At 65.6% G+C, this 56,737-nt stretch carries 53 protein-coding genes (2 of these 53 only partly in view); 24 read left to right on the top strand and 29 right to left on the bottom strand.

Translation table 11 applies throughout. The features are described 5' to 3' along the window. A protein-coding gene (locus U5798_RS30330; protein ID WP_124451937.1) for a TetR/AcrR family transcriptional regulator crosses the window boundary here: on the bottom strand, positions 1-27 show its 5' end (the start). Its footprint begins 594 nt before the window's first position; only the first 27 of its 621 coding nucleotides appear in the window; its start codon is at positions 25-27; its stop codon lies beyond the left edge, outside the window. A gap of 178 nt (positions 28-205) precedes the next feature. On the opposite strand from U5798_RS30330, the gene U5798_RS30335 reads away from it, so the two are divergent. The 4 genes from U5798_RS30335 (at position 206) to U5798_RS30350 (ending at position 7,184) form a co-directional block, all read left to right on the top strand. Then, positions 206-1,315, top strand: coding sequence for an efflux RND transporter periplasmic adaptor subunit (locus tag U5798_RS30335; protein ID WP_322084121.1), 1,110 nt, complete (start codon positions 206-208; stop codon positions 1,313-1,315). Next, positions 1,312-4,458 (top strand): efflux RND transporter permease subunit, encoded by a 3,147-nt coding sequence (locus U5798_RS30340; protein ID WP_124451941.1) that lies wholly within the window; start codon positions 1,312-1,314, stop codon positions 4,456-4,458. The genes U5798_RS30335 and U5798_RS30340 overlap by 4 nt, the downstream gene beginning before the upstream one ends. A 2-nt stretch (positions 4,459-4,460) precedes the next feature. Next, positions 4,461-6,035, top strand: a complete 1,575-nt coding sequence (locus U5798_RS30345) for an efflux transporter outer membrane subunit (protein WP_322084122.1) — start codon at positions 4,461-4,463, stop codon at positions 6,033-6,035. A 120-nt stretch (positions 6,036-6,155) separates the two neighbouring features. Further along, the gene (locus U5798_RS30350; RefSeq protein WP_322084123.1) at positions 6,156-7,184 is read left to right on the top strand and encodes a MerR family transcriptional regulator; all 1,029 of its coding nucleotides are present in this window, start codon (positions 6,156-6,158) and stop codon (positions 7,182-7,184) included. Between the two features lie 156 nt (positions 7,185-7,340). Here the strand turns inward: U5798_RS30350 and U5798_RS30355 are convergent, their stop codons facing one another. Beyond that, positions 7,341-8,723 (bottom strand): sigma-54 interaction domain-containing protein, encoded by a 1,383-nt coding sequence (locus U5798_RS30355; RefSeq protein ID WP_322084124.1) that lies wholly within the window; start codon positions 8,721-8,723, stop codon positions 7,341-7,343. A 253-nt stretch (positions 8,724-8,976) separates the two neighbouring features. Here U5798_RS30355 and U5798_RS30360 point away from each other — a divergent pair, with 253 nt between their 5' ends. The 3 genes from U5798_RS30360 to U5798_RS30370 are packed head-to-tail and all read left to right on the top strand — an operon-like array spanning position 8,977 to position 12,385. Continuing rightward, positions 8,977-9,861, top strand: coding sequence for an MBL fold metallo-hydrolase (locus U5798_RS30360; protein WP_322084125.1), 885 nt, complete (start codon positions 8,977-8,979; stop codon positions 9,859-9,861). A gap of 28 nt (positions 9,862-9,889) precedes the next feature. Further along, a complete protein-coding gene (locus U5798_RS30365) occupies positions 9,890-11,560 on the top strand; it encodes a bifunctional protein tyrosine phosphatase family protein/NAD(P)/FAD-dependent oxidoreductase (RefSeq protein ID WP_124451951.1) in 1,671 nt (556 codons plus the stop codon). A gap of 18 nt (positions 11,561-11,578) precedes the next feature. Continuing rightward, positions 11,579-12,385 carry a sulfite exporter TauE/SafE family protein gene (locus tag U5798_RS30370; protein ID WP_322084126.1) on the top strand — a complete coding sequence of 269 codons (807 nt, stop codon included), beginning with the start codon at positions 11,579-11,581 and terminating at the stop codon, positions 12,383-12,385. A 96-nt stretch (positions 12,386-12,481) separates the two neighbouring features. Here the strand turns inward: U5798_RS30370 and U5798_RS30375 are convergent, their stop codons facing one another. The 4 genes from U5798_RS30375 to U5798_RS30390 form a co-directional block, all read right to left on the bottom strand. Then, on the bottom strand, positions 12,482-13,303 hold the full coding sequence (locus tag U5798_RS30375; RefSeq protein WP_124451955.1) for an ABC transporter permease subunit: 822 nt from the start codon (positions 13,301-13,303) through the stop codon (positions 12,482-12,484). Next, positions 13,300-14,226, bottom strand: coding sequence for an ABC transporter permease subunit (locus U5798_RS30380; protein ID WP_034186811.1), 927 nt, complete (start codon positions 14,224-14,226; stop codon positions 13,300-13,302). The genes U5798_RS30375 and U5798_RS30380 overlap by 4 nt, the downstream gene beginning before the upstream one ends. Next, positions 14,223-15,383 (bottom strand): ABC transporter ATP-binding protein, encoded by a 1,161-nt coding sequence (locus U5798_RS30385; RefSeq protein ID WP_322084127.1) that lies wholly within the window; start codon positions 15,381-15,383, stop codon positions 14,223-14,225. Before U5798_RS30385 ends, U5798_RS30380 begins: the two co-directional genes overlap by 4 nt. A gap of 86 nt (positions 15,384-15,469) precedes the next feature. Continuing rightward, positions 15,470-16,564 (bottom strand): polyamine ABC transporter substrate-binding protein, encoded by a 1,095-nt coding sequence (locus U5798_RS30390; RefSeq protein WP_124451961.1) that lies wholly within the window; start codon positions 16,562-16,564, stop codon positions 15,470-15,472. A gap of 372 nt (positions 16,565-16,936) precedes the next feature. On the opposite strand from U5798_RS30390, the gene U5798_RS30395 reads away from it, so the two are divergent. After that, positions 16,937-17,140 (top strand): DUF1289 domain-containing protein, encoded by a 204-nt coding sequence (locus U5798_RS30395; protein ID WP_124451963.1) that lies wholly within the window; start codon positions 16,937-16,939, stop codon positions 17,138-17,140. Positions 17,141-17,214: 74 nt separating this feature from the next. Here the strand turns inward: U5798_RS30395 and U5798_RS30400 are convergent, their stop codons facing one another. The 3 genes from U5798_RS30400 to U5798_RS30410 form a co-directional block, all read right to left on the bottom strand. After that, positions 17,215-17,856 (bottom strand): OmpW/AlkL family protein, encoded by a 642-nt coding sequence (locus U5798_RS30400; RefSeq protein WP_124451965.1) that lies wholly within the window; start codon positions 17,854-17,856, stop codon positions 17,215-17,217. Positions 17,857-17,921: 65 nt separating this feature from the next. Further along, complete coding sequence (locus U5798_RS30405; protein ID WP_322084128.1) at positions 17,922-19,112, bottom strand: nitronate monooxygenase family protein; 1,191 nt, start codon at positions 19,110-19,112, stop codon at positions 17,922-17,924. Positions 19,113-19,233: 121 nt separating this feature from the next. After that, the gene (locus U5798_RS30410; RefSeq protein WP_322084129.1) at positions 19,234-20,550 is read right to left on the bottom strand and encodes an aldehyde dehydrogenase family protein; all 1,317 of its coding nucleotides are present in this window, start codon (positions 20,548-20,550) and stop codon (positions 19,234-19,236) included. Between the two features lie 124 nt (positions 20,551-20,674). Here U5798_RS30410 and U5798_RS30415 point away from each other — a divergent pair, with 124 nt between their 5' ends. Together U5798_RS30415 and U5798_RS30420 are read left to right on the top strand one after the other, a co-directional pair. Next, the gene (locus tag U5798_RS30415) at positions 20,675-21,436 is read left to right on the top strand and encodes a hypothetical protein (protein ID WP_322084130.1); all 762 of its coding nucleotides are present in this window, start codon (positions 20,675-20,677) and stop codon (positions 21,434-21,436) included. Between the two features lie 282 nt (positions 21,437-21,718). Beyond that, positions 21,719-22,084, top strand: a complete 366-nt coding sequence (locus U5798_RS30420; RefSeq protein ID WP_124451973.1) for a hypothetical protein — start codon at positions 21,719-21,721, stop codon at positions 22,082-22,084. Between the two features lie 150 nt (positions 22,085-22,234). Here the strand turns inward: U5798_RS30420 and U5798_RS30425 are convergent, their stop codons facing one another. Then, positions 22,235-22,711 (bottom strand): DUF2501 domain-containing protein, encoded by a 477-nt coding sequence (locus tag U5798_RS30425; RefSeq protein ID WP_124451975.1) that lies wholly within the window; start codon positions 22,709-22,711, stop codon positions 22,235-22,237. 298 nt (positions 22,712-23,009) lie between these two features. Between U5798_RS30425 and U5798_RS30430 the strand changes: the two genes are divergently transcribed. Next, complete coding sequence (locus tag U5798_RS30430) at positions 23,010-23,549, top strand: hypothetical protein (protein ID WP_124451977.1); 540 nt, start codon at positions 23,010-23,012, stop codon at positions 23,547-23,549. Positions 23,550-23,565: 16 nt separating this feature from the next. Beyond that, the gene (locus U5798_RS30435) at positions 23,566-24,144 is read left to right on the top strand and encodes a polysaccharide deacetylase family protein (protein WP_322084131.1); all 579 of its coding nucleotides are present in this window, start codon (positions 23,566-23,568) and stop codon (positions 24,142-24,144) included. A gap of 12 nt (positions 24,145-24,156) precedes the next feature. Here U5798_RS30435 and U5798_RS30440 read toward each other — a convergent pair whose 3' ends face one another. After that, the gene (locus U5798_RS30440; protein ID WP_322084132.1) at positions 24,157-25,149 is read right to left on the bottom strand and encodes a phosphotransferase; all 993 of its coding nucleotides are present in this window, start codon (positions 25,147-25,149) and stop codon (positions 24,157-24,159) included. Here U5798_RS30440 and U5798_RS30445 point away from each other — a divergent pair. Next, a complete protein-coding gene (locus U5798_RS30445) occupies positions 25,148-25,837 on the top strand; it encodes a cephalosporin hydroxylase family protein (protein ID WP_322084133.1) in 690 nt (229 codons plus the stop codon). The genes U5798_RS30440 and U5798_RS30445 overlap by 2 nt on opposite strands. Here U5798_RS30445 and U5798_RS30450 read toward each other — a convergent pair. The 6 genes from U5798_RS30450 to U5798_RS30475 form a co-directional block, all read right to left on the bottom strand. Beyond that, positions 25,794-26,999 (bottom strand): glycosyltransferase, encoded by a 1,206-nt coding sequence (locus U5798_RS30450; RefSeq protein ID WP_322084134.1) that lies wholly within the window; start codon positions 26,997-26,999, stop codon positions 25,794-25,796. The genes U5798_RS30445 and U5798_RS30450 overlap by 44 nt on opposite strands. A gap of 7 nt (positions 27,000-27,006) precedes the next feature. Beyond that, positions 27,007-28,074, bottom strand: coding sequence for an asparagine synthase-related protein (locus U5798_RS30455; protein WP_322084135.1), 1,068 nt, complete (start codon positions 28,072-28,074; stop codon positions 27,007-27,009). After that, positions 28,071-28,949, bottom strand: coding sequence for a 4Fe-4S cluster-binding domain-containing protein (locus U5798_RS30460; protein ID WP_322084136.1), 879 nt, complete (start codon positions 28,947-28,949; stop codon positions 28,071-28,073). The genes U5798_RS30455 and U5798_RS30460 overlap by 4 nt, the downstream gene beginning before the upstream one ends. A gap of 1 nt (position 28,950) precedes the next feature. After that, positions 28,951-29,946, bottom strand: coding sequence for a phosphotransferase enzyme family protein (locus U5798_RS30465; protein WP_322084137.1), 996 nt, complete (start codon positions 29,944-29,946; stop codon positions 28,951-28,953). Continuing rightward, positions 29,947-30,696: an FkbM family methyltransferase gene (locus U5798_RS30470; protein ID WP_322084138.1), complete on the bottom strand. Its 750-nt coding sequence runs from the start codon at positions 30,694-30,696 to the stop codon at positions 29,947-29,949. A 193-nt stretch (positions 30,697-30,889) separates the two neighbouring features. Then, a complete protein-coding gene (locus U5798_RS30475; RefSeq protein WP_322084139.1) occupies positions 30,890-32,482 on the bottom strand; it encodes an ABC-F family ATPase in 1,593 nt (530 codons plus the stop codon). A 169-nt stretch (positions 32,483-32,651) separates the two neighbouring features. On the opposite strand from U5798_RS30475, the gene U5798_RS30480 reads away from it, so the two are divergent. Beyond that, on the top strand, positions 32,652-33,104 hold the full coding sequence (locus tag U5798_RS30480) for a lipocalin-like domain-containing protein (protein ID WP_124457061.1): 453 nt from the start codon (positions 32,652-32,654) through the stop codon (positions 33,102-33,104). A 6-nt stretch (positions 33,105-33,110) separates the two neighbouring features. Here U5798_RS30480 and U5798_RS30485 read toward each other — a convergent pair whose 3' ends face one another. Continuing rightward, a complete protein-coding gene (locus tag U5798_RS30485) occupies positions 33,111-35,390 on the bottom strand; it encodes an AsmA family protein (protein WP_322084140.1) in 2,280 nt (759 codons plus the stop codon). Between the two features lie 152 nt (positions 35,391-35,542). Between U5798_RS30485 and U5798_RS30490 the strand changes: the two genes are divergently transcribed. Together U5798_RS30490 and U5798_RS30495 are read left to right on the top strand one after the other, a co-directional pair. Further along, positions 35,543-36,244, top strand: a complete 702-nt coding sequence (locus U5798_RS30490; RefSeq protein WP_322084141.1) for an ATP-binding cassette domain-containing protein — start codon at positions 35,543-35,545, stop codon at positions 36,242-36,244. After that, positions 36,241-37,044, top strand: coding sequence for an ABC transporter permease (locus U5798_RS30495; RefSeq protein ID WP_322084142.1), 804 nt, complete (start codon positions 36,241-36,243; stop codon positions 37,042-37,044). The genes U5798_RS30490 and U5798_RS30495 overlap by 4 nt, the downstream gene beginning before the upstream one ends. A gap of 40 nt (positions 37,045-37,084) precedes the next feature. Here U5798_RS30495 and U5798_RS30500 read toward each other — a convergent pair whose 3' ends face one another. The 3 genes from U5798_RS30500 to U5798_RS30510 all read right to left on the bottom strand — a co-directional run bounded on the left by U5798_RS30500 (position 37,085) and on the right by U5798_RS30510 (position 39,499). Next, positions 37,085-37,558, bottom strand: a complete 474-nt coding sequence (locus U5798_RS30500; protein WP_322084143.1) for a PliI family lysozyme inhibitor of I-type lysozyme — start codon at positions 37,556-37,558, stop codon at positions 37,085-37,087. A gap of 215 nt (positions 37,559-37,773) precedes the next feature. Then, positions 37,774-38,325 carry a DUF6013 family protein gene (locus U5798_RS30505; RefSeq protein ID WP_124457066.1) on the bottom strand — a complete coding sequence of 184 codons (552 nt, stop codon included), beginning with the start codon at positions 38,323-38,325 and terminating at the stop codon, positions 37,774-37,776. A 157-nt stretch (positions 38,326-38,482) separates the two neighbouring features. Further along, the gene (locus U5798_RS30510) at positions 38,483-39,499 is read right to left on the bottom strand and encodes a zinc-binding alcohol dehydrogenase family protein (RefSeq protein WP_322084144.1); all 1,017 of its coding nucleotides are present in this window, start codon (positions 39,497-39,499) and stop codon (positions 38,483-38,485) included. Positions 39,500-39,624: 125 nt separating this feature from the next. On the opposite strand from U5798_RS30510, the gene U5798_RS30515 reads away from it, so the two are divergent. Together U5798_RS30515 and serB are read left to right on the top strand one after the other, a co-directional pair. Continuing rightward, positions 39,625-40,566, top strand: a complete 942-nt coding sequence (locus U5798_RS30515; protein WP_322084145.1) for a LysR family transcriptional regulator — start codon at positions 39,625-39,627, stop codon at positions 40,564-40,566. 167 nt (positions 40,567-40,733) lie between these two features. Further along, on the top strand, positions 40,734-41,579 hold the full coding sequence (gene serB, locus U5798_RS30520; RefSeq protein WP_322084146.1) for a phosphoserine phosphatase SerB: 846 nt from the start codon (positions 40,734-40,736) through the stop codon (positions 41,577-41,579). An 86-nt stretch (positions 41,580-41,665) separates the two neighbouring features. On the opposite strand, the gene U5798_RS30525 is transcribed toward serB, so the two are convergent. From U5798_RS30525 to U5798_RS30555, 7 genes are all read right to left on the bottom strand, one after another. Then, on the bottom strand, positions 41,666-42,847 hold the full coding sequence (locus U5798_RS30525) for a cystathionine beta-lyase (RefSeq protein WP_322084147.1): 1,182 nt from the start codon (positions 42,845-42,847) through the stop codon (positions 41,666-41,668). A 113-nt stretch (positions 42,848-42,960) separates the two neighbouring features. Continuing rightward, positions 42,961-43,503: a hypothetical protein gene (locus U5798_RS30530; protein ID WP_124457071.1), complete on the bottom strand. Its 543-nt coding sequence runs from the start codon at positions 43,501-43,503 to the stop codon at positions 42,961-42,963. A gap of 86 nt (positions 43,504-43,589) precedes the next feature. After that, positions 43,590-44,516: a sugar kinase gene (locus U5798_RS30535; protein WP_124457072.1), complete on the bottom strand. Its 927-nt coding sequence runs from the start codon at positions 44,514-44,516 to the stop codon at positions 43,590-43,592. A 3-nt stretch (positions 44,517-44,519) separates the two neighbouring features. Then, the gene (rimO, locus tag U5798_RS30540) at positions 44,520-45,881 is read right to left on the bottom strand and encodes a 30S ribosomal protein S12 methylthiotransferase RimO (RefSeq protein WP_034186781.1); all 1,362 of its coding nucleotides are present in this window, start codon (positions 45,879-45,881) and stop codon (positions 44,520-44,522) included. Between the two features lie 384 nt (positions 45,882-46,265). Beyond that, positions 46,266-46,478 carry a hypothetical protein gene (locus tag U5798_RS30545; RefSeq protein ID WP_322084148.1) on the bottom strand — a complete coding sequence of 71 codons (213 nt, stop codon included), beginning with the start codon at positions 46,476-46,478 and terminating at the stop codon, positions 46,266-46,268. Between the two features lie 140 nt (positions 46,479-46,618). Further along, positions 46,619-49,765, bottom strand: coding sequence for a metallophosphoesterase (locus tag U5798_RS30550; RefSeq protein WP_322084149.1), 3,147 nt, complete (start codon positions 49,763-49,765; stop codon positions 46,619-46,621). Positions 49,766-50,268: 503 nt separating this feature from the next. After that, positions 50,269-50,607 carry a type II toxin-antitoxin system PemK/MazF family toxin gene (locus U5798_RS30555; RefSeq protein ID WP_322084150.1) on the bottom strand — a complete coding sequence of 113 codons (339 nt, stop codon included), beginning with the start codon at positions 50,605-50,607 and terminating at the stop codon, positions 50,269-50,271. A gap of 145 nt (positions 50,608-50,752) precedes the next feature. Between U5798_RS30555 and U5798_RS30560 the strand changes: the two genes are divergently transcribed. From U5798_RS30560 to U5798_RS30570, 3 genes are read left to right on the top strand one after another with little or no spacing between them, the layout of a single operon-like run. Beyond that, the gene (locus tag U5798_RS30560) at positions 50,753-51,049 is read left to right on the top strand and encodes a hypothetical protein (RefSeq protein ID WP_322084151.1); all 297 of its coding nucleotides are present in this window, start codon (positions 50,753-50,755) and stop codon (positions 51,047-51,049) included. A gap of 44 nt (positions 51,050-51,093) precedes the next feature. Then, positions 51,094-52,395 (top strand): pitrilysin family protein, encoded by a 1,302-nt coding sequence (locus U5798_RS30565; RefSeq protein WP_322084152.1) that lies wholly within the window; start codon positions 51,094-51,096, stop codon positions 52,393-52,395. Further along, the gene (locus U5798_RS30570) at positions 52,392-53,738 is read left to right on the top strand and encodes a pitrilysin family protein (RefSeq protein ID WP_322084153.1); all 1,347 of its coding nucleotides are present in this window, start codon (positions 52,392-52,394) and stop codon (positions 53,736-53,738) included. Before U5798_RS30565 ends, U5798_RS30570 begins: the two co-directional genes overlap by 4 nt. A 255-nt stretch (positions 53,739-53,993) precedes the next feature. Here U5798_RS30570 and U5798_RS30575 read toward each other — a convergent pair whose 3' ends face one another. After that, positions 53,994-55,016, bottom strand: a complete 1,023-nt coding sequence (locus U5798_RS30575) for a pentapeptide repeat-containing protein (protein WP_322084154.1) — start codon at positions 55,014-55,016, stop codon at positions 53,994-53,996. 423 nt (positions 55,017-55,439) lie between these two features. Here U5798_RS30575 and U5798_RS30580 point away from each other — a divergent pair, with 423 nt between their 5' ends. The 3 genes from U5798_RS30580 to U5798_RS30590 form a co-directional block, all read left to right on the top strand. Further along, the gene (locus U5798_RS30580) at positions 55,440-55,694 is read left to right on the top strand and encodes a hypothetical protein (RefSeq protein ID WP_124457076.1); all 255 of its coding nucleotides are present in this window, start codon (positions 55,440-55,442) and stop codon (positions 55,692-55,694) included. Between the two features lie 386 nt (positions 55,695-56,080). After that, on the top strand, positions 56,081-56,422 hold the full coding sequence (locus U5798_RS30585) for a hypothetical protein (protein ID WP_322084155.1): 342 nt from the start codon (positions 56,081-56,083) through the stop codon (positions 56,420-56,422). 182 nt (positions 56,423-56,604) lie between these two features. After that, positions 56,605-56,737 carry the 5' end (the start) of a hypothetical protein gene (locus U5798_RS30590; protein WP_322084156.1) on the top strand. The gene runs 143 nt beyond the window's last position, so 133 of the gene's 276 nt are visible here — the first part of the coding sequence; the start codon lies at positions 56,605-56,607; its stop codon lies off the right edge, out of view.

The raw sequence follows: 56,737 nt of genomic DNA on the forward strand, positions 1-56,737 counted from the left end.
CTCGCGAGTTAAGCGCTGTGGTTTCATGGCGCGCAGTCTAGCACCATTCCCCTTTCATATTCATCTTTGCATTCAGATACAGGTGTGTATTAGAATTCGCCACAGTTTCTGAATGTGCCGTCCGCACGCCCGTGCCGACGCCGCCTGGGGCAAGCGCCCGCCGCGCTTGCCGACCTCGTTCCGCTCCACCTCACCTGGGGGTTTCGTGAATCGCTCCGGTTTCCGCGCCACGCTGCTGATCGGCGTCGCGCTCATCCTTGCCGCCTGTCATCCCAAAGAATCCGCGCCGCCCGCCCCGCGCCCCGTCGTCGCGCTGCCCGCGCGGGCCGATACCGCCGCGACCGCACGCACGCTCCCCGGCGACATCCAGCCGCGCTATGCGACGCCGCTGTCGTTCCGCATCGCCGGCAAGATCATCGAGCGCAAGGTGCGGCTCGGCGATACGGTCAAGGTCGGCCAGGTCGTCGCGCTGCTCGATCCGTCCGATGTCGAGAAGAACGCCGCGAGCGCGCAGGCGCAGCTCGATGCCGCGACGCACAGTCTCGCGTTCGCGAAGCAGCAGCTCGACCGCGACCGTGCGCAGGCGCATGAAAACCTGATCGCGACCGCGCAGCTCGAACAGACCCAGAACAGCTATACGTCGGCGCTCGCGCAGCGCGACCAGGCGCAGCAGCAGCTCGCGCTCGCGAAGAACCAGCTCCGCTACGCGACGCTCGTCGCCGATCACGCGGGCTTCATCACCGCCGAACAGGCCGACACCGGCCAGAACGTGTCGGCCGGCCAGCCGGTCTACCAGCTCGCGTGGTCGGGCGACGTCGATGTCGTCAGCGACGTGCCCGAGGCTGCGCTCGCCTCGCTCGCGCCCGGCCATGCGGCGACCGTCACGCTGCCGTCGCTGCCGGGCCGCCAGTTTGCCGCCAAGGTGCGCGAAATCGCGCCGGCCGCCGATCCGCAAAGCCGCACCTATCGCGTGAAGCTCACGCTCGCCACGCCCGATCCGGCGATCCGCCTCGGGATGACCGCGAACGTCGCGTTCGACGGCGCACCGGCCGCCGACAACGCGCAGCCGATCACGCTGCCCGCGACCGCGCTGTTCCACGACGGCGCGCAACCGGCCGTGTGGGTCGTGCGCACGAAGGACGACACGCTCGAACTGCGCCGCGTCGACGTCGCGCGCTTCAACGAGCGCACCGTGACCGTGTCGCACGGGCTGCAGCCGGGCGAGCGCGTCGTGCTGCAGGGCGTGCATACGGTCAGCGCGGGCGAGAAAGTGCGCGCGATCGCGCCGCTGCATCCGGAGGACTTCGCATCGTGAGTACCCCGCATGAAGAAGGCCGTTTCAACCTGTCGGCGTGGGCGTTGCGCCACCAGGCGCTCGTCGTCTACCTGATCGCGCTCGCGACGCTCGCGGGCATTCTCGCGTACACGCGGCTCGCCCAATCCGAAGACCCGCCGTTCACGTTCCGCGTGATGGTGATCCGGACGTTCTGGCCCGGCGCGAGTGCGCGGCAGGTGCAGGAACAGGTGACCGACCGGATCGGCCGCAAGCTGCAGGAAACGCCGGCCGTCGACTTCCTGCGCAGCTATTCGCGCCCCGGCGAATCGCTGATCTTCTTCACGATGAAGGATTCGGCGCCCGTGAAGGACGTGCCCGAGACCTGGTACCAGATCCGCAAGAAAGTCGGCGACATCGGCTACACGCTGCCGCCCGGCGTGCAGGGCCCGTTCTTCAACGACGAGTTCGGCGACGTCTACACCAACATCTGGACGCTCGAGGGCGACGGCTTCACGCCCGCGCAACTGCACGACTACGCGGACCAGTTGCGCACCGTGCTGCTGCGCGTGCCGGGCGTCGGCAAGGTCGACTACTTCGGCGACCCCGACCAGCGGATCTTCATCGAGGTCAACAACGCCCAGCTCACGCGCCTCGGCATCTCGCCGCAGCAGCTCGGGCAGGCGATCAACGCGCAGAACGACATCTCGTCGGCCGGCGTGCTGACGACCGCCGACGATCGCGTGTTCGTGCGGCCGAGCGGCCAGTTCGACAACGTCGACGCGATCGCCGACACGGTGATCCGCATCAACGGCCGCACGTTCCGGCTCGGCGATCTCGCGACCGTGAAGCGCGGCTACGACGACCCGGCCGTCACGCAGATGCGTACGAACGGCAAAGCCGTGCTCGGCATCGGCGTCACGATGCAGCCGGGCGGCGACGTGATCCGGCTCGGCAAGGCGCTCGACGCGGAATCGAAGGACCTGCAGGCGCAGCTGCCGGCCGGCCTCAAGCTGACGCTGGTGTCGAGCATGCCGCACGCGGTCTCGCATTCGGTCGACGACTTCCTCGAAGCCGTCGCCGAAGCCGTTGCGATCGTGCTGGTCGTGAGCCTCGTGTCGCTCGGCCTGCGCACCGGGATGGTCGTCGTGATCTCGATTCCGGTCGTGCTCGCGGTCACCGCGCTCTTCATGTACCTGTTCGACATCGGGCTGCACAAGGTATCGCTCGGCACGCTCGTGCTCGCGCTCGGGCTGCTCGTCGACGACGCGATCATCGCGGTCGAGATGATGGCCGTGAAGCTCGAACAGGGTTACAGCCGCGCACGCGCCGCCGCGTTCGCGTACACGAGCACCGCGTTCCCGATGCTGACGGGCACGCTCGTCACGGTGTCGGGCTTCCTGCCGATCGCGCTCGCGAAATCGAGCACCGGCGAATACACGCGCTCGATCTTCGAAGTGTCGGCGATCGCGCTGATCGCGTCGTGGTTCGCAGCCGTCGTGCTGATCCCGCTGCTCGGCTATCACATGCTGCCCGAGCGCAAGCGGCACGCGCACGAGGCGCACCTGCCCGACGACCACGAGCACGACATCTACGACACGCGTTTCTACCGGCGGCTGCGCGGCTGGATCGACTGGTGCATCGAGCGGCGCTTCGTCGTGCTGCTGGTTACCGGCGCCCTTTTCGTCGTCGCACTGATGGGCTTCACGCTCGTGCCGCAGCAGTTCTTCCCGAGCTCCGACCGGCCCGAGCTGCTGGTCGACCTGCGGCTGCCCGAAGGCGCGTCGTTCGCGGCGACGCTGCGCGAAACCGAGCGCCTCGAGAAAGCGATCGACAAGCGCCCCGAGATCGACCATTCGGTGAACTTCGTCGGCAGCGGCGCGCCGCGCTTCTACCTGCCGCTCGACCAGCAGCTGCAACTGCCGAACTTCGCGCAGTTCGTGATCACCGCGAAATCGGTCGAGGATCGCGAGAAGCTCGCGACCTGGCTCGAAACCACGCTGCGCGACACGTTCCCGGCCGTGCGCTGGCGGCTGTCGCGGCTCGAGAACGGCCCGCCGGTCGGCTATCCGGTGCAGTTCCGCGTGAGCGGCGACAGCATCGCGACGGTCCGCTCGATCGCCGAGAAGGTCGCGGCGACGATGCGCGGCGATGCGCGCACGGTCAACGTGCAGTTCGACTGGGACGAGCCGGCCGAGCGCTCGGTGCGCTTCGAGATCGACCAGAAGAAGGCGCGCGAGCTGAACGTCACGTCGCAGGACGTGTCGAGCTTCCTCGCGATGACGCTGTCCGGCACGACCGTCACGCAGTATCGCGAGCGCGACAAGCTGATCGCGGTCGACCTGCGCGCGCCGCGCGCCGACCGCGTCGATCCGGCGAAGCTCGCGGGCCTCGCGCTGCCGACGCCGAACGGCCCCGTGCCGCTCGGCTCGCTCGGCCGCTTCACGCCGACGCTCGAATACGGCGTCGTATGGGAGCGCGACCGCCAGCCGACCATCACCGTGCAGTCGGACGTGCGCGCCGGCGCGCAGGGCATCGACGTCACGCATGCGGTCGACGCGAAGCTGAACGCGCTGCGCGCGCAGCTGCCGGTCGGCTATCAGATCAACATCGGCGGCTCGGTCGAGGAAAGCGCGAAGGCGCAGACGTCGATCAATGCGCAGATGCCGCTGATGGCGATCGCCGTGTTCACGCTGCTGATGATCCAGCTGCAGAGCTTCTCGCGCGTGCTGATGGTCGTGCTGACCGCGCCGCTCGGGCTGATCGGCGTGGTCGCGACGCTGCTGCTGTTCGGCCAGCCGTTCGGCTTCGTCGCGATGCTCGGCGTGATCGCGATGTTCGGGATCATCATGCGCAACTCGGTAATCCTCGTCGACCAGATCGAGCAGGACATCGCGGTCGGCCACGGGCGCGTCGACGCGATCATCGGCGCGACCGTGCGGCGCTTCCGGCCGATCACGCTGACGGCCGCGGCCGCCGTGCTCGCGCTGATCCCGCTGCTGCGCTCGAACTTCTTCGGGCCGATGGCGACCGCGCTGATGGGCGGCATCACGAGCGCGACCGTGCTGACGCTGTTTTACCTCCCCGCGCTGTACGCGACGTGGTTCCGCGTGAAGCGCGACGAACGCGACCCGCAGGACGGGCCGCCGCCAGGCGCCACGCCTGCCGCGCCGTCGGGAGCTTGACCATGGATCGATCGATGACCCTGAAAACGAAAGCCGTGCGGGCGCTTGCCGTGGCGAGCCTCGCCGGCCCGCTCGCGGGCTGCGCGTGGTTCGCGCCGAGCGGCGAGCCGCCCGCAATGCCGTCGCCCGCGCACTACGGCAGCGTGCCGCAAGTCCAGCAGACCGTGTCCGCGCAAGGCGTCGCGCAGCAGTTCGAAGTCGGCGCGCAGCCGGTGCCCGACTGGTGGAAGCAGTACCGCTCCGATGCGCTGAACGCGCTCGTCGACGAAGGGCTGCGAAACAGCCCGACGCTGAGCGCGGCGTCGCATTCGCTCGATGCCGCGCGCGAACAGCTGCGCGGCCAGATCGGCAGCTCGATGCTGCCGTCGATCGACGCGGTCGGCCAGGCCACGCGCCAGCGCGCGCTCGGCGTGCCGATTCCCGCGCTCGGCGCGCCGACGCTGCTGTACGACACGTTCGTCGGGCAACTGCAGGCGAGCTACACGGTCGACCTGTTCGGCGTGTCGCGCTTCGCGAACCGCGCGCTCGCGAAACGCGTCGACGTCAGCGCGTTCCAGCTCGAATCCGCGCGGCGCGCGCTCGCCGCGAACATCGTCACCGCGTCGATCACCGTGTCGGTGCTCAATGCGCAGATCGACACGACCGAGCGGCTCGTCGCGCTCGCGAACGACCAGGCGCACGACGCCGAACGCCGCCATGCGCTCGGTTCGGCATCGCGCAGCGACGCGCTGAACGCGCGGCAAAGCGCCGACACGTTCGCGGCGAGCCTGCCCGCGCTGCGCCAGCAACGCGACTCGGCGCGCCATGCGCTCGCGGTACTGGTCGGCCGCACGCCCGACCGGCCGCCGGCCGACCTCACGCTCGCCGATCTGCACCTGCCCGAACAGGTGCCCGTCGTCGTGCCGTCCGACCTGCTGAAAAGCCGGCCGGACATCCAGGCGGCCGATGCGGGGCTGAAGGCAGCAGCCGCCGAAGTGGGCCTCGCGACCGCACAGATGTTCCCGCAGCTGTCGCTGTCGGCGGCCATGGGCAAAGGCGGCTTCAGCTGGCCGACGATGCTGTCGGGTGCCGGCGCGATCTGGAACGTCGGTGCGTCGCTGAGCCAGCCGATCTTCCACGGCGGCGCGCTGCTCGCCCAGCGCCGCGCGGCGAAGGCGACCTACGAGGCCGCGGTCGACCAGTACAAGCAGGCCGTGCTCGGCGCGTTCCAGAACGTCGCCGATTCGCTGGCGGCGCTCGAACACGATGCGGAAGCGCTCGATGCGTCGTCTCGTGCCGCGCTTTCCGCGCGCGGCGCCTACGACGACGCGGCCGCCCGCGTGCGGCTCGGCGCACTGCCGCCGTCGGCCGCGCGTGCGAGCGAACTGCAGTACCGCAATGCGCGGCTCGACGAGATCCGCGCGACCGGCGCGCGGTTCGCGGATACCGCGCGCCTTTACCAGGCGATGGGCACGCCGCCGACCGGCAAGGACGACAAAGCCGGCCAGCCCGGCCAGAACGGCAACGCGGCCGGCGACGGCACAGGCGGCCGCGTTGCACGCGCGGCCACGCCCGACACCACGCCTTCGCCGCAATAAGCCGGCTCCTCGATCGGGCGCGTGCCGCACGGCCCCGCGCGCCCGATCGCCGAACTTCCGCTTGACCCTCACGTAGCGTAACGTTCGAGACTCCAGTGTGCGTACCGAACGGAGGAACGAATGCGACTGAAAGTGGGAGAACTGGCGAAACGCAGCGGGCTGACCGTCCGCACGCTTCATCACTATCACGCGATCGGTTTGCTGACGCCTTCGGCGCGCGCCGACAACGGCTACCGGCTGTACGACCGCCACGACATCGCCCGGCTCCACCAGATCCAGGCGTTGCGTCGCTTCGGCCTGTCGCTCACCGAAATCGGCGACCACCTGAACCAGCCCGGCACCCCGCTCGTCGAGCTCGTCGCGAAGCAGATCGCGCTGCTCGACCGCCAGCTTGCGCAGACCGCGCAGCTGCGCGAGCGGCTCGTGAACCTGCATGCGCAGCTCGCGGCGGGCACGGAGCCGGAACTGGCCGATTGGCTCACCACACTGGAGTTGATGACCGTGTACGACAAATATTTCTCCGAGGAAGAACTCGCGCGCATGCCGATGTACCGGAAGAGCCAGACGGGCGACGCGGAATGGATCGCGCTCGTCGGCGAGGTCCGTGCGCTGCACGACGCGGGCGTGCCCGCCGAGGACGAGCGCGCGCGTACGCTCGCGTCGCGCTGGATGGCGCTGCTCGTGCGCGACACGAACAACGATCCGCGGCTGCTGGCGAAGCTGAACCTGATGCACGAGCACGAGCCGGCGATGCAGTCGAAGATCGGCATTTCGACCGAACTGCGCGACTATGTGCTGCGCGCGTCGGCGGAAACGAAGATGCGGATCTTCGAGAAGTATCTTGCGCCGGACGAGATCCGCTTCATGCGGGCCCACTACGGCGAACGCGCGATGGAGTGGCCACAGCTGATGGGCGACGTGCGCGACGCGATCGACACCGGCGTGAAGCCCGATTCGCCGCAAGGCCGCGCGCTCGCGCAGCGCTGGCTCGAGCTGTTCTGCAGCTATGCGGGCCACGATCCGGCCACGCATGCGAAATTCCGCCAGGCGCTGATGAACGAGCCGGCGCTCACGAAAGACTCGTGGACCGACGACACGCTGATCGGTTTCGTGCGCGAGGCGATGGCGCAGCTTGCGCCGGTGCGTTGAGCGTGTGACGGTGCGGGCGGCGGCCGAATTGCTCGCGTGCCGCCCGCGTCGCCACTGACGCTCGGTCGCGCACTTGCCAGTCGGGCCGGCCGTCGAGCGTTGCCGTCACCTTCCGCTCGACGCCGTCGCCGCCGCCGAACGCGGCTCTGGCGGGCGTCACCGATCGCGCGTACCGAGCCCGAGCGCCTTCATCCGCCGGTACAGCGTCCGCTCGCTCATCCCGACCTGCTCGGCGAGCGCCTTGCGCGTGCCGTCGAACGTGCGCGCGATGCGCACGAGTTCCGCATCCGACATGCCGCGCCCGTCCGCCGCGCGGTCCTGCGGCGCCGCCGCGGCCGCGACGAGTTCGGCCGGCAGATGCTCGACGCGGATCGTCCCGTCGTCCGCGAACAGGCACGCGCGTTCGAGCACGTTGCGCAGTTCGCGGATGTTGCCGGGCCATGCATACGCATCGAGGCACGCTCGCGCGCGCTCGGTCAGCACGTACGGCCGCGCGCTCGCATCGCCCGCCTTGCCGCGCGCATTCGCGATGCGCCGCAGGATCGATTCGGCCAGCAGCGCGACGTCACCGCGCCGCTCGCGCAGCGCCGGCAGCGGAATCGGAAACGCGTTGATCCGGTAGTAAAGATCCTGCCGGAACCGGCCGTCCTCGATCATCTCGCGCAACGGCTTGTGCGTGGCCGCGACGAGCCGGAAATCGGCGCGCAGCGCCTCGACGCCGCCCACGCGCCGGAACGTGCCCGACTCGATCAACCGCAGCAGCTTCACCTGCATCGGCAGCGGCACGTCGCCGATCTCGTCGAGAAACAGCGTGCCGCCCTGCGCGGTTTCGACGAGGCCCGGCTTGCGCTGGTTCGCGCCCGTGAACGCGCCTTTCTCGTAGCCGAACAGTTCGCTCTCGAACAGCGTCTCGGCAATCCCCGAGCAATCGACGACGACGAACGGCCCCATCGCACGATCGCTCGCCTCGTGCAGCGCGCGGGCGAACAGCTCCTTGCCGGTGCCCGATTCGCCGAGCAGCAGCACCGGCAGCGTCGAGGGTGCCACGCGCTGCAGCGCACCGAGCGCCGCATTGAACGCGTCGGCGCCGCCGACGAGCCCTTCCGCACTCGGCTGCGCGGACGCGCTGCGCACCGTCGTCAGCCGCTCGACATAGGCGATCACGTTGCCGTCCGCATCGAAGATCGGCCGCAGCTCGACGTCGACGTGCTCGGGGCCGCGCGGCGTGTGATGGATGTGCAGCACGCGATTCAGCCCGCGCGACTCGAGCGCCTGCTTCATCGGGCAATGCTCGCCGGCCTGGTCGCACGGCACGTCGTAGTGATGCGACACCTGGAAGCAGTGCCGGCCCACGTGCTCGACGCCCGCCACGCCGAACTGGCGCCGGTACGCATCGTTCGCCGCGAGGATGCGGTAGTCGGGATCGACGACGATCATCGGCTGCGGGTCCTGCTCGAGATACGCGACGAGCGCGCGCACGTCGGGCATCGCGTCGCGACGCGGCGCGGGAACGATCGGGATGGTGTCGCGCGGATTCATGCGGCGGCTCGCTCGGTGAAGAAGCGCCCGGACGGACTGCCAGGCAGACTGCCAATTCTGCCACGACACTGCCAGTTATGGCAGTTCTCATCCTCGAGCGGACGCCAGCGACACCTTCACGCTACCGCCGGCACGCCGGAAATCCGAGTCGAATCAAGCCGCTGGCACATCGGCGAGTGCCTTGTCGCAGCCTGGCACGCTTCTTGAGACAAAGACCCCGATTGCAGATGCAGAACCCGATCGAGGACACCCCGTGAGCAACGCCCCCGCCCTGTCGGTCGAAGGCTTTTTCGACCCGGCGACCCACACCGTCAGCTATCTCCTGCTCGATACCGAGAGCCGCGCGTGCGCGCTGATCGACAGCGTGCTCGACTACGATCCGAAATCCGGCCGCACGCGCACCGCCAGCGCGGACCGGCTGATCGCCCGCGTCGCCGAACTCGGCGCGACCGTGCACTGGCTGCTGGAAACGCACGTGCACGCCGATCACCTGTCGGCCGCGCCCTACCTGAAAGCACGGGTCGGCGGCCGGATTGCGATCGGCTCGCACGTGCGCCGCGTGCAGCACGTGTTCGGCACGCTGTTCAACGCTGGCCCGGGCTTCGCGGAAGACGGCCGCCAGTTCGACCAGCTCGTCGACGACGGCGACACGCTCGCGCTCGGCGCGCTGACGATCCGCGCGCTGCATACGCCGGGCCATACGCCCGCCTGCATGACCTACTGCGTGGACGACGCGACGCAGCGCGCGGCGTTCGTCGGCGACACGCTGTTCATGCCCGACTACGGCACGGCCCGCTGCGACTTCCCCGGCGGCGATGCGCGCACGCTGTACCGCTCGATCGCGCGCGTGCTCGCGCTGCCGCCCGACACGCGCCTGTACCTGTGCCACGACTACCAGCCGGGCGGGCGCGACGTGCAGTTCGTGACGACCGTCGCCGAGCAGCGCCGCGCGAACGTGCACGTGAAGGACGGCGTGACCGAGGACGATTTCGTCGCCATGCGCACCGCGCGCGACGCGACGCTCGACATGCCCGTGCTGATGCTGCCGTCCGTGCAGGTCAACATGCGCGCCGGCCACCTGCCCGAACCCGAGAACAACGGCGTGCGCTACCTGAAGATCCCGCTCGACGCGATCTGAGCGCCTGCACCCCACCGAGAACCCCGACATGACGACCATCCGCAAGCTGACCGACACGCTGTCGGTCTCGCCGCAGATCGCGGCAGCCGACCTGCCCGCGCTTCACGCGGCCGGCATCCGCGCGATCATCTGCAACCGGCCCGACGGCGAAGGCGCCGACCAGCCGACCGTCACCGAGATCCGCGCGGCCGCCGCGCCGCTCGGCATCGACGTGCATGACCTGCCGGTCGATACCGGCAAGGTGACCGACGAACAGGCCGCGCGGTTCGGCGCGCTGCTCGCGTCGCTCGACGGGCCGGTGCTCGCGTACTGCCGCAGCGGCACGCGGTCGGCCACGCTGTGGGCGTTGTCGCAAGCGGCGCTGCGTCCGCTGAGCGACATCGTCGCCACCGCCGGCGCAGCCGGCTACGACCTGAGCGCGCTGGCATCGCGTATCGCACCGGGTGGCCGTCAGGCGGCACCGGCCGTCGACGCGCGCCACGACATCGTGATCGTCGGCGCGGGCGCGGCCGGCATCGCGGTTGCATCGAGCCTGCTCGCGCGCGACGCGTCGCTCGACATCGCGGTGATCGATCCGGCCGACATCCACTACTACCAGCCCGGCTGGACGATGGTCGGCGCGGGCGTGTTCCAGCCGGAAACCACCGCGCGCCGGATGACCGACGTGCTGCCGCGCGGCGTACACCGGATCCAGGCCGCCGTCGCGGGCTTCGAACCCGACGCGCACACGGTCGTGCTCGACGGCTGCCGCCGCATCGGCTATCGCAAGCTCGTCGTGTGCCCGGGGCTCAAGCTCGACTGGCACGCGATCGACGGTCTCGCCGACACGCTCGGCCGCAACGGCGTCACGTCGAACTACCGCTACGATCTCGCGCCGTACACGTGGGCGCTCGTGCGCGCGTTCCGCGGCGGCAATGCACTCTTCACGCAGCCGCCGATGCCGATCAAGTGCGCGGGCGCGCCGCAGAAGGCGATGTACCTGTCGTGCGATCACTGGCGTCGCGCGGGCCGCCTCGAAGCCGCGAACGTCGAGTTCCTGAATGCGGGCGGCGCGCTGTTCGGCGTCGCCGACTACGTGCCCGCGCTGATGGAGTACGTGAGAAGCTACGACATCGCGCTGTCGTTCGGCCACAACCTCGTCGCGATCGACGGCCCCGCGCGCCAGGCGACGTTCACGCGCGCGCTGCCGGACGGCGGCAAGGAAACCGTCGTGCGTGCGTTCGACATGATTCACGTCGTGCCGCCGCAGAAGGCGCCCGATTTCGTGCGATCGAGCCCGCTCGCCGACGCGGCCGGCTGGATCGACGTCGATCCGGCGACGCTGCGGCACAAGCACTTTCCGGACATCTACGCGCTCGGCGACGCGACCAACACGACCAACGCGAAAACGGCCGCGGCCGCCCGCAAGCAGGCGCCCGTCGTTGCGCACAACCTGCTCGCGTCGCTCGGCCGCGCGCACGGCGACGCCGCATATGACGGCTACGGCTCGTGCCCGCTCACCGTCGAGCGCGGCAAGATCGTGCTCGCCGAGTTCCTGTACGGCGGCAAGGTCGCGCCGACCTTCCCCGCGTGGCTGATCGACGGCAAGCGCCCGTCGCGGCTCGCGTGGCTGCTCAAGGAACGCGTGCTGCCGCCGCTCTACTGGAAGGCGATGCTCAAGGGCCGCGAATGGCTCGCGAAGCCCGCCGTCGCACGTTGACCGGAGCGCGATGACGTCATGTTGATTTCCCTCGTACTGGGCGGCTTCGTCGGCGCCGTGCTCGGCCTGACCGGTGCCGGCGGCGGCATTCTCGCGGTGCCCGCGCTCGTCGTCGGGATGAGCTGGCCGATGCAGCAGGCCACGCCCGTCGCCCTCGTCGCGGTGGCGGGCAGCGCCGCGCTCGGCGCACTCGAAGGCTTCCGCCGCGGGCTCGTGCGCTATCGCGCGGCGCTGCTGATGGCCGTGGCCGGCGTGCCGCTGACCACGCTCGGCGTGCGGCTCGCGCACGTGCTGCCGCAGCGCCTGCTGCTCACGCTGTTCGCGTTGACGATGCTGGTCGTCGCCGGCCGCTTGCTGCGGCAGGCGCTGCGGCACGCCCCCGCCGATGCGGACGCGTCGCCGCTGTGCGTCGGCCGCATCAACCCCGACACGGGCCGGCTCGTCTGGTCCTGGCCGGTCGGTGTCGCGCTCGCGTCGACCGGCGCGGTGACGGGTCTGATGACGGGGTTGCTCGGCGTCGGCGGCGGCTTCGTGATCGTGCCGATGCTGCGCAAGTTCACGAACGTGTCGATGCACGGCGTGGTCGCGACGTCGCTGATGGTAATCGCGCTGGTCGGCACGGGCGGCGTACTCGCGACGCTCGTGGCGGGCACGCGCGCGCCGCTCGACGTGACGCTGTGGTTCACCGTCGCGACCGCGCTCGGCATGGCCGCCGGCCGCGTCGCGTCGCACCACCTCGCCGCGCGGCACGTGCAGGCCGGCTTTGCTGCCGTGCTCGTGTGCGTAGCGCTCGGGTTGCTGGCGAAGGCGGCGTTCGGCGCTTGAGCCGAATGCGGCAACGGATCCACGCCCCCAAACAAAACGCCCGGCCCGACTCGTCGTCGGCACCGGGCGTTTTTCATTGCGGCCGCAACCTGTGGATCAGGCCGCGTATCCTGCCATCCGCTTGCGTTCCTGGCGCAGCATCACGAAGTTCGCGATCACGACGCCGGCCGTCACCGCGACGATGAACAGCGTCGCGAGCGCGTTCATCTCCGGGTTCAGGCCGAGGCGCACGCGCGAGAACACGACGAGCGGCAGCGTCGTCGAGCCGGGGCCCGACAGGAACGCCGACAGCACGAGGTCGTCGATCGACAGCGTGAACGACAGCAGCCAGCCGGCGATCAGCGCCTGCGAGATCAGCGGCAGCGTGATCGTGAAGAACACCTTCAGCGGCGTCGCACCGAGATCGAGCGCAGCTTCTTCCAGCGACGGGTTCAGCTCGCGCACGCGCGACTGCACGATGATCGCGACGTACGAGATGCACAGCATCACGTGGCCGAGCCAGATCGTGAACACGCCGCGCTCGGCCGGCCAGCCGATCCACTTCGCGAGCTCGATGAACAGCAGCAGCAGCGAGATCCCCTGGATCACCTCGGGGATCACAAGCGGCGCGTTGATCATCCCGCTGAACAGCGCGAAGCCGCGAAAGCGTCCCATGCGCGCGAGCACGAAACCGGCCCATGTGCCGATGAACACCGACGCGAACGCGGTCAGCACGCCGATCTTCAGCGACAGCCATGCGGCCGTCAGCAGCTCGTCATCCTCCACGAGCGCCGCGTACCAGCGGAACGAGAAACCCGACCACACGGTGACGAGCTTCGACTCGTTGAACGAGTAGACGATCAGGCTGAGGATCGGGATGTACAGGAACGCGAAGCCGGCAAACAGCGCCGCGAACTGCAGGTAACGATTCGGCTTCATCGACGGCCTCCCTGTTCCTTCGCCTGGAAGTGCTGGAACATCGCCATCGGCACGAGCAGCAGCAGCACCATCGCGCAGGTCACGGCCGACGCCATCGGCCAGTCTGCGTTGTTGAAGAACTCGTTCCACATCACGCGGCCGATCATCAGCGTGTTCGCGCCGCCGAGCAGCTCCGGAATCACGTACTCGCCGACCGCCGGGATGAACACCAGCAGGCAGCCCGCGATGATCCCGTTCTTCGACAGCGGCAGCGTGATCTGCACGAACGCCTTCCACGGCTTCGCGCCGAGGTCGTACGCGGCCTCGAGCAGGCGCAGGTCCATCTTCACGAGGTGCGCGTAGAGCGGCATCACGAGGAACGGCAGGTACGAATACACCATCCCGATGTAGACCGCGTAGTTCGTGCGGTACAGCTCGATCGGCGTATGCGTGAGGCCGATCCACATCAGGAAGTTGTTCAGCAGCCCGTTGTTCTTCAGGATGCCGATCCACGCGTACACGCGGATCAGGAACGACGTCCAGAACGGCAGCATCACGCCCATCATCAGCAGGTTGCGGGTCGCCGGATTCGAACGCGCGATGTAGTACGCCATCGGATAGCCGACCAGCAGACACAGCAGCGTCGTGATCGCGGCCACCCACACCGAGTTCACGTAGGTCGCGAAATACAGGCTGTCCGTGAACAGGAACGCGTAGTGCGACAGGTTCAGCGCGATATGCACGACGCCGTCGGTATACGACGCGAGTTCCGTGTACGGCGGAATGCCGAGCTGCAGCTCCGCGAAGCTGATCTTGACGACCAGCACGAACGGCACGAGGAAGAACAGCACGAGCCACGTGAACGGCCCGGCGACGACCGCCGACGCGCCCGTCAGGTTGAAGCGCCGCACCGGCCACTCGAGCAGGGACTTGAACGCGTTCATGACGTCAGCACCACACCGGCCGTCGCGCTCCAGCGCACGTAGATCTCGTCGCCGAGCGCCGGCGTGTCGAGCTCGGAAATCGCGAGGCTCGACACGTTCGCGATCACCGTCTTGCCGCCGTCGAGCTTCACGTGATAAAGCGAATAGCCGCCCATGTACGCGACGTTGCTGATCCGGCCGCGCGCCCAGTTGAACGCGCCTTCGGGCGGCTTGCGCGTGAGCGCGATCCGCTCGGGGCGCACCGACACCGTGACCGGCATCCCGAGCGGGCCCGAGATCCCGTGGCTCACGTACAGCCGGCTCGGCAGTTCCGGCGACTCGATGTACACGTGGTCGGGCTCGTCCTCGACGGTCACGCCGTCGAACAGGTTCGTCGAGCCGATGAACTCGGCCGAGAAGCGGCTGTTCGGGTATTCGTACACTTCGTTCGGCGAGCCGATCTGCACGATCTTGCCTTCGCTCATCACCGCGAGGCGGCTGGCCATCGTCATCGCCTCTTCCTGGTCGTGCGTGACCATCACGCAGGTCACGTCGACCTTCTCGATGATGTTCACGAGCTCGAGCTGGGTCTTCTGGCGGATCTTCTTGTCGAGCGCGGACATCGGCTCGTCGAGCAGCAGCAGCTTCGGGCGCTTGACCAGCGAGCGCGCCAGCGCGACGCGCTGCTGCTGGCCGCCGGAGAGCTGATGCGGCTTGCGCTGCGCGTACTTGCTCATCTGCACGAGCGCGAGCGCATCGGCCACGCGCTCCTTGATCTCGTTTTTCGGCGTGCCTTCCTGCTTCAGGCCGAACGCGACGTTCGATTCGACCGTCATGTGCGGGAACAGCGCGTACGACTGGAACATCATGTTCACGGGGCGGCGGTACGGCGGCAGCGACGCGAGGTCCTCGCCGTCGACGAAGATCCTGCCGGAGGTCGCCGTCTCCAGCCCGGCGAGCATGCGCAGCAACGTCGACTTGCCGCAGCCCGAGCTGCCGAGCAGCGCGAACAGCTCGCCCTGGCGCACGGTCAGGTTGACGCTGCGCACGGCTTCGGTGTCGCCGAATTTCTTGACGACGTCGACGATCTGGACAAAGTTCTCGGCGCGCGCATCGGCGCCGGAGGAGGAAACGGAGAACGGCGCGCCCGCAACCGGCGCACCCGACTGGCTATTCATGATGTGCTGCTTCTCTCCTGCGTTAGACGAACAAAGCCCCCGGGGGCACCAGGGGCTTCATGACTGCTGGTTCACTTCGGCTCGCGTCAGCGGCCCGACTTCAGCTCGGTCCACAGACGCGTCTGCAGACGCTGGATTTCAGGCGGCAGCGGCTTGAGCAGGAACAGCGTCTTCACGACGTCGGCCGGCGGGTAGACGGCCGGGTCGTTCGCCACGTCGGGCCGCACGTACTTGCGGGCCTCGGCGTTGGCGCTCGGGTAGTACACCGCGTTCGTGATCGCCGCGTGCACCTTCGGATCCTCGATGTAGTTGATCCACTGCAGCGCGGCATCCTTGTTCTTCGCGTCCTTCGGGATCGCCATCACGTCGAACCACACCGGCGCGCCGCCCTTCGGAATGTAGTACTCGACCTTGTACGGCTTCTTCGCCTCGATCGCGCGATGCTTCGCGATCACGACGTCGCCCGACCAGCCGAACGCGAAGCAGATGTCGCCGCCGACCAGGTCGTTGATGTAGCCCGACGAGTTGAATTGCGTGATGTACGGACGGATCTTCTTCAGCACTTCCATCGCGGCCTTGTAGTCGGCCGGGTTCGTGCTCATCGGATCCTTGCCGATGTAGTGCAGCGTCGCCGCGAACATCTGGTCGGGCGCGTCGAGCACCGACACGCCGCAGCTCTTCAGCTTCGAGATGTTTTCCGGCTTGAACAGGATGTCCCAGTTGTCGAGCGGCGCCTTGCCGAGCGCCTGCTGCGCCTTCGTCAGGTTGTACGCGAGACCGGTCGTGCCGTACGCCCAGGGCACCGAGTACTTGTTGCCCGGATCCGCGCCGGCGACGAGCGCCATCAGTTGCGGATCGAGATACTTGAGGTTCGGCAGCTTCGACTTGTCGAGCGGCGTGAAGATGCCGGCGGCGATCTGCTTGCCCGCGTAGTTGCTGGTCGGCACGACGATGTCGTAGCCCGAGCTGCCGGTCAGCAGCTTCGCCTGCAGCGTGTCGTCGCTGTCGTAGTTGTCGTAGCGGACCTTCACGCCCGCCTGCTTCTCGAAGTTCGGGATCGTGTCCTTCGCAATGTAGTCCGACCAGTTATAGACATTGAGCTGCGTATCCTTCGCCGCTGCCGCCGACGCACCCACGCACAGCGCGAGCGCTGCGAACCGGCCCACTACCTTTGCTTTCATCCCGTTCTCCCTCCGGCCGGACGCGTTGCCCGGCTGCCGTCTGCCTCGTCATGGCGGCGCATTCTGGCGCGCCGCCCCTCGAAAACCCCGAAAACTACCATCATTCGCGCCCCGTCACAAAAAAATCATGCCGGTGTCGCGCAAACGGAACAGATTCCCGCCGCCGGCCCGTCGGGCCGCCCGTGCGACGGGGCGTTCCGGGGGAATTCTATCGGGTAATCGGCGTCTGTCCACCGGGAAAAACAGGCGGTGGCGAAACCGCGTTCGCGTACCGGGCGTGCAGCCGGACAGCATGCCGGCCGGCGCCGCCCGACCCGGCGGCCGCGATGCATTAAAATGGCGGTTGACGATTCAACTGCGCGAACCCTTCCGATGGCCTCCAATCTCCACGACCTGCCCGACAGCCCCTGCATCGGCGTGTGCTCGACCCTCTTCGACGAAGTCTGCAAGGGTTGCGGCCGCACGGCCGCCGAAGTGTCGAACTGGGTATTCCTGAGCGACGAGGAAAAGCGCGCGGTGTGGGAGCGCATCTCGCGCGAAGGCACCGCGATGCGCTTCCAGTACGACAAGCTGTAAATCCGCCGGACATAAAAAAAGCGGCATGCCGACCGCCATGCCGCCAACCCCAACTCTGTCCTTTTCCTGCCGCGTCAGAACTTCATCCCGACGCCCACGCCCACGATCAGCGGATCGATGTGCAGCGTGCCGATGCCCTTGTCGCCCAGCGTCGCATCGGTGCTCATCCAGATCTTCTTCACGTCGACGTTCATGAACACCTTCTTCGTCAGCTGCACGTCCACGCCGAACTGCAGTGCGGGACCGAAGCTGCTCTTGTTGATCGACACGCCTTCCCCGCCGACGTTCAGCCCGTTGTTGTAGAAGTACGTGTAGTTCAACCCGGCGCCGACGTACGGACGCACCTTGCCCGCATGGTTGAAGTGATACTGCAGCAGCAGCGTCGGCGGCAGGACGCCCACGCCGCCGAGATTGCCGAGGCTCGACGTCAGCTGGTGCCGCGACGTGCCGAGGATCAGCTCGACACCGAGGTAGTCGCGGATCATGTACGTGAAGTCGAGCTCCGGCACGATCGCGTTGTTCACGCCCGTGTTGATTGCGCCGAGCGTGTCGCTCGCGCGCTCGTTCGGCTGGATGCTGATCGCGCGAAGCCGAACCAGTACGTCACCCTGGTTGATGCCGTCGCCCGGCGATGCCGCGTGCGACAGCGAGGGCATCGCGAGCAGACTCGCCGCGAGAGCGGCAGCGGTGACACAAGTTCGAATCGTTTTATGCATGGTACGGACCCCCAAAGAATGGTTTCCATTCTCCCCGTAGGGTCTTTTCGCCATCTTGATATTCATCAAGCCAGCGTAAACGTGGGACGGTTTGCCGCAGGCTCGGTCGCATTGCCGGTCAGCAGCAGGTCGAGCAGATCGCGCACGCTGCGGATCGCACGGCCGAACGGCAACGCTTCGCGGCCGCGGAAGAACAGCCCGTTCGCGACGTCGCCGCGCAGCGCGGCCGCGAGCCGCGTGTCGATACAGAAGTGGCCGAACTTCTCGATGCCGTCGCGCAGGCCGCAAACGCTCAGGCATTCGAGCGCGGTCGGGCAGCGCTGCTTCAGCGCGCCGAGCTTGGTGCGGATGCGCGTCTCGTTGCGCAGGTAACGATCGAGCCACGGCGTCTTCACCGCGCGTGCGGGCAGCCCCGTCACGCTGACGAATTCGACGATGTCGTCGGGCGTCGCGTCGGCGAGCACGCGCTTGAAGTGCGGATGCGCATCGCCCTCTTCCGTCACCGCGAACGGCGTACCGACCTGCACGCCGTTCGCGCCGGCCGCGAATGCCGCGCGCACCGTGTCGTGACTGTTGACGCCGCCCGCAACGATCAACGGAATCGTTTCGCGCTCGAGACCGAGCGACGCCATCACCTGCGCGGTCTCGTCGAGCACGCGTGCAAAGTCGAAACGGTGATCGTGCATGTCGTCGATCTGCGTGACGCCGAGGTGGCCGCCCGCGTGCGCCGGATGCTCGATCACGATCGCGTCGGGCAGGCGTCCCTTCTTCATCCACTTCTTCAGCACCAGCGCGATCCCGCGGCTGTCCGACAGGATCGGGATCAGCGCGATGTCGTGCCCTTGCGTGAGGTCGGGCAGATCGAGCGGCAGACCCGCGCCCATCACGATCGCGTTCGCGCCCTCGTCGCACGCGACACGCACGTAGTCGGCGTGCGCGCTCACCGCCTTCATCACGTTGACCGCGATCATGCCGCGCCCTTCGCCGTAGGTCTTCGCGAGACGGATCTCGCGTGCGAGCGCCTCGAGGTTCGCGGCTTCGAGCGTCGCGCGATCGGGTTGCGCGCGGCAGCGGGCGAGCAGGTCCGCGTGATGGTGGCGCAGGTCGATGCTCGCGATCGTGCCGACCGCGCCTTCGCGCGCGACGCTGCCGGCCAGCCGGTGCGCGGAGATGCCGACGCCCATGCCGCCCTGCACGACGGGCAGCAAGGTGCGGCCGCGAATCGTCAGCGGCGGAAAGGAAGTGCGTACGGTCATCTGAAACCTCGTCGGAACATCGGAACCGCGATGATCGACGATCCAGCGACGCGCACCTTGACGGCCGTCAATAAAAAAACGGCGCGCGCGCGCCGTTTCCGTTTCATGCCACGCGAAGCGCTCAGGCGGGCTTCGCCGGCTTCAACTGCATCGACTTGTACTCGAGATACTCTTCGAGCCCGTACACGCCGTTCTCGCGGCCGTGCCCCGACTGCTTGTAGCCGCCGAACGGCGCGGCCATGTTCCACGTGCCGCCGTTGATGTCGACCTGTCCCGTGCGGATGCGGCGCGCGACGCGCATCGCGCGTTCGTCGCTGCCGGCCCACACCGCGCCGCCGAGCCCGTACGGCGAATCGTTCGCGATGCGCACGGCCTCGTCTTCATCGCGATACGTGATGATCGACAGCACCGGCCCGAAGATCTCCTCCTGCGCGATCGTCGATTTCGGATCGACGCGGCCGAACACCGTCGGCTTCACGAAGAAGCCCTTCGCCACGCCTTCCGGCAGGCCCGTGCCGCCCGTCACGAGTTCCGCGCCTTCGTCGATGCCGCGCTGGATGTACGCCTGCACGCGCTGCTGCTGCACGGCCGACGCGAGTGCGCCGAGGCGCGTCGCGTCCTGCCGCGGATCGCCCGCGACGTACGTTTCGGCCGCCGCGAAATCGGCGTCGTCCAGGATCACCGACGCCGACTTGCCGCCCAGCTCCAGCGCGACGCGCTTGACGCCCGCGGCCGCCAGTTCGGCCACGCGCTTGCCCGCGCGCGTCGAGCCCGTGAACGACACCATGTCGACGTCCGGATCGGTGGCCAGCACCTCGCCGACGACCGGCCCATAGCCGCACACGAGGTTGAACACCCCGGCCGGCAGCCCGGCCTCGTGAATCGCTTCGGCGAGCATGAACGCGTTGAGCGGCGCGACTTCGGACGGCTTCAGGACGACCGTGCAGCCGGCCGCGAGCGCCGGCGCGACCTTCAGCGTGACCTGGTTCAGCGGGTAGTTCCACGGCGTGATCGCCGCGACCACGCCGACCGGCTCGCGCACGACGAGCGAGTTGCCGACCTGTGCCTCGAATTCGAACGACTCGGCAAGCTTCGCGTACGCCTTCCAGTTGTAGATCGGGCCGCCGACCTGGATCGCGCGCGACAGCTTGATCGGCATTCCGACTTCGCCGGTGATCGATTGCGCGAGTTCCTCGCTGCGCGCCTGCAGATGTTCGACGATCTTGCGCAGATAGCCCGCGCGCGTCGCGGGCGGCGTGGCCGCCCATGCATCGAAGGCCGCGCGCGCCGCGCGGATCGCGTCATGTGCGTCGGCTGCGACGCCTTCGGGAATCCGCCCGATCACGGCCTCGGTGCCCGAGTCGATCACATCGATCGTGCCGGTTCCGGCCGGTTTGCGCCATGCGCCGTCGATGTAGAACTGGTCGTAGATTTTCATCGTTTTCCGCCTCCAGGAAAGCAGACATTCTAGCGAGCGTTCCGGTCGGCCGGCGTGACGATTGACAGCCATTCGAAAGGACCTTAGCCTCGGCGCCTCATTCATCATAAGAAAGGAGAATGCCTTGAGCATCCTGACCAGAATCGAGGGCGGCTATCTTCAGGTACTGCGCGTGATCGTGCTGCTGTTCGCGACCGCCGTGCTGATCGGCGGGGTCATTTTCGGCGCGGTCGCACTCGACGCACGCCTGTCGAAGCCACAGAAAGTCGAATCGGCCATCCAGGTCGATCCCGCATCGTTCGCGTGGGAGAACGACGCACCCGCCAAGGCCGCGCCGGCCGCCGGCGGCGGCGCCGCCACGGAAGACAGCGCGTCGCCCGCGCTGCGCCTGTCGACGCAGTTGTCCGCCATCGTGCAGAAGCACGGCCGCACGGCCCTGTCGCCCGACTACGCGGTCGACCGCGACGCGTACGAGCCGTCGTTCCAGCGCGTGCTCGGCGACGACGACCACCCGGATATCGGCTACTTCGAGCAGCAGATCGCGTATCTCGACAAGGTGCTGTCGCGCGCCGACGTCGCAGCCGGCGTGAAGAAGAAGGTCACCGCACACGGCGACGAGTATGCGCGCGAGCAGGCGTACACCGACATCGTGTCGGCCGTCATGCGCGATTTCTCCGAGCGCTACGACGCACGCCGCACCGCGATCGAGAACGAGAAGAAGGCCGCGGAAGACACGGCCGCCGAGAACGGCCAGACCGCGCGCTACGCCGGCGCCGCCGCGCTCGTCGCACTGTATTCGTTCGTGTCGCTGGCGGTGCTGATCATCCTGATCCGCGTCGAGCGCAGCATCCGCTCGATCGCGCGCGCCACGCACACGCCGACCTGAACCCCGCCCGCCGGGCTGCGGCGGGCCCGGCGACGGGCCCGCTTCGCGGCGAAAGCGGCCGCGCCCGGCCGTCCGTTCCTGCGCTTTCGCGCACTTTCCGTTCCCGCTCCCCCCTTCCTCTGCCGCAGGCCATGAACGCACGCGCCGCGTCCGTCTCGCCGCCGCCACGTCAGCATCCACCCGGGTGCGCGGGCGGGCCCGCATCGTGCTATGTTTTTATTATCGGCACCGGCCCATTGCAACCGGCGCCGCCCGGAATCGACGCATTTCGTGAGCGCTGCCATGACCGACGCACCCCATCTCCTCGGCTCGCAAGATCGCCTTGAACTGCTTTGCTGGCTCACCTGCGGCAACCTCGGCGCGTTTTACCTCAACGAATCGTGGCCGGACGCCGCGTTCCAGGTCCAGGCTGCGCACCGCTGGCTCGACCGCCATCACCGCCAGGCCGACTGGCTCGCGGTCGCGAAGCTCGCGGCGCTGGCGCAGGACATCGCGAAGCGGCATGCGGGGTTCGTCGACGCGTCGTGGGCGCGCGACGCAGTCGAGGAAATCGTCGATACCGACGATCTCGACTACCGCGCGAAACTCGTGCAATGGGTGTACGAAGACTGCTGCAAGGCGCTCGCGGACAAGCGGCTGGCCGATTGAGCCGTCCGTCGCGGCCGCGTGCGCGCGGCCACGGCATCGCTTTGCGCGATGGTCGTTCCACCGTGCCGGACGTCACAGTCTGAATTGCTGACGCGTTACGGTGCACGCGCGCCCCTCTGGTGCCGGCACGCACGCGGCGTGCCGCTGCGCTTACAGCAGCGACTTCGCCTGCGTCAGCACCTTGTCGCAGATCTGCCTGGTCACCTGCTGCTTCAGCCCGCCGCCGCTCAGGTCGAGCTTGCCGCCGTTGCCGGCGTCGAGGATCCCGCTCGCGCCGCTCGTATAGCCGCTGTCCGACGACGCATTGCCGCCGAGCTTGCCCATCAGCGCGTCCTTCACCGACGCTGCGCCGCCGGACGCGCCGCCGAGATAGTTGTTCTGGATGCAGAACTGCAGCAGGCCCGCGACGTTGCCGGTGCTGCCCGGTGTCAGCGACGCACCGCCGCCGCCCGTCAGCGCGCCGCCTAGGCCGCCGAGGTTGCCGAGCGCACCGCCCGCGCTGCCGCCCGAATCGCCGCCGCCGACCTGTTTCAGGACATCGCCAAGCTGCGCATGGGCCACCGAAAACGGTGCGAGCAATCCGATCAGCGCGCCGGCAACGGTCGCGCGGCATAGACGTGCATTCATGTGAAGCCTCCCGGTTGTGACTGAGTGAGTGCCGCGAATCGAATCCAAGGATACTCAATCGACCCGTGCATGACAGCCTTCACGCATGGGCCGAAACGTCAGGCATCGTGATATCGCGGCGATTTGACAATGCTTGACGGCGTGCCGGCCGGCATCGCAGGCTCGACAAGCGATCGAATGCGCGTACCGGCGATCGTCATCTCGTCTCGCCGGCGCACATGAAGCGCCTTAGAATCATCGTCGCCGGCCGTTCGGACCCTCCGGCCCGATCTCAACCTCGACCATGAAGGATGCTCGCGTGGCGCTTGCCCATCGATTTCTGCGGATCGCCGGCGCATCGGCCGCGCTGCTCGCCGGTTGCGGCACGGCCGCTGCGGCGCCCGCCCCTGCATGCCCGTCACCTTCGTTCGACCGTTATCCGGCACCGGCCGCCAGCGCGCCGCGCAAGCCGGCCGCATCGCCCCGGTTGACCAGCAAGGAAGCGCGCCTGTACCGCACCGTGATTCGCGACGCATTCACGCAACCGGCCAATTTTGCCGGTCACTATCGCGTGGCGATCTGGGGTTGCGGCACGGATTGCCGGAATTTCGCGATCGTCGACAAGGTCACCGGCGCGACCTATACGATGCCGGGCGTGACGGCCATCTCGGGCGTGATGGGCAACGACGACGAGCGCGTCGAGTTCCGCGCCGGCAGCACGCTGCTGATCGTCGCCGGCTGCTTCAACGACGCTTGCGACGACAACCATGCGAAGGCGGCCCGGTTCTTCTACGAATGGACCGGCACGCGCTTGCGCCCGATCGGCACCTGTCCGCTGGCCATCGAGCCGGTTCAGTGAGCGACGCGGTCGATCCATGACATCCATTCACCTCAGCTTCGACGACGGCCCCGGCCCGTCGACACCTGCGTTGCTCGACGTCCTGCGCGACGCATCGTGCAAGGCAACCTTCTTCCTGCTCGGTAAAAATCTGGAGGGCGCACTCGACGTCGCCGCGAGAATGGCGCGCGAAGGCCACCGGCTCGGCAATCACACGCATTCGCACGCAAGGCCGGGCGCCCTGGCGAACGACGCACTGATCGACGAGATTGAGGCGACCGACGCGCTGATCCGCGATGCCTGTCGCATGGCCGGCGTGGCCGCGCCGGACGCGATCCCGCTGCGTCTTCCCTACGGGCTGATGCCGCAGGACGAGCGCGCCGGCGTGCTGGCGCGATTGCAGCGCGAACACACGGGCTGGACCGCGATACTGGACGACTGGCAGCGCCCCGCGCCGTCGCCGCAGGCGCTGTTCGACGCGATGTGCGCGCATGTCGACGCCAGCCTGGCGAAACATCGCGACGTGCTGTTCTGCATGCACGACGGGTCGCGACATGGCGAAGCGCGGCCCAACACCGTCGAAGCCGTACGCCTGTTCCTGAATCGGCAGGACTGAAGCAGCGGCCGGTCAGCGTCCCGGTGCCGCGCTGTCCAGCAACTGCCGCCAGCCACCGAGAAAGCCGATGCCGGGCCCCGGCACCCACAAGCCGCGCTGTGCGGCTTCCAGATGAATCAGCGTCTGGTCCGCGCAGAACAGCATCGCCAGCGCATCGCGATTGGCGCGCATCCAGCCCGGCACGGCATCGGACCGCATCGCCGCATAGGCGAGCAAGCCGGCCTCCCATCGCGGCGCATCGAACACGAAGCGATCGTCCCGGCCCGCATCACGCGACAGCGCGAACAGCGCAAAGGCCGCCTCGAGCCACTGCGCACCCTGCCCCGCATCGTCGAAATCCAGCACGCCGTTCACCGCGTGCCCGACATACAGCAGGTTGCCCGCGTGATAGTCGCCGTGCAGCCAGTGCACCGGCCCTGTCAGCCAGTGAGCGGCGGCATCGAGATGTGCGCCGATCCGCCCGATCGCCGTGGCGTAATCGCCGCTCAGGCCGCCCGGCAGCGACGGCATCGAGCGCGACGCCACGCGCGCATGGCGCGAGGAGAGCCACGCCAGCGGCGTCGATGCGTTCACGGGTATCGCGGCCAGTGCCGCATGCAGATGTGCCAGCGCGCGCATCGCATCGATCGCCCCCGCGTGAGCGTCATGCGGCAGGCCGGGCTGGCCGTCGATATGTTCGAACAGGTGCAGCCAGCGTCCATCGTCGACCTGCACGCCGGCTTGCGCATCGACGGTCGGCCGCAGCCGCGGCAGCGCGGGCAAGATCGGCCCCGTGCGCGAATCGCCGAGACGACCGAGTATCGACGCCTCGCGATGCACCTGCTCGACCGGCTTGCCGGGCCACGACACGCGCAGCACCGCGCGCCCCGCGTCGCACTCGACGAGATACGTTTTGTTAGTATGGCCCGATGCCAGCGCGTGCACGCGTGCCGGCACGATGTTCCAGTACCGGCGCAGCCACGGTTCCAGCGTTTTCACGTCACTCCTACTCGTTGCATTGACCATGTCAGAGCGTCCTTCGGCCCGCATGCGGGACATCAATATCGAATGGCTGACGCGCGCTGCCGAATTCGATCATCTGTTCCAGACGCGCTGGCTCGGCGAGCGCTTCTTCCATCTGCCCGGCGACATGCTCGCGCTCCAGGAGCTGATCTGGCGCGAGCGCCCCGACTGCATCGTGCAGACCGGCATCGCGGCGGGCGGCGGCGTCGTGTTCTCCGCGTCGATGCTGGAACTGGCCGGCGAGCACGGCCGCGTCGTCGCGATCGAACCGCGCCTGCGCAACGAAGTCAGGCAGCGCCTGCAATCGCACCGGCTCGCCCATCGCATGACGCTGATCGAAGGCGATTCGTGCGCAGCCGGCACGCTCGCGTCGGTACGCGCGCAAATCGGCGACGGCGCGCGCGTGATGGCGATCCTCGACCTCACGCATACGCATGCGCACGTGCTGCGCGAACTCGAATGCTATGCGCCGCTCGTGACGCCCGGCAGCTACGCGATCGTGATGGATACCATCATGGAGTATCTGCCCGAGTCGATGTTCGACGGCAAGCCTTACGGCCGCGGCAACAATCCGGCGACGGCCGCGCGTGAATTTCTCGCGCGCGACGACCGGTTCGAAGCCGACTTCGACATCGAGGACCGCGTGCTCATGACACTGTCGCCAGGCGGTTTCCTGAAGCGAGTGCGCTGATCAGGCGCGCCGCCTCCGCCGAGCCGTCGCGCACGTAGCTGTCGCGGATGCGCGCCGCGTGCTCGCGCAGCGAACCGGGACGCAACAGGCGTTCGAGCGCATCGGCAATCGCCGCGACGCCGGCCTGCTGCAGATCGAGCACGCACCCCGCACCGGCCCGCTCGACGAAGTGCGCCGAATGGAACTGGTCGTTGCAGAACGGCGACAGCAGCATCGGCACGCCGCACGCGAGCGACTCCATCACCGAATTCGCGCCGCCGTGGCTGACGAACGCGTGCGTGTGCCGCAGCAGCGCCAGTTGCGGCGCATAACGCACGGCGATCACACGCTCGTCGGCGGCCGGCAGCAGGTCCGAGTCGACCAGTTCGCCCACCGACAGCACCAGTTGCGCCGACGTCGCGCGCGTCGCGTCGATCACCTTCGCGAACAGGTCCGGGTGGTAGTAAAGCTGGCTGCCGAGCGACATGTAGACGAGCGGGCGAGCGGCGTCGATCCGCTCCCACGGGAACGCCGTCTCGTCGCCGCGCGGGCCCGACGGCATCGCGGGGCCGACCAGCTCGACACCCGGCGGCGGCGCACCGACCAGCGCGTCGGTCGTGAACGCGAGCGTCAGGTGCGGCGACAGGACATCGCAACCGCGAAAGCGCGCATCGAGCCCGTAGCGCGCAAACAGATCGGCACGTTCCGGCGCGAGCCAACGCACCGTGCGCAGCAGTTCCGAATCGAGATCGTCCGGCAGCACCGGGTTCAGCGAATTCGACATCGACACCCACGGCAGCCTTTCCAGTTCGGCGGCAATCGCGGCCGCATAAAGCAGCGGATCGATCACGACCACGTCGGGCCGCCAGTCGCGCAGCACCGCGCGGATGCCGTCCACCTGCGACGGTGCCAGGTCGATCAGCAGCGTACGGATCCAATGCCGCAGCCAGCCGGCATCGCGAATGTTCGCGGCGAAGCTCTCGCCGCGCGACAGGTCGTGGCGCTCGGGCGTCTCGCGCGGCCCGACGAACGCGAAGTCGCCGGCGCCGTCGAGCTGTGCGCTGATGTCGGCCGGCGCGTAGAACGCGACGTTGCAGCCCGCGGCGCGCAGGTGCTGGGCCGGACCGATGCACGGATTGACGTGGCCCTTCTCGGGCACCACGCAGAACAGGATGCGTTTCATGAGCAGTTCAGGCTGGGCGATGCACGGCATCGACGTGAAGGTGCGCGAGATGATCGAGGATCAGCGCCAGCGTCGCCCACAACACGCGTTCGGTATCGGCCTGCAACGTGGGCGCGGCAAGCCCGAGCGAGTCGGCCAGCGCATGCGTGCGGTCGCGATCGAGCAGCACGCCGAGATCCATCGCCGGCGCGAGCCGCCCGCGCTTGGGGCCGTGCACCAGACGATCGGGCAGGTTCAGCCGCGCACCGAGATCGCGCAGGCATCGCTTGTCCGGGTCGGGCGCGATGCTCGTCAGATGGGCGACGACGGCCGCATCGACGAACGGCGGATGCAGGTCGACCGACGCCGCATCGAACAACGCGTGGCACAGCGGCAGATAGTTGGCCGACTGGTCGCGGCGCAACACCTGATCCGCGCCGTCGCCGGTAATCGCGACCTCGATGCCGTCTGCCGCCATCGCCTCGGCCAGCAACAGCTTCGCGACCGGATGCAGATTGAACATCGGCTCCTCGACCGCATGGGTCGTTCTCGGCAGCGCCGCGACGAAATCGGCCTCGGTCGCGCGCACGATCTTCACGTTCGCCTGAATCTGCATGGCGAGTTCGAGCGCCGCGTCGAGTTCGCAGTAGTCGGGCATGTCGGTCGCGAGGATGTACGCCGTCACGTGCGGCAGCGCGCCGAGTTCGCGCAGCAACGCAAGCAGCAGCGCCGAATCGAGCCCGCCGCTCAGCGCCAGCGCGACGCGCTTGCCGCTGTCGAGCGCGCGCTGCAGCGACGCGCGCAGCACGGTGTCCAGGTCGGCGTGCTGCGGCCGTTCCGGCGACGGCTGCACCGTCAGCCCTGCCGGCGAACGGATCAACGCGTGCCCGGGCGGCACCGCGAGCACGTCGCGCAGCACGGTGCGGCCGACGCGACGCTCGCCGCTCAGGTAGCCCGCGATGGCGGCCGTGTCCGGCGCGCCGGCCGGTTGTCCCGCCGCACGCAGCGTGGCGCGAATGCCGGACGCCGACACGCCGCTGTGCGGATGGTAGTGCAGACGATCGAAACCGAACGGGTCGCGCGTGCCGACGATCATGGAAAACGAGCCTTCAAGGTGTCCACTTCAATGCGTTTCAGGATGCGATGCGGTGCCACCGGCGCGCTGCCGCCCTGGCAATGCAGGCACGCTTCGAGCGGCGCCTCGCGTTGCAGATACGCGAGCATCGCGTCGAGCATGCCTGCGTCGTCGCGCAGCGGCAGGCCGTCGGCCTGAAAATCCTTCTCGCCCTTGTAGAGCGTATGGAAATGCGCGGGACGCGTGCACGTGTAGAACATGCCGTCGCGAATCATATGGCAGCGCTCGCGGATCCAGCAATCGTGATAGAGGCGCTGCGCTTCGTCGCGGTCCGTGCCGGGCTGCGCGCGATTCATCGTCGTGAACACGTCCTGCACCTTCCAGTTCAGGCGCACGTCGAAACGGGCAGCCTGGTGTTCGACATGTGCGATCAGGTCGGGCGAAAGCGCCGGCTTCGGATAGCGCGAGATCGTCAGCGCATCCACCGCCTGCCAGAACGCGTCGGGCATCTCGCCGAGTTTCAGCCCGTTCGTCGTGACGGAGATCACGGGCGCAATGCCCGTCGCGCGCACGCGTTCGATCAGTTCGACGAGCGCCGGATGCAGCAGCGGTTCGCCGCCGACCAGCTTGAACATGCGCGGGCTCAACACTTTCGCGGCCTTGCGCAGATCGGCCTCGATCGACTCGGGGCGCGCATGCCACTCGGGCAACAGCGGCGACAGCGAGCAGCATTCCGCGCAGGTCAGGTTGCAGTGATCGACGATATGCGCTTCCAGCGAGCGCGTCCGGATGCGGCCGTTTTCGACGCGGTAGTCGCGATCGAGCGGCGGCGGAAAGACATGCTGCCGCTCGCCGGACGGCGACGGATTCGGGATCTTGTTCGGATTCGCACTCACTTCAGGTTCCTGCTTCCACACAACGGGAAAAGAAATCGACGAGATGGCCACGCGCATCCACCATCGCGGACGCCATCGTCACCGCGCCGTTCAGGTGCGACGCGAAGCGCGACGGATCGTCGAGCCAGCCTTGCACGACCCACAGCTTGAGCGCGTGCTGCAGGCACGCGGCATCGACCGCCCATGCGATGCACGCGGGATTCACCGGCCGCACGCGCCGGTATCCGCGCACGAACGCTTCCGCCAGCTGCGGCGCTTCCAGCGGCAGGTGATTCAGGCACCGCACCAGTTCGTACTCGCGCGGCGCGCCGATCGACGCCTCCCAGTCGAGGATCAAGGGCGGCAGCGAGCCCGTGAAAAGATAGTTGAACTGATTGTAGTCGTTGTGGATCGGGTGCTGCGGATCGTCCGCGGGAAACGCGTCGATGCTGCCCGGATAGTAGCGGTCGAGCATGCGCAGCGCGAGATCGACATAGCGGCGCAGGTTCTCGACGCTGTCGTTCGAGCGTGCGTGATTCAGCGCGTCGAGCAGGCTGCCGCGCACGGCATCGGCGTCGATCGCGGTCAGCCGCGCGCGGATCGTGTCGAGCGACTGCAGATGCAGGTGTTCGAGGCACAGATGCAACGCGGCCAGACTCGCGCCGAGCGCATCCCATTCGGCCGGCGAGAACGTATCGTAGGTCCTGAACTGCCCGGCTTCCCAGCGCGTCACCATCGCGTGCGAACCCTGCCCCGTCCACAGCGGTTCGCCGGACGTCGTGCGCTTCAGCGTCTGCACATGGAAACGGGTATCGCCGTGCGTTTCGAGGTGAGCGAGGACGGCGGCTTCCTTGGCCGCGCGTGCATGGTGCTCGGACGCGTAGAGCTTGACCGCCACATCGCCGCCGCTGCCGGTCGGCAGATGCCACACGCGTTCGCTGACCTGGCGCGGCGCCGCGCCTCGGGCCAGCGCGTAGGCATCGCGAATCTCGTCAAAGGTGGCGGCAAGCGTGTCCATTCAGATGTGCTCGGCCGGCCCGTGCCGATACGGATGACCGGTCAGAAACGTGTTGTGCCCGACGTAGCGCAGCTTGTACATCGCCGGCCGGAACAGCACCGAAGGATCGTTGTTCGCGATGCCGAGCAACGGATACAGGTCATGCCGCACGAAGAACGCGTTGTTGCCCATGTCGTCACAGCAGACGAGTTCATAGCCCTTCTGCCTGCCGAGATGTACGAGCGATTCGAGGCTCGCGCCGTAATAGGTCGAGCCGTCCCATTCGTGGTCCGGGTTGAAGCACATGACCCAGCGTTCGGGCGGCGCGTAGTACGGGTTGTATTCGATCACGACGATGCGCGGCTGGAACGCCTGCAGGCCGCGCCAGACCCAGTAGTCGTTGCCGTCGATGTCGATCGACAGCAGGTCGAAGTCGGCCGGTACATTCGCCTCGGTGAGCAGTTGATCGACCGTGTCGGGCTGGACGCGGTCGTGGTGCAGGCGCACGCGCTCTGCGCCCGCGTAGTGCGCGGCCAGCTTGCCGAACCGGTATGCGCTGCCTTCCACCAGCACGCCGGCCCAATCCTGCTCGCGCAGCAGCCGCGCGGTGTTGCTGTTGCGCAAGCCGTCGCTCGCGCCGATATCGACGCAGAAGCGGTTGGTCGGCACGATCCGCTCCATCAACCGCGACAGGATGGCCTCCTCGGTGCCCTGCGCATACAGGCTTGGCGCAAGGCCGGACAGGTCGAGCGGGAGAGGATGGTCCTGCATCGAAAACGGCTCCGGAGCGAAATGGGGAATGATGGGTGGCGTTCGGTGGGTAATTTACCTGAAGTCGATTAAGCAGAGGAAACGGGAATGCGCGGCGCTGGCGAGCGTCGACATGATGCGGAAATGAAAAAGCCCGCCAAGTACGACTTGGCGGGCCTCCCGGATGCATCAGATCAGGTACGACTCAAGACACTTACTCCTGCCCCTGACTCGTCAGGAACTCCTCATAATTTCCGCCGAAGTCGAACAGCGTGCCGTCCGTACGCACTTCGATGATCCGGTTCGCCAGTCCGCTCACGAATTCGCGGTCGTGCGACACGAAAATCAGCGTGCCTTCGAACTGCTCGAGCGCGATCTGCAGCGACTCGATCGATTCCATGTCCATGTGGTTGGTCGGCTCGTCCATCAGCAGCACGTTGTGGCGGCCGAGCATCAGCTTGCCCCAGATCATGCGGCCCTTCTCGCCGCCCGACAGCACCTTCACCGACTTCTTGATGTCGTCCGACGAGAACAGCAGACGGCCAAGCGTGCCGCGCACCATCGTTTCGTCGTCGCCGTCCTTGCGGTACTGGTCGATCCAGTCCATCAGCGTGATGTCGTTCGGGAACTCCTCGTACGTGTCCTGCGGCATGTAGCCGACATTCGCGTTCTCGGACCACTTCACCGTGCCGTGCTCGAGCGTGAGCGCGCCGAGCAGCGAACGCAGCAGCGTCGTCTTGCCCGCGCCGTTCTCGCCGATGATCGCGATGCGCTCGCCCGGCTGAACCGACAGGTTGAAGTTCTGGAAGATCGTGCGCTCGTACTTCTTCGTGATTTCTTCGGCGACCACGGCGACGTTGTGCAGCTTCTTCTCGAACTCGAAACGGATGAACGGGTTCTGGCGCGACGACGGCTTGAATTCCTCGATCTTGATCTTGTCGATCTGCTTCGCACGGCTCGTTGCCTGGCGCGCCTTCGACTTGTTCGCCGAGAAGCGGCGCACGAAGTCCTGCAGTTCGGCGACGCGCTCCTTCGCACGCGTGTTCGCTGCAGCCTGGCGCTCGCGCGCCTGTGCCGATGCGAGCATGTAGTCGTCGTAGTTGCCCGGCCAGACCTTCAGCGTGCCGAAGTCCATGTCGGCCATGTGCGTGCACACCGAGTTCAGGAAGTGACGATCGTGCGAGATGATGATCATCGTCGAGTTGTACTCGTTGAGCGTTTGCTCGAGCCAACGAATCGAGTTGATGTCGAGGTTGTTGGTCGGTTCGTCGAGCAGCAGCACGTCCGGCTTCGAGAACAGCGCCTGCGCAAGCAGCACGCGCAGCTTCCAGCCCGGCGCGACGTCGGCCATCGTGCCGTTGTGGAACTTCTCCTCGATGCCGATGCCCAGCAGCAGCGCGCCCGCGCGCGCTTCGGCGTCGTAGCCGCCGTATTCGGCGAACTTGCCTTCGAGTTCGGCCGCGTGCATGTAGTCGTCGTCGGTGGCTTCCGGGTTCGCGTAGATCGCGTCACGCTCGGTCATGGCGGCCCACATCTCGGTGTGGCCCATCATCACGACGTCGAGCACGCGCACATCTTCGTACGCGAACTGGTCCTGGCGCAGCTTGCCGAGGCGGACGTTCGGCTCCAGCGCGACGTTGCCGGCGCTCGGCTCGAGGTCACCGCCGAGGATCTTCATGAAGGTCGACTTGCCACAGCCGTTCGCGCCGATCAGACCGTAGCGGTTGCCCTCGCCGAATTTGACCGAGATATTCTCGAACAAGGGCTTCGGCCCGAATTGCATCGTGATGTTGGCAGTAGAAAGCACGGCAGGTCCCGTAAGAGAGAAATCGACGGAAAACCGTGTATTTTAGCAGGTGTCGGAGAAACTGCCGACCGCACCGCCCCGGCGGCGTATTCCCGGCACTCTGGCCCGCCGCCCGGCGGCCCGTCAACGCGACGGCACGCGCTCCACCGCCGTCCTACCGGAATCCCGCATGCTTGCCAGCCAGCTTCGTGAACAACTCGTCGGCGCATGGCGCCTCGTGTCCTACGAAATCCGCCCGCGCGACGGCGGTACCGTCACCTATCCGCTCGGCCGCGACGCACGCGGCTGGATCCTCTATACGCCCGACGGCTACATGTCCGCCCAGTTGATGGCGGCCGGCCGGCCGCCCTACGCGGACGGCGACCTCCAGGGCGGCAGCGTCGAGGAACGCGCAGCCGCGGCGCACGGCTATATCGCGTATTCCGGCCCCTTTAACGTCGACGACGACGGCACGCTGACGCACGAAATGGACGTCAGCCTGTTCCCGAACTGGATCGGCAACGTCCAGCAGCGGGTCGCCGTGCTCGACGGCGATCGCCTGCAGCTCGGCCCCGTCGCGCCGGTCCGGCTCGACGGCCGGGAGGTCGACGTCCTGCTGCTGTGGGTACGCGCGGGCCGCTGACGCCCGTCACTTGCCGGCCTTCGCGGCCGCCCTTTGCGCGGCCTTCGCCTTCATCTGCCCGAACAACTCCGAGCACGGCACGTCGCGGTTGTTGCTCGGCGCGATCAGCGGAATCAGCGCCGCGAACGGGTTGATCAGCCCGAGCCCGACCATCGCACCGGCGCGCAGCGCGAGCGCGCCCGCATCGACGCCGACCTTCGGGTTCTTGAACGTGCCCTTCGCGTACAGCGGCGAACGCAGCGAGAAGATCCGGAAACCCTTCGTATGCGGGTGGATCTTCAGGTCGAGCGATTCGTCGCGCAGGTTGATCGGGCCGTCGACGTTGATCAGCGCATCGTCGGTATCGAGCGCGAACACCTTCGGGTCGAGGATCCCGTTGGTTGCGACGAAGTCGATCGCCGCGCAGTTGATCTTCACGTCGTTGTTGCCGAACAGCTTCTCGTAGACGACGTTGGCGACGTTCAGCCCCGCCGCTTCCATCAGCAGGCGGCTGATGCGGCCGTCCGTCACGAGCGCCTTCACTTCGCCATTCGACGTCGCGGCGAGCGCGGCCGGCGAGTTGCCGGTCGCCGACAGCGACGCGTCGCCGTTGATCTCGCCGAGCGCCGACTGCATGACCTTCTGCGTCGGGAACAGCTGCTTGAGCTTCAGGTGCCGCGCGGCCACCGTGAAGCGGCCTTTCAGCGGCGCGCCGCTGCCGTCGAGATGCGCGGTCGTCGCGAGCGTGCCGCCCGCGACGCCGAACTGCAGCGGCTCGAGCGACAGCACGCCGTCCTGCATCACGATGTGCGTGTACAGGTTCGTGATCGGCAGGTTCGAACTCTTGACCAGCTTGCGGCCCGTGAACTTGACGTCCGCGTCGAGCGCACGCCAGCGGTCGGTGCGAAACGTTTCGACCGGCAGCACGCGGTCCGGCGGCTGGCGCGTCGTGTCGCCGCGCCTGGCCTTGCTCGCGGCCGTATCGGCGCCGATCACCGGCGCGAGATCGGAGAACTGCAGCAGGTTCGACACGAGTTCGCCCGACAGCTTCGGCCGCGGCTCGCGCTGCGCATACGTGAGCGTGCCGCCGAGATCGCTGCCGCCGACGCGACCGTTGAAGTTCTCGTAGCGGAACGTGCTCGCGTGCGGCTTGAAGTTGCCGATCAACCGCCCTTCGGTCGCGTAAGGCGGCGTATCGGGCAGCGTGATGCCGGTGAGCTGGTACAGGTGCGACATCGACGTGCCCTGCAACCACAAGCGCAGGTTGATCGCCGCGAGATGCATCGGATCGGTCAGCGTGCCGACGATCGCGAGCCGCGTGTCGCCGGCCTTCACGTCGGCCTGCAGCGGAAACGGCCGCGACGCGTCCTGGATCGCGAGCACGCCGCCGAGCTTGCCGGTCCCGTTGATCGGCACGTTCTTGTAGCGGCCGTCGACCTTCAGCCCGAACGCATAGGTCGGGCCGGACGGCTTCGCGGGCGCGGCGGCGCTGCTTGCACCGGATGCGGCAGCAACGGTCGATGCGGAAGAAGCGGACGAACCAGACGAACCGGAAGCAGCCGAAGCCACGGAAGTCGCAGCCGATGCGCCCGCCGCCTGCGCGGCGGACGCACTCGACGCGGCTTCCGCATTGGCCTTCGCGCTCAGTTGCGCGGCGCCATGCTTGCCGACACGCTGCGCGGACGCCGCACGCGACGTCTGCTCCTGCTCCTTCAGCACGTCGCCGAGCGGGATCGGCTGGCCGAGCGTATCGATCGCGACGGTCAGGTCGGCCTTCGTGATCGCATCGCGATACATGACGGTGCCCTTCGCGAAGCCGAAGCTGTCGAGCCGCACCTTCCACGGCGACGGCTGCGACGATTGCTTGAACTGGAAAGTCCACGTGTTGCGTCCGTCGGCCAGCCGCTCGAGGTCGACGGCCGGATTCACGACGTCGATCGACGGGATGACGATTTCATGGGCGAGCAGCGGCAGAATCGCAAGATCGAAGTGCGCGGCATCCAGCGTGACGAACTTGGGCGTCTTCGCCCAGTCGGGGTTGCCGATTTCGAGCTGGGTGGCCGAAAAGCTCGGCCAGGGCACCCACGCGCGCCAGCCGGTCTCGCCGTCGGGGCGACGCCAGCCGACCTTGAGATCGCCGTTGATCGCGAACGGGCGGCCGAGCGCGGCACTGACCTGGTCGTTGACCCACGGCTTCGCGCGGTTCCAGTCGAACATGAAGAGAAAGACGCCGGCTGCCGCGATGAGCACCGCGACGATACCGACGACCCATGCAGCCGATTTGCCGATGGCTCGGGTTAGCGTCATGGCGGTTCCGTTGTTGTTCTGAAATGTTGCCGCACCATGCCGGGCCGCTTGCGTGGACGAACGGCGCACGACACCCGCGGCTTTTCAATCGGTATTATGACGCACGACATGGCGACCTCTCGGCGCTGTTAACGCTTTTTTTCATTTGTGACATGACAGCCCCCACCGGCCTTATCGATGCGCAGCGCATTACCCGGCGTGACGCCAGCAGCGGCAAGACCCTGCTCGCCCCGACCGATTTCAGCCTCGCTGCGGGATCGCGTATTGCTATCACCGGCCCCTCGGGGTCGGGCAAGAGCGTGCTGCTGCGCGCGCTCGCGCTGCTCGACCCGATCGACGGCGGCCACATCCTGTGGCACGGCCACCGGATCCGGCGCGGTGCGATCCCGCGCTACCGGCGCAGCGTCGCGTACGTGCGCCAGCGCCCCGCGCAGATGGACGGCACCGTCGAATCGCAATTGCGCTATCCGTATTCGCTCGCGATCTATCGCGACGTGTCGTTCGATCGCGCGCGTGCCGAAGCGCTCGCCGCGCAGGCCGGCCGCGGCCCCGACTTTCTCGACAAGCGCGCGAGCGACCTGTCCGGCGGCGAAGCGCAGATCGCGGCACTGCTGCGCGTGCTGCAGCTCGATCCCGACGTGCTGCTGCTCGACGAGCCGACCTCCGCGCTCGATCCCGAATCGGCACGCGCGATCGAGGCGCTCGTCGGTGCGTGGTTCGACGCGGCGCCCGACGCCCGCGCGTACATGTGGATCTCTCACGATCCGGCCCAGGCCGCGCGGATCGGCACGATGCGGCTCGTGATGCAGGCCGGCGTCATGCACGCGGCCAACCCGACGGAGGCTGCGCAATGAGCCCGGCACTGCAGGACCTGAGCCTCGTCGACGTCGGCATCGCCGCCGCGCTCGTCGCCGTCAACGGCGCGATCTCGGCGGCCTTGTCGCTCGGTCTCGGCCGCAAGCTCGCGCTCGCGGCGGTGCGCACCGTCGTGCAGCTGCTCGCGATCGGCTACGTGCTCGGCTGGGTGTTCGGCCATCCGCACTGGACCGTCGTACTGCCGCTCACCGCGCTGATGACGCTGATCGCCGGCTTCGCCGGCGCGGGCCGCGGCAAGCGCACGTATCGCGGCCAGCGCATCGACAGCATCGCGTCGATCTGGTTCAGCAGTTGGTTCGTCGCGGCGGTCGGGCTGTTCGTCGTGATCCGCATCCATCCATGGTACGCACCGCAGTACGCGATTCCGATCCTCGGGATGATTCTCGGCAATACGCTCACGGGCGTGTCGCTCGGCGTCGAGCGGATGATGGAAGAGCTCACGGCGCGCCGCGACCGCGTCGAAACGGCGCTCGCGCTCGGCGCCACGCGTTGGGAAGCCGCGCAGGACGCCGCGCGCCAGGCCGTGCGCGCGGGCATGCTGCCGACGCTGAACCAGATGGCCGTCGTCGGCGTCGTCAGCTTGCCGGGCATGATGACGGGCCAGGTGCTGGCCGGCCAGTCGCCGCTGCAGGCCGTGCGCTACCAGATCGTGATCATGTTCCTGATCGCCGCGGCGTCCGCGCTCGGCACCGTCGGCGCGGTGCTGATGACCTATCGCCGGCTGTTCTCGGCCGATCACCGCTTCCTCGCAGCGCGGCTCGAAGAGCGCGCGCAGTGACGCGCACGGGCACCGCGCGATGCGTTCGCGCGGTGTGCGCTCAGCGCGCGACGCGACGCTTGCCGATCGCCTGCCGCAACGCGGCTGCGATGTCAGCGTCCGGCGCGAGCGCGTCGACCGACGCGACGAGCCGCACCGCGCGCGGCGTCGTCACATAGGCCTGCGCGCCGACATAGCCGCCGCTGCCGGCCGAACGCGTGGTCACGACGAGCGCCTGCGGCACGCGTGTGCCGAGGTCGGCCGTGAACGCATCGGTGACCGTGCCGTCGCGCGCATGCAGCACGCCCGTCACGTAATCGTCGGTATCGAAGCCCGGTGCGGCATGCGCGGTCGAATACACACGCACCGCGTAGCTGCCGGTCGAGCACGGTTCGAGTGCGCCGCTCGACACGACGGCCACCTGCTGCCGCGACGGCAGCTCGACCTTCTTCACGAAACTGCAATCGTCAGCCGCGTGTGCATGCGCGGCGGCGAACGCAACGGCAGACAACAGCACGCGCATTCGATGTTTCATCGGGAATCGTTACGGGAAGGAAAGGATGCGGACGAGCATAGCGTGACATCGGCATGACGTCACGCACCGCTGCCGCACGGCAGCGGCACCGGCCCGCGAAGAAGGTGGCGGGAAACAGCGCAACGGCGGCGCGCAACGCTCGCGTGCCGCCCCGCTCACGCGGCCGGCCGAATCCGTTGCGCGCGCACCGGACGAAACGCCGGCCCGCGCGCCGCTCAGCGCTTGATCGACACCGTCACCTTGGTGCCGTCGCTCATCGTCACGGACTTCGACCCGCCGTTGGTCGGGATCGACACCCACTTCACCTGGCTCACCGACACGACGTCCGGGCACTGCAGCGACTTGCCGCCGGCCGTCACGCTGCGCGTACCCTTCGGTGCGGCCGCCTGGAAGCTCATCTGCACGTTGGCGACACCCTTCGCGTCGACCGACGGCGCGAGCCGCACCTGGGTCTGGCGCACCATCGCACCGTTCTCGTCGCGCGGCAGGTTGTCGGCGTTCGGACAGCCGTCCGGCATCGCGACCGCGCCGCTCGGCGGTACCGATTTCCAGTTGAAATCGTCCGTCTCGCCCGAGCGGATCTTGCGGGTCTCCTGCGTATTGCCGAAGGCCTTCGAGTCGACCTTGACGGTGTATTCGAGCTGCCCCGTACCGCCGCCCTTCAGGCTGCCCTTGACCGGCGGCGCCGCGAATACGCTCGCGCTGACGCACGCCGCCGCGAACACGACCGACCACGATGCGGCGACTGACAAGCTGCGTTGGCTCATGCTGACCTCCTTGTAATGCGGCGGCACGCGCGTGCCGCGCGGTTTTCGATGCATGATGCGTTGCCAGTCTACCGCCAAGCGCGATGCAATGCGCCGCAAACGCATCGGGTGTTACCCCGCTTGCGTTCGCGGCGTTGCAACCTTACGCGCTACCGGCTCAGAACCCGCTCAGCACAAGCTTGCCGATCGCGCGCCCGCCCTCGAGCAGCTGGTGCGCGCGTCGCACGTTCGCCGCGTTGATCGTACCGAGCTGTTCGCCGAGCGTCGTGCGCAGCGTGCCGCCGTCGACGAGCCGCGCGACTTCGCCGAGGATCCGGTGCTGCTCGATCATGTCCGGCGTCTCGAACATGGCACGCGTGAACATGAACTCCCAGTGAAACGCGGCGCTCTTCGCCTTCAGCAGTTCGACCGGCACCGGCTTCGCGTTCTCGACGATCGTGCAAATGCCGCCCTGTGGCCGGACGACTTCCGCGGCGGCAGGGAAATGACGATCCGTGTCGTTGAAGATCAGCACATAGTCGACGTTCGGATGGCCGGCCTCGCGCAGTTGCGCTGGCAGGTCGCCGAAATGGTCGACCACCGCGTCCGCGCCGAGCGCGCGCACCCAGTCGGCCGATGCCGGCCGCGACGCGGTCGCGATCACGTGCAGCTTGCCGAGCGTCTTCGCAAGCTGGATCGCGATCGATCCCACGCCGCCCGCGCCGCCGATGATCAGCACCGACTTGCCGGCGTCCGCGCCCTGCGGCGACACGCGCAGCCGGTCGAACAACGCTTCCCACGCGGTCAGCGCGGTGAGCGGCAGCGCGGCCGACGCGGCGAAGTCGAGCGTGCGCGGCTTCAGCGCGGCGATCCGTTCGTCGACCGTGTGGAATTCGCTGTTCGCGCCGGGCCGCGTGATGCTGCCTGCGTAGAACACTTCGTCGCCGGGGCGGAACAGCGTCACGTCGGCGCCGACCGCGACCACCGTGCCGGCCGCGTCCCAGCCGAGCACGCGCGGCGTCTCCTCGACCTGCGGCTTCGGCGCGCGCACCTTGGTATCCACCGGGTTCACGGAAATCGCCTCGACCTTCACGAGCAGGTCGCGCGGGCCCGGCACGGGCTGCGGCAACTCCACGTCGAGCAAGGCTTGCGGGTCGTCGATCGGCAGATAGCGGGTCAGTCCAACGGCTTTCATCTTGATACTCCTTTCAAGGGAATTCGGCAGGCTGCGGCGCAACCTCCATGCGTGCCATCGTAGGCAACCCGATCCTTCTAGAAAACCGCTATATTTCCTGAAACATTTTCAGGAATTTCAGAATAATGACGCTCGATCCGATTCCGGCGCCCGACAAGCCGCTCGATTTGCTCGACGTCGCACTGTTCGTGCGCGCGGCGCTGCTCGCGAACGTCACGGCGGCCGGGCGCGAATTCGGCGTGTCGGCCGCGGTCGCCAGCGCGCGCATCGCGCAGCTCGAACGCCAGCTCGGCGCGCGGCTGCTGCACCGCACCACGCGCCGCATCAGCCTCACGCAGGACGGCGAGATCTTCATGGCGCGCGCCGACGCGCTGCTGTCGGCCGCCGACGCCGCACGCGCGTCGGTCGGCCGTGGCCGCACCGAGCCGTACGGGCGGCTGAAGGTGTCGATGTCGTCGTCGTTCGGCCGCCAGCACGTCGCGCCGGTGATTCCCGCGTTCCTGCGCCGCTACCCGTCGGTGTCGCTCGACCTGCGGCTGTCCGACGAGATCGTCGATCTCGTCGACGACGGCTACGACGTCGCGATCCGCCTCGGCGCACTGAAGGATTCGACGCTCGTCGCGCGCAAGCTCGCGACCAACCGCCGCGTGCTGTGCTGCTCGCCGGCGTATCTCGCCGAGCACGGCACGCCGCGCCATCCGGCCGACCTGACGCAGCACGAATGCGTGATCCTCGGCGACCAGCGCGACTGGTCGTTCGCGACGCCGCAAGGCCCGTTGACCGTACGGGTCGGCGGCCGGCTCGTCGCGAGCAACGGCGAGGCGATCCGCGAAGCGCTCGTCGACGGCTTCGGGATCGCGATCAAGTCGACCTGGGACGTCGGCCCGCTGCTCGCGAGCGGCGCACTCGTCACGGTGCTCGACGACTATCCGTTCGCGGACGAAGTCGCGATCTGGGCCGTCTATCCGAGCCGTGCGCACGTGCCGCTGAAAACGCTCGCGTTCATTGCGTTCCTCGCCGAGCATTTCGGCGATCCACCGTACTGGGACAGCCAGGACGTACGGTAACCGCTGCACCGAACCCGGTTTCGATCCGCCCCCGACCGACCGGCACGGCCAACCGGCTACAATGACGCGTTCGCCACGCAATGGCCCGACGCCGGACGGGGCCCGCGTCCGCAAGTGGCCACCCGTTGGCCGCGCACGCATTTCATTCGTCTCCCAACCATCTCGTCATGACCCACAACCTCGTCATCCAGAGTCTTGCACCGCTGTCGGACGCCCATCACAAACCGCTGCTCGCGCTGTCGCGCGGCACCCGCATCGTGCAGACCGACGATCACGCGCTGCGCATCGAAAACGCGAATCCGGCGCAGCGCCTCGACATCGACGCGTACTGCGGCACGCACGCGCTCGACTTCGCGTTCGTCGAGGCCGGCCGCACGCTCGGCGATTTCGGGCTGGCCGTGATGGACATGGATTCGACGCTGATCACGATCGAATGCATCGACGAGATCGCCGATTTCTGCGGGCTGAAAACGCAGGTCGCCGAAATCACCGAAGCGTCGATGCGCGGCGAGATCCGCGACTTCAATGAAAGCCTCACGCGTCGCGTCGCGCTGCTGGCCGGGCTCGACGCGCAGGCGCTCGAACGCGTGTACGAGGAACGGCTGCAACTGTCGCCGGGCGCCGAGACGATGCTGGCCGGCGTGAAGGCTGCCGGCATGAAGACGCTGCTCGTGTCGGGCGGCTTCACGTTCTTCACCGAGCGGCTGAAGGCGCGCCTCGGCCTCGACTACGCCTATGCGAACACGCTCGAGATCGTCGACGGCAAGCTGACCGGCAAGGTGCTCGGCGAGATCGTCAACGCGGACGTGAAAGCGCGCCTGCTGCGCGACACCTGCGCGTCGCTCGGCCTCGCGCCGAGCCGCGCGATCGCGATGGGCGACGGGTCGAACGACCTGAAGATGATGGCCGAAGCCGGGCTGTCGGTCGCGTTCCACGCGAAGCCCGTCGTGCGCGACGCGGCGACGGTCGCGTTCGATCACGTCGGTCTCGACGGGCTGCTGCGGCTGTTCTGATCCCGCCGCACCGCCCATGAAAAACGCCGGCGCGATGTTGCATCGCGCCGGCGTTTGTTTTTCCCCGAGACCTTTGCGGTCTGCGATCAGCCGAGTACGTCCTGCATCGCACGTTCGATGTCCGCGCGCAGGTCGGCTTCGTCCTCCAGACCGACGTAGAAACGCACCAGCGTGCCGCGATGCGGCCAGTCCGGGCGCATCGACGCGACGTCGTACGGCATCGCGAGGCTGCATGCGCCGCCCCAGCTCCAGCCGATCGCGAACAGGTCGAGCGATTCGACGAAGCGGTCGATCTGCCCCGCGCTGTAGCGTTCGTCGAACACCACCGAGAACAGTCCGCCCGCGCCCGTGAAATCGCGCATGAACGACGCGTGCCCCGGGCAGTCGGCGATCTGCGGATGCAGCACCGCCGCGATCTCCGGCCGTGCCTTCAGCCATTGCGCGAGCGCCAGCGCGCTCTTGCTGTGCGCGTCGAAACGCACCTGCATGCTCGGCAGGCTGCGCAGCACGAGCGAGCAATCGTCGACGGATACGCCGATCCCGCAGCGCATCCGCGCCAGCTTCAGTTGCGCGTGCAGTTCCGCGTTCGCGGTGATCGTCGCGCCCATCAGCACGTCACTGCCGCCCGACTGGTACTTGGTCAGTGCCTGCACCGAGATGTCGACGCCGTGCTCGAACGGCTTGAACGCGAGCCCGGCCGAGAACGTGTTGTCGATCGCGGTGACGATGCCGCGCGCCTTCGCGGCCGCGGTAATCGCCTGCACGTCGGGCACTTCCATCGTCACCGAGCCCGGCGCCTCGATCCAGATCAGCCGCGTGTTCGGCTGGATCAGGTCGGCGATGCCGGCGCCGACCAGCGGATCGTAGAAGTGCACGGTGATGCCGAAATCCTTCGCGAGCCAGTTGCCGAAATCGGCGTTCGGCCCGTACACGTTGTGCGGAATCAGCACGTCGTCGCCCGCTTTCACGATCCCGAAGTAGACGTTCATGATCGCCGCGAGGCCCGACGGCTGCAGCAGCGCATGCGCGCCGCCCTCGATCTCGGCGAGCCGCTGCGCGAGCGCGAGCGACGTCGGCGTCGCGTGCAGCCCGTAGCGCCACTGGTTGTCGTTGTGCCAGACGAGCGCGCGCATCGTCGCGAGATCGGGGAACACGACCGTCGACGCGCGCGCAACCGGCGGCACGAACGACCGGAAGCCTTCCGGAATGACGTCGTCGGGTTGCACGATGCGGGTTTGCAGCGCGCGCTTGGGAGTGGATGCAGTCATGTCGGGAAGCCGGGCACGAGGCCGTTCGGTTGCGGAATATGTCGCTAGATTAGCCAAAATCGGCGCCGCTGGCCCGGTACAATGCGCGCCGCGCGCACCGAGCCAGCACGCGCTCAGTCGTCGGTGCGCAGGTTGACGATGCCGCCCACCGTCTCGATTTCCTGCACGCGGCCGTCGCGCACCTGCAGCGCCGCGCGCTTGCCCGGCGCCAGGCGCAGCACGACCGGCTGCGGATCCGACTCGTCCGAGTTCATCCGGTCGGCCTTCAGATCGCCCGTCGTGTCGAAGCGGCCGATCCACACGCCCGTGATGTTCGTGCCGTCGTTCGATTCCTCGATCTCGAGCGTATCGCCGTCGCGATCGCCCGCGAGCAGCACGACCTCGCCCGTATCGGCGAACTGGTACTCGCCGTGCACGCCTTCCTCGTCCGTCTTCGGGCCGAGATGCACGACGATCGGCCGGTCGCCGAGCGTGCCTTCGTAGCGCGGCAGGCGGGCAAACTCGGGATTCGGCTTCAGCGGCCGCGCCGGTGCCGGTTCATCCTGCTGCACGCCCGGTGCGGCGGCCTGCGCCGCGACCACGCGCGGCATCGCAAGGGCCGCTGCCAGCGCGCCTGCGACGACGAGCGCCCGTTGCCATTCCGAATATCGACCCACCTTGTGTTGCTCCTTGCTTCAGATTCGCTCGAAAATCGCGACGATGCCGGCTCGTCGTGCGAGCCTGGCCAGCACGCAGGGGCACGTCAGCCCTGCATCAGCCGCTCCACCGCGTCGCGCTGCGGAATCGGTGCGACCGCGCCGTAGCCCGTCGTGGACAGCGCCGCCGCCGCATTCGCATAACGCGCGGCCGCGAACGGATCGTCGCCCGCGACGATCCGCGCGACGAACGCGCCGCCGAAGCAGTCGCCCGCACCCGTCGCATCGACGGCCTCGACCGTGAAGCCCGGCACGACGCGCCGCTCGTTCGGCGTCGCGACATACGCGCCTTCCTTGCCGAGTTTCAGCGCGACGACCTGCGGCCCGTGTTCGAGCATCGCATCGACGATCGCGTCGCGATCGTTCGCGCCCGTCAGTGCCGTGACATCGTCCCAGCTCGGCAGGCAGATGTCCGTCTGGCGCAGCGCTTCGCGCATCACCGCGCGAGCGCGCGGCAGCGGCCACAGCTTCAGGCGCAGGTTCGTGTCGAAGCTGACCTTCGCGCCGTGGCGACGCGCATGGTCGATCGCCGTGAACGCAGCGTCGCACGCAGCCGTGCTGATCGCGAGGCTGATGCCCGACAGGTGCACGGCCTTCGCGGCCGCGAGCGCATCGAGCGGCAGATCGCCCGCCGCATAGCGGCTCGCCGCGGAGCCCGCGCGCAGATAGTCGAACTGGTGGCCGTCGGCGCCGTGCGTGACGAAATACACGCCGGTCGGCGCCGTGCGGTCGATCCGCACGTACGTCGTGTCGACGTTTTCCGCGTGCCACATGTCGGCCAGCAGCCGGCCGAACGGATCGTCGCCGATCGCCGATACGAAGCCCGTCGACGCACCCTGGCGCGCCGCCGCAATGCAGAAGTTCGACGTGTCGCCGCCGAAGCCCTGCAGGAATTCAGGACGACCCGGCTGCGACTGGTTGAATTCGATCATCGCCTCGCCGAGCGCGAGAATCTCCGGAAATGCGGCGGCCATCGCTTACACCTCGCCCCACAGATCGTGGCCGTCGGCGCCCGTGATCTTCACGGACACGAAATCGCCGACCTTGTAGCGCTTCGATGCCTTCGCCGCCGGTTCGACATAGACGACACCGTCGATTTCCGGCGCATCGGCCGCCGTACGGCCGATGCCGCCTTCTTCGCTGACCTCGTCGATCAGCACCTTGAGCGTCTTGCCGACCTTGCGCTGGATGCGGTTCGCCGATACTTCCTCGGCGACTTCCATGAAGCGCGCACGGCGTGCCTCGCGGACGTCGTCCGGCAGCGCGCCGTCGAGTTCGTTCGCGGTCGCGCCTTCGACCGGCGAATATGCGAAGCAGCCGACGCGATCGAGTTCCGCCTCGCGGATGAAGTCGAGCAGCGTTTCGAACTGCTCTTCCGTCTCGCCGGGGAAGCCTGCAATGAACGTGCTGCGGATCGTCAGGTCCGGGCAGATCTCGCGCCACTTCTGCACGCGCTCGAGCACCTTCTCGGCGTTCGCCGGACGCTTCATGCGCTTCAGCACTTCGGGGTGCGCGTGCTGGAACGGCACGTCGAGGTACGGCAGCACGTGGCCCTTGAACGGACCTTCGGCCATCAGCGGAATCACTTCGTCGACGCTCGGGTACGGGTACACGTAGTGCAGGCGCACCCACGCGCCGTACTGTGCGGCGAGTTCGCCGAGCGCCGCGACGAGGTCGGTCATGCGCGTCTTGATCGGCTTGCCGTTCCAGAAGCCCGTGCGGTACTTCACGTCGACGCCGTACGCGCTCGTGTCCTGCGAGATCACGAGCAGTTCCTTCACGCCCGACTTGAACAGGTTCTCGGCCTCGAGCATCACTTCGGCGACCGGGCGCGACACGAGGTCGCCGCGCATCGACGGGATGATGCAGAACGTGCAACGGTGGTTGCAGCCTTCGGAAATCTTCAGGTAGGCGTAGTGACGCGGCGTGAGCTTGATGCCGGCTGCCGGCACGAGATCGGTGAACGGGTCGTGCGGCTTCGGCAGGTGCGAATGCACGGCCTGCATCACTTCGCCCACCGCGTGCGGGCCGGTGACGGCGAGCACCTTCGGGTGGACTTCCTCGATCAGGTTCGAGCCGCTGGCGCTCGACTTCGCGCCGAGGCAGCCGGTGACGATCACCTTGCCGTTCTCGGTCAGCGCTTCGCCGATCGCGTCGAGGCTTTCCTGCACGGCTTCGTCGATGAAGCCGCAGGTGTTCACGACGACGAGGTCGGCGCCGTCATAGGTGCCGGAGATTTCATAACCTTCGGCGCGCAGCTGCGTAATGATTTGTTCGGAATCGACGAGCGCCTTGGGGCAGCCGAGGGATACGAACCCTACTTTGGGGGATTGGGACATCTGGAATGTGGGGGCGTGGCAGCAAAAGCGTGAGTTTACAGCCATTTAGGGGCGGCGAGCCAAAATGAGCGGTTGGCGACAACACAGATCGCCAATTGGGATACGCAGCCAGGTGAGCGCCGGATCACGAGCTGGAGCTTGATGCCTCCCCTCGGGACGAGGAGCTGTCGGCCTACCGTCAGCGTCACGTCCGGCAAGGGCACTGTGTTTCTCCGCGCCGCCGATGACGGCCAGGTGCCAGTCGGCTCCGTCCTCGTAGTTGAGGTCTGGACCGATTGAGCCGCGGCAAGCCGCTATAAGCCCAGGCGCAGCTTGCGCAGATCGCTAACGCCGGCATCATCGTCGTAACTGCCAGTGATGGCCATGAATACACCCACGATCACCTCACGGCGCAGCACAGCCTGCTTGTAGTGATCCGCTCACACCAGAAATCGGGGCCGTCGAAATGACGAAGAAACAATTGAACACAGTAGCAACGAATACAAAAAACAACACTACTGCGGTCATCTCAAGCACGATCAGCGCCGTGAGCTTCCAAGGGCTCACCATGTCTACCCCGGCAGGCGAGCCGGCGACACTAGCAGTCGTCGATTTCAATGGCAACGTCGTCGAATCCGGACCGGGTTGCGCGGGCATTTTTGGAGCATCTCTATCACCGCATCCGACGACCGTTTAGCTGTCAAAGCGCTCCATGAAGGGCGAAAAAAATGCCCTTCACGCGTCAGAATTTCGGCTGGCTAATCCTTTTTTGATGCGGATTGCAACAACAAGTTATCTTTGAGCCGGCTCAGCAACCCCCTCGAATGCCGGGGGCGACTGGCATTAGGCAACTTCTTTGTTTCGCGGGAGTTCATCTCGATTGTTTTTTGCGCCATCACGTCAATACTAACCGCAGACGCCAATCTTTGTCGCTCATCGACCGGCAGGGAGAACATATACAAATGCCTGCCAACAATTCCCTGCAACAATCTGAAAGCAAAGTAATTGTTCTTGAACTCATTCGCGAGAGCCTGAATTTCCGACAACGGCACGTGGTTCGGATAGGTCAATTGAGCCGCAACAGATATCAACCGATCACTAGCCGCCCCACTATCATCGCAAAGTGACTCATATACGCTTTTGAGCTTCGGGGAACCCATCAATTCCCCTTGCCGACTTACAAATGCTTCAGCTAAAAATCCAAGTGAGTCGAAAATAAATTTTTTAGCAACCCTATCAGCAATATCTTTTGACATTTTCTTTGGCGATCTTTCCATCAGCATCGCACTACAGCGCTGAATCATAGCCTCCGGTTTTTCATCAATTGAATTAAAGAAAAACTGCATACACTTTAGGGGACTATCAAACAGATCCCTCAAGAGCTCGATCTTGAGGGAATTATCAAACGATCCGTATCTCGCCTTAAGAACAGTCCCCAATATTTCACTTGTCTTAAAAACAAGAAAAATCTGAGAGATCGGATCCAATTCCGCCAAACTCGTAACCTCCGCGACATCGATATCTGAGTCATCCCCACTCGAAACAGAATCATGCCTCTCCCGTTGCTCAACCCTATTAGCCTCAACATCGGTGGCATCAATGGCGATTCTAGCCTTCTCACTGACCCAATCATTTAATGCGACGGCACATGTCTCAATTTTAATCGGCTTTACACCATCAAAAAGCTGCCTCAAAGACTGCGCAACCATCCTGATGATCCATTTACTTGACGAATGATGCGTCAGAAAGAGGATAGTGTTTGCATTTTCCTTCAAATACAAGTGCTGACACATGCCCTCGACGAGATTTCGCACATTTCCGTTGTCGTCCAGTTCCTGCGAAATATACTTAGCCAAAAAGAAGTAATAAATATATGGATACTTGAACCCATATGAGCCAGACGAAATTACGACAACATTCGATCTAACCAACAAATCAGCACGCGGCCCGAAGTCGGTGTCGTACACATTCTTAGAAAAACTAATATTGAATTTTTTAAACTCATGCTCACTGACCTCCATGGATTTCGCGCCATGAAGATGCCATGCAAAGTTCGCCAGGTATTTCAGAACCTCCTCGAGCTCATCACCTCGCACCTTGGCGTCTAGAAGGCTCTTTCGGATCAAATATTCATAATACTGAGCCAACCCAGCATTAACCAGCAGCGCTTTTTGATTTGATTCAATTGTCTGCAACAGGACGAGAACATTGAAAGCAGTTGGCGGCACAAGAGCCTTCCCGAATACAGAGTTTATAACAACCTCAGACTCATGAACACGCTTCTGCAACTGCAATTCGTCTTGATCTTGGTAAAGAGTAGACCACTTCTTGACCAATTCCCCGCGCAACCGGTAACCGAATCCGGTGAGCCGATATTGCCTAAAACCCTTCATCACTTCATTGGCCTCTTCAGAAAGAAGCCCTGCCACCTCAAATCGCTCACTTACAGTGACGATACAATAATCGAAATAATCACGAACCACCTTCAGTGCTTTGCCGACAATATCGCCCCGCGCGCCGACATCATCCAGATCATCTAGAAGCAATATTTTTTGCTTGCGCTTAAGCCGACCATATTTCTGGACAACCGCCTCCCCGTATTGTTGAGCAACCGCAGCGTTCAGTTTTTTCAAGAACTGCTCATCGGAAGCATTTGTCAGCTGAGCACCACTCATCAGAACCGGAATAAATCCAGAATTCAAATAATCGCGATAGAGCCTCATTAGCAACGAGGACTTCCCGTGCTGATCATCGCCAAGAATGATAACTCTACCAAGGGTGTCTATTTGCCTGCGGAGAATATCAGAGCTCACCGTCTTCGGCATTTCTCCACCCTCTATTCCCTCATGCAAATCAGGAAAAACGAAGATATCCGAGAGGCTTATCTTGCTCACGGCACCATGAGTGAAGGCAGCGCCTGTGTCCTCTAAGAAAGATCTCGTCTCATCGGTGAGCGTAAAGTCATCATTCTTTTGCTCAGGCAATGTTACAAAAGAGTCCCACACACCATTGCCGCCCTTAGCAAGGTAATCTGGCGCATGCCACTCAAATTCTTCTTTTGCGAACTGCTTTTCGTCCAAATCGACCGTAATAACAGAGAAGCTCGAAACCAGATTGTGCTCGTGCGGTGCAAGCGCGGCGGCTTCTACAGTTAGGAGGCGACGATTTTCAAGGTCAATAGAAAGCTGCGTCCCGGAGACATGCTCATGTCCCGACATAACAATTTGAAATTCATTTCGGCAAAAATCTCGAAATCTGTGATATGTACCTTGAGCATACCAATTTAGTGGATGATGCATCAGACCGATTTTGAGGTCGGCATTCTCGCGAGTCAACGCTTTATAATTATCAACCGGAAAAACTAAACTCCCCTGCTCTTCCGGCACGCGCGATAGCCAACTTGCATTGATCGCGCTTATCGATACAGATTTTCCGCCAACATCAAATCTATATTGTTTCCACAATTTATCCTTGAAAACGACACCGCTAGCACAAAACTCATCATCGAATTCAAAGTAGTACACTTGTGGTCGCGTACAATTTTCAATGATACTTTCATCAATGAAGCCCTCCCCAACATCCAGAACCCCTTGAATCGCAGCCTTCCGAGAGTTATCCTCCCCTTTGAATTCACCATCGTGATTTCCCGGGACAAAAACACAATGAATCTTCCCAGAAAACTCACCAGAGATATCTTTTATGATTTCTCGCACAAAGGATCGAGCCAAATCATACTCAGACTTTTTCCCGCTGAATGCGATATCCCCGGTGATTATCAAGAATAGGCACGAAACCTGTGGCAGCACCGGATTAAGAGTACACGCAATCTTGCCGGCCCGACTCAATATTTCATCAGAGGCATTTCTAATATGAATATCACTTAAGTGCAAAATGGCAAACTTCATTTTCTTTCTCGTTTATTGCCGATTCCAAAAAAATTCCATTCGTTAAACCACGAATTACGAAACGAAACATTCGGAATCAAATTGTATTTTCATCAAGTTGCGTGTGATCGAGAGATTATTTACTGCCCCGAATCTCTACAACGCAGCGCAGCATGACGTCCCCGTAGCAATTCCTCAGCGATCTTACCAATCTCAATATTGCCCCAGAATAGCCAAACGTGAAAGGTTTTCGCCGAAGCCAGGAGCGTTCGTTTGCGGGGTGCTTAGGGCATGCCGAACCAACTTCCTCAAGGCGAAGGCAATTCGTAAGGATGGGTGCATAGTCCATACAGGCGAAGCAATGCCTCGTTCCCTGGTGCAAGCGTCGCCACAAGGAGTACGCCCCCCATTCCGCGCCAGCGTCTCCAGGCTCTCCGTTGCATTGGTCGATAGCGAAGGAACTTCGCGATAACCGCGCAAACACCTCAAAACGAACAACGGCACCGCAAGGTGCCGTTGTCATATTACAGATCCAGATACATCCGAACTGCATATCTGATTGCTTCCACTTCCTCATGCGTTGCACGCTCGCCCTTGAACTGAAACTCGCGTGCTTTGAACGAGAGATTGACGATTTGGTCGACGAGCGCAACACCTTGCCGCGCGAGACTTGAAATCGGAATCTCCGACTCCCAACCACGCACGGTTGACGTGATCGGCAGGCCGACAAACCGCCCAGTCAACTCGTTGATATCGAGCGACGTGATGACTACAACTGCGTGATACCCATCCTGCTCGTTGCCCTTGCTCGACCCGATATACAGCCGAACAACATCCCCCACTTCCGGAACTCCGTTGTGCATCCTTTCCGTCTTTCTTATTCCGGGTCAGATTTGCTCGTCCGCCCCCCGAACTCACTGCCCTGCGGCTCCCCGAACTCGATGATCGGATGCGGCACAAGCTTCGCCTCGCGAAGCTGATGCAAATAGCGATCGCGAGAAAAAACGCTTGATTGCACTGTGGGGACGAATCTTCAATCGCTTTCGGGTGATCTGCACGTTCAACGGGGATCGCGCCGTCTGTCGCTACGCGTCGACGGTCGAGCAACGTACGGCCGTCGACGAACGCATCACGGCATCAATGTCCCCGCAACGCGTCATCGGTCAACATTCATCGGAAAATATGAAAGACTTCACGTTCGCCGCGCTCGACGCATCGCAGTCAACTGACCGCCGAGCCGACGCCCGATCTTCCGCGTTCATCCTGCCTACAAAAAAGGACGCTACATGTCAGTACGACGTTTGATATGCACCTGGCTCTCGCTGTGCCCGTTGATTGCAGGCACGGCGATGGCCCAACCCGTCGAGGTACCGGGCTTTACCCACGTGCGCTCCCTGGGCGGCATCGACGAATACCGTCTGGATGCCAACGGCCTTACCGTGCTTGCCGTGCCCGATCCCGCTGCGACGGTGGTCAGTTTCCAGGTGTTGTACCAGGTGGGTTCACGCAACGAAGCCGCCGGCACGACCGGCGACACTCACCTGCTCGAGCACCTGATGTTCAAGGGCAGCCGCCACTACGACAAGGCGCTCGGCAATTCACTGAACAGCTACATGGAGCGCGTGGGCGCGAACTTCAACGCAACCACCTCGATGGACCGCACCAACTACTTCGGCACGCTCGGGCGCGATGCGCTGGAAGGCTACATCGCGATCGAGGCCGACCGCATGCGCAACCTCCTGCTGCGCCCGGAAGACCTGGCCAGCGAGATGACGGTGGTACGCAACGAGTACGAGCGAGGCGAGAACAGTCCTTTCACCGCCTTGTTCCAGCAGGTCATGGCCACGGCTTACCAGGCACACCCCTACCACCATCCCACCATCGGCTGGCGCAGCGACATCGAGCATGCGAGCGTGGACAAGCTGCGCCGTTTCTACGACACCTTCTACTGGCCGGACAACGCCACCGTCATCCTGGTCGGCGATTTCCGGCCGGACCAGGCGTTGGGGTGGGTCAGGCAGTATTACGGCGGCATCCCGCGTGCGCCCAAGGCCATTCCCGCTGTCACGACCGAAGAGCCGCCGCAGCAGGGGCCGCGAAGGCTGGTGCTCAAACGCGCGGGCGCAACGGGCAATCTGATCATCGCCTTCAAGGGGCCGCGCGCGCTCGACCCCGATGCGGCTGCGTTGACCGTGCTGGGCCTGGTATTGAGCCAGGGCAAGAGCAGCCGGCTGTATCGCGCACTGGTCGACACCACGGTTGCCACGCAGGCCGGCGCCGGCTTTCATGCGCTGCGCGATCCCGGTCCGTTCGTCGTGACGGTCAGCCTGCCGCCCGGCGCGAAACACGAGCAGGCCGAGAAAATCACCTGGTCCGAACTGGAGCGGATCAAGACCGAGGGCGTCACTCGCGAGGATATCCAGCGGGTGCTGGGCCCTTACCGGGCCGATCAGGTCTACCAGCGTGACGGCGTCCGCTCGACGTCTGCCCGATTGGGCAACGCGGTCGCGCTGGGCGACTGGACATTGTTCGTCACCGAGCTCGAAGAACTGGAAAAGGTGACGCCCGCCGATGTGCAGCGCGTTGCCCGCAAATACCTCGTTGAAAACCAGAGCACCACCGGCTGGTTCGTCCCGGAGAAATCTTCATGAAGCACCTTCGTTTCAACCATCTGCGGACGTGGTTCGTGTGGTTCGCCGTGCTATGCCTGCCTGTTGCGGCCCAGGCAGGCATCGCCGACCGCGTCGTGCGCTCGCAGGCCGGCAGCATCACGCTGTTGACCTATTCGATGTCGCCGCACGAAATGGTGTCCGTTACCGGGGTGATGCCCCTGGGCGATGCCGACACGGCCAGCAAGGCGGCCAATCCCGCCGTGCCGTTGCTGACGGGCATGTTGCTGCAGGAGGGCAGCACCCGTCGCGACAAGGTGGCGATCTCCGCGCTGCTGGAAAGCCTGGGCGCCCAGTTGTCGTTCCAGTCCGACGGCGGCTATGTCGCCATACACGGCCAAAGCCTGACCAAGGATTTGCCGACGCTGATCGACCTGATGGCCGAGCAGTTGCGCTTGCCGGCCTTCAAGCCGGAGGAGTTGGCCAAGGCCAAGAGCCGGCTGGAAGCCGCGGTCCGTAACGCCGGAGAAAACCCGTCGGTTCGGGCCGCCGAGGCGCTGAATCGGTCCATTTACCCCGATGCCCACCTCAACGCACCGGTGCCGCGCGAACGGATGCTCGAAGCGATCGCCGCTGCCACGCTGGACGACATCAAGGCCTTTCATCAAGCCTATTACGGGCCCGCACACATGACGCTGGTCGTGGTCGGCGGCGCGGACCCTCGCCGCCTGCAGTCCATGGTGACCGACGCCTTCGCGGGCTGGAGCGGGGGCCGGGCACTCGTGCGACAGGGCCCGCCACGCAAGGCAAGCCGGCCCGACACGCAGCGCATCGCCATGGGAGACAAGGAATCCGTCAGCGTGATGCTGGGGCAGGCCATCGACCTGCGCGCCAGCGATGCCGACTATCTGCCCCTCAGCGCGGCCGTCAACATCCTGGGCAACGGCTTCACCGGCCGGCTGATGGCAGGGGTCCGCGACAAGGAAGGCCTGACCTACGGCATCCATGCCGGCCTGTCCGGGCTCTCCCTGATGGACGGCGCATTCGTCATCACCAGCAGCTTCGCCCCGCCCCTCCTGGACAAGGGCGTCGCCAGCACGCGCCGGATTCTGGATGCCTGGTGGAAACAGGGTGTTACCCAGACAGAACTGGATGCGCGCAAGGACGGCATGATCGGCCGCCATCAAGTCGCGATGGAAACCACCGGGCAGATGGCCGCCATGATCGCGCAGACGGTGCTCCAGGACCGCCCGCTGAATGACCTGGATACCTATCCCGAGCGTGTCCGCGCGTTGACCGTCGAGCAGGTCAACACCGCCATCCGCACGTACCTGGACCCTGGCAAGATGACATTGGTGGAAGCAGGCACGTTTGCAGAGAAATAACCGCCGCCTCGCTTCGTTCCGCGCCCAGCCCGGCTTCGGCCGGGCCGCTGCCATCGCACGATTGTGCGTGCGCCTGCGCTTTGCAGAACGCCACCGGATTCCAGCAGTGGGAGCAGGCAGGGCGCAACCTAACCGAACCTTCAGCGGTTTGATGTCTACGGTGTCGGTGCAGTCGTCAGAGCATGGCTCCGCGCGAAATCGACAATATCTTTCGGGGCGCGACTGCTCCGCTCGCGACAGGCCACGCGTCAGGGATCACCCCTGATCAGCAGAGTTGTAACTCCAGATCACGAGTCCCCAATTCGTCGACTTGATGTCGGGAAATTTCTCCCCCTCCTTAAAATAGCGCCGCCCCTGTTCACTCCCGAGTGCCGGACTAGTCCACCATCCACTCTGCGGTACCACCTCACCGGGCCGGCCCTTCAGTCTCGACGAGGCGACCTGCTGGGTAGGTTCGCTCGAACCGACAACAACGGGACACCATTCGACGGCGTGCCGATTCTCCGTACTGCCTGCGGCAACCGCTCGGCGGGCTTCCGGTGTATCGTCGAACCGGGTCCGGTATGTCGTCTCACCCTGCAGTACGTCACCGAACGTGCCACCAAGAAAGTGCACGCCCGTCAAGTCTGCACCCCTGAAGTCAACACCACTCAGATCACAATTCTCGAAGGTGGCATCGATCAGCCGTGCGCCATCGAGCCGAGTTGCCGTCAGCCTGCACTCGGTGAAACGGGCCGCCACGAAAGCGCATCGCGTCGTCGTGTTCCAGCGCCATTCGCTCTGCTCAGCCAGCATGCCGGAAAAATTGCATTCGATGAGCTCCGAAAAATTCAAACTCCCGTCAGACAGCGTCACGCCTGAGAGATCGCTATTGCTCAACTTGGCATATTCGATGAACGATTGCCGGAATCGAGCATGGCGAAAATCAGCGCGGTTTCCATAGACTGGTAGCATCTGTGCCAGATGGAACACGCACTCCTTGAAAGAGGCACCGTCCAGGATCGCGTGTTGAAACCCTACTTCGTCAAACTGCGAAGCATCGAACACTGCAAAGCCGAGATGGCTGTAGCTCAGGTCGAGGCTTTCGAGCCTGCCGCCCTGCAGCGGCGCCCCGCGCAAGTCGATCGTCGGCGACCCATCCAGCGCATGTGGCATGGAGTCGCACAACGGCACCCATTCGTCCTCCGGCAACGCGCCCTTGATCGCGTCGAGCAGGTTCTGGTATTTCCCAGCTTTCCATCGATCGCGCAATTCCTGCGCGTCGGCGTTCGTTAGCATGCAAATGCTCCAGGCAGATATGTCTTTACCTTGGCAACTTACGCGCCATCCATCTTCCGTTTCGGCTCTTTAACGCTGCGCAGACGGCTTTCACTTGCTCCGGCTTGATTGGGGCCAGTGTCGGAGCCCATGAAATCGAGATCGGGTTAAATGCGGGCACTTATTCCAAGCCCCGTTCGACCGCCATGAGCAGCCGATGCCAGCATACAGCCAGCGCCTCAGCACTTCACCAAACGGCCCGAGCCGCAACTCGATCACCGGCGCGCGCCGAGGCAAGCGCCAGCGCGATCCCTTTCTCGGCAACCGGATGAAGTGACGGGGATCTACCCGCACGAGTCGCTTCCCGACAATTCCACCGGAACCGCGCCGTCGCTATGCGAAAATCGCAGCGTCCACTCTCTTCCATTACTCAACGGGACTCGCATGACCACCCACATCACGATCGAATTCACCGAACACGCAGCAGAAGCCATCGGTGAGCAAACCAGCACGAGCTTTTCCTACGACCAGGGTGCGCATGTACCGCAGCCCGGCGACTTCGTCGAACTGGAAAATTCGCGGCAGACGTTCCTCGTGATCGGCCGCGTGTTTTCGCTCAAGGCGAACTACAGCGCCGTCAAGCTCGTGCTCGACCTCCCGCCGTCGGATGGCGAACACGAATTCGATCCGGCGTCGTGACGCATCCAATCCCGTGACGAAATCGCAAAAAGTCTGCCGAAGCAGGCCCGCACTCGATCCGGCGCTCACTCCGGATACGTCGCTGCCGTCGGGCACCGGTTGAACCAGACCGCATCGTCGCCATCGCCGATCAGCTACAGCTCCGTATGGAGTTGCGGCCGGCCGGTTCTCGGCGCAGGCGCGTGACTATCGTTATCGGCCGTCGCCGCACGTACCCACGCAGCCTGCGCCCGCGCCTCACAGAACGCCACCGGGCGAATCTTCCCGCCATCGATCGCAGACACCGCGCGATACTGACAAACCGCACCGGCGGCCCAATCCTCGCCCCGGCTGCAGACACGCGCACGATGCCGCACGTGTAGCGCGCCGAAACACGCCTACGAAACGTGTGCGCCTCGCGCATCGCCCTGAACGAGATCGCGGCTCGCCTCGAAGCCCGCCAACGGGCCGCCCGTACATTTCGCAAGCACTGGCGCTCGGCCCGCGCCAGCGCAATCAGCCCTTTGCCCGACCGATCGGCCGGCACGGCGGCACGCTCGTCGATGGTCTTGCGCATTTCGTCGGTGATTATTCAAAAATCCAGCCGAGCAAATAAAAATAGAGAAATAAATTCAAAAAACCAACAAACCAAACCACAACCAAAAATCACCAATAAATTTGTTTTACTGCAACCACCCAATTGCCCCCAGCCCTTATTTGACCTCACGACATACAATTCACCAGAATAGTTTAAAACACTCAACAATCCACAAAAATCATTTCCAAATCCGCCACCCCCATTCAACACCCGATTAATCTCCGATATATTTCACGGCGATCAGACATCGGCGGCTATTCGGCCAGCCAGTCCTGAACCGTGCATTACTTGCATCACAACCCAAGCAATTCACTCATTCACCAAGGAAAGACCATGAGAAAATTCGCGGCCACCCTCGTTTCGGCCATGATGCTTGCTACATCCTCGTACGCGTCCGCGGAATCGCTTTGCAAGGCAGGCAAGATCGACAAGATCGAAACCGATACGAGCGGCAATCTGCTCGTAT

The organism is Burkholderia sp. BCC1972 (assembly GCF_905339605.1).
Lineage (GTDB): Bacteria > Pseudomonadota > Gammaproteobacteria > Burkholderiales > Burkholderiaceae > Burkholderia.

What these genes read in the sequence shown, in the direction of transcription:
- U5798_RS30470 (WP_322084138.1), bottom strand. Translation starts at nt 30,696, where the DNA reads ATGCAGGACCATCCTCTCCCGCTCGACCTGTCCGGCCTTGCGCCAAGC.
- U5798_RS30510 (WP_322084144.1), bottom strand. Translation starts at nt 39,499, where the DNA reads ATGAAAGCCGTTGGACTGACCCGCTATCTGCCGATCGACGACCCGCAA.
- U5798_RS30405 (WP_322084128.1), bottom strand. Translation starts at nt 19,112, where the DNA reads ATGACCGTACGCACTTCCTTTCCGCCGCTGACGATTCGCGGCCGCACC.
- U5798_RS30425 (WP_124451975.1), bottom strand. Translation starts at nt 22,711, where the DNA reads ATGAATGCACGTCTATGCCGCGCGACCGTTGCCGGCGCGCTGATCGGA.
- U5798_RS30535 (WP_124457072.1), bottom strand. Translation starts at nt 44,516, where the DNA reads ATGGCCGCCGCATTTCCGGAGATTCTCGCGCTCGGCGAGGCGATGATC.
- U5798_RS30565 (WP_322084152.1), top strand. Translation starts at nt 51,094, where the DNA reads ATGGCCCAACCCGTCGAGGTACCGGGCTTTACCCACGTGCGCTCCCTG.
- U5798_RS30380 (WP_034186811.1), bottom strand. Translation starts at nt 14,226, where the DNA reads ATGAACGCGTTCAAGTCCCTGCTCGAGTGGCCGGTGCGGCGCTTCAAC.
- U5798_RS30515 (WP_322084145.1), top strand. Translation starts at nt 39,625, where the DNA reads ATGACGCTCGATCCGATTCCGGCGCCCGACAAGCCGCTCGATTTGCTC.
- U5798_RS30390 (WP_124451961.1), bottom strand. Translation starts at nt 16,564, where the DNA reads ATGAAAGCAAAGGTAGTGGGCCGGTTCGCAGCGCTCGCGCTGTGCGTG.
- U5798_RS30480 (WP_124457061.1), top strand. Translation starts at nt 32,652, where the DNA reads ATGCTTGCCAGCCAGCTTCGTGAACAACTCGTCGGCGCATGGCGCCTC.
- U5798_RS30455 (WP_322084135.1), bottom strand. Translation starts at nt 28,074, where the DNA reads ATGATCGTCGGCACGCGCGACCCGTTCGGTTTCGATCGTCTGCACTAC.
- rimO (WP_034186781.1), bottom strand. Translation starts at nt 45,881, where the DNA reads ATGTCCCAATCCCCCAAAGTAGGGTTCGTATCCCTCGGCTGCCCCAAG.
- U5798_RS30500 (WP_322084143.1), bottom strand. Translation starts at nt 37,558, where the DNA reads ATGAAACATCGAATGCGCGTGCTGTTGTCTGCCGTTGCGTTCGCCGCC.
- U5798_RS30445 (WP_322084133.1), top strand. Translation starts at nt 25,148, where the DNA reads ATGTCAGAGCGTCCTTCGGCCCGCATGCGGGACATCAATATCGAATGG.
- U5798_RS30450 (WP_322084134.1), bottom strand. Translation starts at nt 26,999, where the DNA reads ATGAAACGCATCCTGTTCTGCGTGGTGCCCGAGAAGGGCCACGTCAAT.
- U5798_RS30355 (WP_322084124.1), bottom strand. Translation starts at nt 8,723, where the DNA reads ATGAATCCGCGCGACACCATCCCGATCGTTCCCGCGCCGCGTCGCGAC.
- U5798_RS30370 (WP_322084126.1), top strand. Translation starts at nt 11,579, where the DNA reads ATGTTGATTTCCCTCGTACTGGGCGGCTTCGTCGGCGCCGTGCTCGGC.
- U5798_RS30345 (WP_322084122.1), top strand. Translation starts at nt 4,461, where the DNA reads ATGGATCGATCGATGACCCTGAAAACGAAAGCCGTGCGGGCGCTTGCC.
- U5798_RS30365 (WP_124451951.1), top strand. Translation starts at nt 9,890, where the DNA reads ATGACGACCATCCGCAAGCTGACCGACACGCTGTCGGTCTCGCCGCAG.
- U5798_RS30350 (WP_322084123.1), top strand. Translation starts at nt 6,156, where the DNA reads ATGCGACTGAAAGTGGGAGAACTGGCGAAACGCAGCGGGCTGACCGTC.
- U5798_RS30570 (WP_322084153.1), top strand. Translation starts at nt 52,392, where the DNA reads ATGAAGCACCTTCGTTTCAACCATCTGCGGACGTGGTTCGTGTGGTTC.
- U5798_RS30440 (WP_322084132.1), bottom strand. Translation starts at nt 25,149, where the DNA reads ATGGTCAATGCAACGAGTAGGAGTGACGTGAAAACGCTGGAACCGTGG.
- U5798_RS30575 (WP_322084154.1), bottom strand. Translation starts at nt 55,016, where the DNA reads ATGCTAACGAACGCCGACGCGCAGGAATTGCGCGATCGATGGAAAGCT.
- U5798_RS30385 (WP_322084127.1), bottom strand. Translation starts at nt 15,383, where the DNA reads ATGAATAGCCAGTCGGGTGCGCCGGTTGCGGGCGCGCCGTTCTCCGTT.
- serB (WP_322084146.1), top strand. Translation starts at nt 40,734, where the DNA reads ATGACCCACAACCTCGTCATCCAGAGTCTTGCACCGCTGTCGGACGCC.
- U5798_RS30555 (WP_322084150.1), bottom strand. Translation starts at nt 50,607, where the DNA reads ATGCACAACGGAGTTCCGGAAGTGGGGGATGTTGTTCGGCTGTATATC.
- U5798_RS30375 (WP_124451955.1), bottom strand. Translation starts at nt 13,303, where the DNA reads ATGAAGCCGAATCGTTACCTGCAGTTCGCGGCGCTGTTTGCCGGCTTC.
- U5798_RS30490 (WP_322084141.1), top strand. Translation starts at nt 35,543, where the DNA reads ATGACAGCCCCCACCGGCCTTATCGATGCGCAGCGCATTACCCGGCGT.
- U5798_RS30550 (WP_322084149.1), bottom strand. Translation starts at nt 49,765, where the DNA reads ATGAAGTTTGCCATTTTGCACTTAAGTGATATTCATATTAGAAATGCC.
- U5798_RS30525 (WP_322084147.1), bottom strand. Translation starts at nt 42,847, where the DNA reads ATGACTGCATCCACTCCCAAGCGCGCGCTGCAAACCCGCATCGTGCAA.
- U5798_RS30410 (WP_322084129.1), bottom strand. Translation starts at nt 20,550, where the DNA reads ATGAAAATCTACGACCAGTTCTACATCGACGGCGCATGGCGCAAACCG.
- U5798_RS30495 (WP_322084142.1), top strand. Translation starts at nt 36,241, where the DNA reads ATGAGCCCGGCACTGCAGGACCTGAGCCTCGTCGACGTCGGCATCGCC.
- U5798_RS30580 (WP_124457076.1), top strand. Translation starts at nt 55,440, where the DNA reads ATGACCACCCACATCACGATCGAATTCACCGAACACGCAGCAGAAGCC.
- U5798_RS30465 (WP_322084137.1), bottom strand. Translation starts at nt 29,946, where the DNA reads ATGGACACGCTTGCCGCCACCTTTGACGAGATTCGCGATGCCTACGCG.
- U5798_RS30395 (WP_124451963.1), top strand. Translation starts at nt 16,937, where the DNA reads ATGGCCTCCAATCTCCACGACCTGCCCGACAGCCCCTGCATCGGCGTG.
- U5798_RS30400 (WP_124451965.1), bottom strand. Translation starts at nt 17,856, where the DNA reads ATGCATAAAACGATTCGAACTTGTGTCACCGCTGCCGCTCTCGCGGCG.
- U5798_RS30420 (WP_124451973.1), top strand. Translation starts at nt 21,719, where the DNA reads ATGACCGACGCACCCCATCTCCTCGGCTCGCAAGATCGCCTTGAACTG.
- U5798_RS30485 (WP_322084140.1), bottom strand. Translation starts at nt 35,390, where the DNA reads ATGACGCTAACCCGAGCCATCGGCAAATCGGCTGCATGGGTCGTCGGT.
- U5798_RS30505 (WP_124457066.1), bottom strand. Translation starts at nt 38,325, where the DNA reads ATGAGCCAACGCAGCTTGTCAGTCGCCGCATCGTGGTCGGTCGTGTTC.
- U5798_RS30435 (WP_322084131.1), top strand. Translation starts at nt 23,566, where the DNA reads ATGACATCCATTCACCTCAGCTTCGACGACGGCCCCGGCCCGTCGACA.